Source organism: Caulobacter sp. 602-1 (assembly GCF_003931565.1).
GTDB lineage: Bacteria > Pseudomonadota > Alphaproteobacteria > Caulobacterales > Caulobacteraceae > Caulobacter.
Genome location: NZ_RRYI01000006.1, coordinates 57,672 through 112,792, shown reverse-complemented (window position 1 = coordinate 112,792; position 55,121 = coordinate 57,672). Strand labels below are relative to the sequence as shown.

Sequence of the window (55,121 nt, the reverse complement as noted above, 5' to 3'; positions counted from 1 at the left end):
GAACTGCGGCGTTCCGTACCTTTGACCGCGCAAAGCCTCTGCTATGTTGCGGCGTCGAATCTCAAGGGCCGTTGTGGGCGGTCGCGCGGGATTTCGGGCGGAGGTTGGTTTGGCGGTTGACGCCCGGATCCTGATCGTGGCGCGCGACGATGTTCGCGCCGGACCGCTGGCCGAAGGGCTGGACCGGCTGGGCTGGCGCACCATCACCGCCCGCGGCCCCTACGCCGCCCTCGCCGCCCTGGGCGACCTGCCGATCGAGGCGGTCATCGTCGACCTGGCCAGCGCCGGTCCCGAGACCCAGACCCTGGCCCGCCGACTGAAGGCCGCCGTGGCCCCGCGCCGCCTGCCGGTCATCGCAATCGGCGACCCGGACGGCGACTATCGGAACCAGGCGTTCGATCTGACCCTCTCGCCGCCGCTGCACCCGTCCCAGGCCGCCCTGCGCCTGGAGAGCCTGGTGCGCACCGCCATCGCCGAGGAAGAGTTCGAACTGCGCCTGGAGACCTTCGGCGAGCGCGGACGACGCCTCGATCTCCCCGAACCACCGGACACGCCTGTGCGCATCCTGGCGGTCGGCGAGCCGGCGCCGCAGTTCCTGGCCCTGTCCAACGCCCTGCAGGCCAGCGGCGCCGAAGTGGTCGGCGCCTTCACCGCCTATACGGCTTTCGACTACCTGCACGAGCGAGCCTTCGACTCCGTGGTCCTGTGGGCCGGCGACAGCCAGCAGGAAGCCCTGTCGATCGCGGCGGGCATGCGCCGCAACACCCGCCTCTTCCACATTCCGGCCCTGCTGTACCTGAAGGCCGAGAGCTATGTGACCATGTCGGAGGCGTTCCATCGCGGCGTCTCCGACGTGGCTTCACCCGAGACGCCCGAGGTCGAGACGGCCTTGCGCGTCATGGAACTGGCCCGCAGCTACCGGCGCGGCGAATCCATCCGCGGCGCCCTGGAAAAGGCCCGGAGCTCGGGCTTGATGGACGCCGCCACCGGCCTCTTCACCCGCGACCTGTTCGCCGCTCACCTGGCGCGTCTGGCCAAGGCCGCGACCGAGCGCGCCCGGCCGCTGTCGATCTGCGTGCTGCGCGTCGCCGACAAGCCCGAGACCGTCTGGGCCCGTCAGAACGGCTGGCTGGACCGCGCCATCCCGCAGATCGGCTCGATGATCGGCCGCCTGGTCCGCGTCGAGGACACCTCGGCGCGCCTCTCGACCGAAGTCTTCGCCCTGGCCCTGCCCGCGACCAATCTCAACGCCGCCAAGGCCGCCGCCGAGCGGATCGCCGCCGTGATCGGCTGCACCGCGTTCGACGCCGGCGAGGACCGCGCGCCGTTCGTCTGCGAGTTCGATATCGGTGTGGCCGAGGTCCAGCGCGGCGAGGGCGCCGTCCGGGCCCTGGAGCGCGCCGCCGCCAGCGCCCTGCGCCGCGACGCCAGCTGAACCACGCGCTTGGGCGCCGTAACGGCAGCGCCTATATGGAACCTGTCCTGTAGCGGACATCAGTTCCGGAGGAGTACGCCGTGGCCCAGCAGCCCCAGACCGCCCCGATAATTATCGACGTCGTCGCCGACGTGGTCTGCCCCTGGTGTTATCTCGGCTGGCGACGGCTGAAGTCGGCCCTGGCCCTGCGCCCCGATGTCGAGGCCAAGCTGATCTGGCGGCCATACCAACTTGACCCGACGCTTCCCGAGGAAGGCGTCGACCGCAAGCAATACATGGCCAGCAAGTTCAAGGACCCCGACAAGCTGAAGGCCGTCCACGCGGCCTTGGTCGAGGGCGGCGCCGAGGAAGGCATTCGCTTCGACTTCGAGGCCATCGAATTCGCGCCAAACACCAACGCCGCTCATCGCCTGATCCGCTGGGCCCTGACGGCCGGCGCGCAGGACGAAGTCGTCGAGGCGCTGTTCAAGGCCTATTTCACCGACGGCCTGGATATCGGCGACCCGATGGTGCTGGGCGATATCGCCGAAGCCGCGGGCATGGAGCGGATGGTCGTGCTGCAGCTGCTGTCGGAGGGCGCCGACAAGGAGGCCGTGGCTCGCGAACACGCCATGGCCGTGCAGGGCGGCGTCACGGGCGTACCGTTCGCCATCTTCGCCGGCAAGGTCGCTGTGGTCGGCGCCGAGACCCCGGAGCGGATCGCCGAAGCGATCGACCAGGCTTTGGCGACGGTGAACTGAAGCCAATTCTCCATCGCGCTTGCTTTTAGCGCCGCAGCAAGCGCATAAGACTGCTCGTGGGCCCCCTTCCATCGCGGAGGGGGCTATTTTCGTTGGAATTCGACCAAGAAGCGGTCCGAGGGAAGCGTTACAGGCTTCAGGGGCCCGATTTGGTCATTGGCGCGAGCCGCGCGTTTTTGTGTGCGCGGCCGCAAATGAACTGGACCCATATGCCCTTCCCTGCCTCCCACCCCGCTCTTGAGCGGGCTCTCGCCGCTCAAGGCTACCTCGAACCCACCCCCGTCCAGGCCGCCGTGCTGGAAGCCGACGCCGAGGGCCGCGACCTGCTGGTCAGCGCCCAGACCGGCTCGGGCAAGACCGTGGCCTTCGGCCTGGCCGCCGCCCCCACCCTGCTGGGCGACGAAGAGATCTTCGGCCGCGCCGGCGCCCCGCTGGCCCTGGTCATCGCCCCGACCCGCGAGCTTGCCATCCAGGTCAATCGCGAGCTGACCTGGCTCTACGCCCAGGCCATGGCCGTGGTGGTCAACTGCGTCGGCGGCATGGACGCTCGCCGCGAGCAGCGCGCCCTGAACTACGGCGCCCACATCGTCGTCGGCACCCCGGGCCGCCTGCGCGATCACATCGAGCGCGGTCACCTGGACCTGTCGGAGCTGAAGGTCGCCGTTCTCGACGAAGCCGACGAGATGCTCGACATGGGCTTCCGCGAGGACCTTGAGTTCATCCTCGACGCCGCCCCGGCCGAACGCCGCACCCTGCTGTTCTCGGCCACCCTGGCGCGCGACATCGTGCAGTTGGCCAAGAGCTACCAGAACGACGCGATCCGCATCGACACCATCGGCCGCAACGAGCCGCACCGCGACATCGAATACCGCGCCGTCCGCGTCGCGCCCAACGAGGTCGAGCACGCGGTCGTCAACCTGCTGCGCTATTTCGAAAGCCCCGGCGCCCTGGTGTTCGCCAACACCCGTGAAAGCGTTCGCTCGCTGCACTCCAAGCTGCGCGAGCGCGGCTTCGACGTCGTCGGCCTCTCGGGCGAGCTCTCCCAGCGCGAACGCGCCGACGCCCTGCAAGCCCTGCGGGATGGCCACGCGCGCGTCTGCGTCGCCACCGACGTCGCCGCGCGTGGTCTCGACCTGCCGGATCTGGGCCTGGTCATCCACGCCGAGCTGCCGGTCAACAAGGCCACCCTGCTGCACCGTTCGGGCCGCACGGGCCGGGCCGGCAAGAAGGGCGTCTCGGCCCTGGTCGTGCCCTACACGCGGCGCCGCAAGGCCGAACAGCTATTGATGGCCGCCGGCGTCGAAGGCCAGTGGGGCGGCGCCCCGACCGCCGACGAGATCCGCGTCAAGGACACCGAGCGCCTGCTGGACGATCCGATCTTCTCTGAGCCCGCCAACGAGGACGACGCCAGCCTGGTCGCGGCCATGCTGGAAAAGCGCACGCCGGAAGAGCTGGCCGCCGCCCTGATCCGCGCCCGCCGCGCCAAGCTGCCGGCCCCGGAAGAGATCTATGACGACCCGCGCCACGGCGCCGATCCGGGTCCGCGCGGTCGCGAGCCGCGTGAATTCGGCGGTGAGCGCGATTTTGGCGACCGCCCCGAGCGTGAGCCGCGCGTCAGCATGGACGGTTCGGAGTGGTTCCGTCTCAACACCGGCCGCCGCAACAACGCCGACCCCAAGTGGCTGATCCCGCTGATCTGCCGCCTGGGCCACATCACCAAGAAGGACATCGGCGCGATCCGGATCTTCGACTACGACACCAAGTTCGAGATCTCGGCCGAAGCGGCCGTGAAGTTCGGCGCGGCGGTCCAGCAGACGGTGCGCGAGGACGTCTCGATCACCCCGACCACGGCCCCGGCCGCCCGCGAGGCCGGTCCGCGTCGCGAATATGCGCCGCGTCCGCCGCGCGGCGATAACGAAGGCCCGCGTGAGTACAAGCCGCGCCCGCCTCGTGACGACGCGCCGCGTTCGCCGCGCGCCAACGCCCCGGGCTCGCGCGATCACACCCCGCGTCCGTCCAGCTACGGCGACGATGGCGTCAGCAACGCCAAGCCCTATGGCCGTGGCGAAGAGCCGAAGGGCGACTACAAGCCTCGTGAGTTCAAGCCCCGCGCCCCGCGTGGCGATGACGCCCCGCGCGACTTCAAACCACGCGCGCCGCGTGAAGAAGCGCCGCGTCCGTACTCGCCGCAGGATTCCGACAGCCCCAAGCGCGCCTACAAGCCGCGCGCCGAAGCCGGCGCCGACGCGCCGCGCGAGTTCAAGCCCCGCGCCCCGCGCGCGGACGGCGACGGTCCGAAGAAGCCCTTCAAGAAGAGCTTCGCGGACAACGCCGCTGGCCCGAAGCCCTATTCCAAGCCCTATGCCGGCAAGCGCGACGACGCGGGCCCGGGCAAGCCGTTCAAGGGCCCCAAGCCTTTCAAGGCCAAGAGCTTCGACGGCAAGCCGGCCGGTAAGCCGTTCAAGAAGAAGTAGTCAGACGAATATCCTCCCCCTCACGGGGGAGGATTTTTCTTATGCGGCCTGCCCCGCCGACCAGCCGGACGCCCAGGCCCACTGGAAGTTATAGCCGCCCAGCCAGCCGGTGACGTCGACCACTTCGCCGATGAAATAGAGCCCCGGGACGGCCTTGGCCTCCAGAGTGCGCGAATCCAGGGCGTCTGTATCGACCCCGCCCAGCGTCACTTCCGCCGTGCGATAGCCTTCCGAGCCGACGGGCTTGAAGGTCCAGGCGTTGACCGCCGCGGCCAACCGGCCCAACACCTTGTCGGAACAGTCGGCGATGTTTCCCCCCCTTTTGCTTTCAGGCGCGCCCTCCTCGTCGTCGGCGATCAACTGCGCCACGCGCTTGGGCAGCAGGGTCGAGAGCACGGTGGCGACCGCCTGGCGGGGAGTCGCCGTGCGGGCCGCCTTCAGCGCCGCCAGCGCGTCGACGCCCGGCGCCATGTCGACCCGGATCTCGTCGCCCTCGCGCCAGTAGGACGAGATCTGCAGGATCGAGGGGCCCGACAGGCCCCGGTGGGTGAACAACATCCCCTCGCGGAACCTGGTCTTGCCGTGAGCGACCACGGCGTCCAGCGCCACACCCGACAGCGGGGTCAGCCTCGCCAGCATGCCGGCCTCGAAGGTCAGGGGGACCAACGCCGGGCGCGTCTCGACGATGTTCAGTCCGAACTGCCTGGCGATGTCGTAGCCCAGGCCCGTGGCGCCCATCTTCGGGATCGACTTGCCGCCGCTAGCGACGACAAGCGACGCGCAGCGCACCTTGCCGGAAGACAATTCAACCTCGAAGCCGGTCTCGGTCTTGGCCACGTCCTGGACGCTCGTTTCCAGCCGCAGCTTGACGCCGGCGGCCTTCATCTCGGTCAGCAGCATGTCGATGATCTGCTTGGCCGAGCCGTCGCAGAACAGCTGCCCCAAGGTTTTCTCGTGGTAGGCGATGCCATGCCGCTCGACGAGCGCGATGAAGTCCCTGGGCCGATACCGGCGCAGGGCCGACAGGGCGAACTTCGGGTTGGCCGACAGGAAATTGTGGATCGACGCGCCGGTGTTGGTGAAGTTGCAGCGGCCGCCGCCGCTGATGCGGATCTTCTCGCCCGGGGCCTTGGCGTGATCCACGACCAGCACCGAGCGCCCGCGTTTGCCCGCCTCGATGGCGCACATCATGCCGGCCGCGCCCGCGCCGATCACCAGGACGTCGAAGTTTTCCAAGGTCTTCCCACGATTTGCTCGCGCTCGTTCGACCGGACGCGCGCCAGGAAGTCAATCAGCGGGCGTCGCGATAACCCGACCGCGCGCGCCGATACGTGGGCGCCGACCGCGAATGAGCGCTCAAAGGCGGCCAGATCGCTTGACCTTCTCACGGGAGGCGCTACGACGCACGCCCCTCCCCGTTCCAGCAGATCGAGCCATCCCATGACGGCGACCGCGCCGACCATTGGCGTCGACTTCGGCACCACCAACACCGTCGTCTCGCTAACGCGCGGCGACGATCACGCGCACCTGGTCCGCTTCTCGATCGACAACCGCGACCTGTTCGCCTTCCGATCGGCGCTGAGCTTTCACAGCGTGCAGGGTCAGAACGGCGCGGTGAACGAGCGCGTGGTCGAGGCCGGGCCGTGGGCCATCGAATCCTATCTGGAAGATCCGCTGGAGACCCGGTTCATCCAGTCGTTCAAGACCTTCGCCGCCTCGAGGGCCTTCACCGAGACGCGGATCCTCAACAAGCGCTACCAGTTCGAGGACCTGCTGGCCGCCTTCCTGCTGCGCCTGCAGGAGCACGCGGCGGGCCAGTTGGACGCCTTGCCCCCGCGCGTCATCGTCGGCCGCCCCGTGACCTTCGCCGGCTCCTCGCCGGACGAGACCCTGGCCCTGACCCGATACGAGGAAGCGTTCAAGCGCCTGGGCTTCACCGACATCCGATACGCCTACGAGCCCGTCGGCGCGGCGTTCTTCTTCGCCCGCCAGCTGAAGCAGGACGCCACCGTGCTGGTGGCCGACTTCGGCGGCGGCACGAGCGACTTCTCGCTGGTCCGCTTCGAGCGTGACGTCGACGGCACGCTGCGCTCGACGCCGCTGTCGCGCTCGGGCGTCGGCATCGCCGGCGACGCCTTCGACTACAGGATCATCGACCAACTGGTCTCGCCCGAGTTGGGCAAGGGCTCGGACTACCGCTCGTTCTCGAACAGCCTGCCGATCCCGCAGCGCTACTACGCCGCCTTCGCCCGCTGGGATCAGCTGGCCCTGCTGCGCGCCTCCAAGGACATGCGCGACATCCGCGCCCTCGAGCGCACGGCCGTGGAACCCGAGAAGATCGCCGCCCTGATCGAGGTGCTGGACGGCAACCACGGCTACGCCCTCTACAAGTCGGTCTCGGCGCTGAAGGAGGCGCTGTCGGCCCGGACGGAGGCGATGTTCCACTTCGCCGCCGGCTCGGTCGAGATCGAGAAGCCCGTCGCGCGAACGGAGTTCGAAAGCTGGATCGCCCCGGAACTGGCGGCCATCGAGACCGCCGTCGGCGAGGCGCTTGAGCGCGCCGACCTGACCGAAGCCGGCGTCGACCGGGTCTTCCTCACCGGCGGCAGCTCGTTCGTGCCGGCCGTCCGCGAAATCTTCCTACGCCGCTTCGGGGCCGAGAAGATCGAAAGCGGCGGCGAATTCGAGTCGATCGCCTCGGGCCTGGCCTTGATCGGCCGCGAGAACGATCTCGACCTCTGGACCATGCGCGCGGAGTAGGCCTTCTCGCCGCATGGTCGCATTGGGCCATTTCGCATAGGGTTAACGCGAACGATTCGCGTCGCGACCTTGTAGGGCAACGAGTCCAGTGCCGATTTCGTACCTCTCCGCCGCTCAGATCGCCGCGCTGTCGGCGTCGACGATCACCAACCTGTCGACCACCAAGCTGGAGACCCTGGCCAGCACCCAGGTCGCCGCGCTCTCGAGCACCGCGCTTGGCAGCCTGTCCGCGAGCCAGGTCTCGGCCCTGTCGAACACCGCCGTGAAAGGCCTCACGGCCACCCAGATCCCGGCCTTCGCCCCGAACGTGATCTTCGACGCCGAGCAGTTGGCGGCGTTCAGCGGCGGGCAATTGAACGCCCTGACCTCGACCCAGCTGGCCAAGCTGGACACCGAGCGGCTGGAAAAGCTGAGCGCGGCCCAGATCGGAGCGCTGGACGCCACCCACTTCACGGCCTTGGATGGCACGCAGATCACGGCGCTGAGCGCCACCCAGGTCAAGAGCCTGACGGCCACGCAGATCGGCGCCATGAGTCTGGAGGATCTGGGGGAGATGTGGCCCGATCAGCTGCAGGCGCTGTCGCCGACCCAGCTGTCGGCCCTGCCCGCCACCCTGATCCCGGCCCTGGACGACCTGCAGTTCGCCGCCCTGTCGAGCACCCAATTTAAAGGCCTGACGGCCACCCAGGTCGGATCGCTGTCGCTGGACCAACTGACAGAGCTCGATACGGATTTCAACGTCTTCTCGGCGGCGCAGCTGGGCGGACTGACCAGCACTCAGACCGCCGGGTTGTCCGACACCCAGTTCAAGGCCCTTACCCCGACCCAGCTGGCGGGCCTGTCCAGCAGCGGCTTCGCGGGGTTGTCGGCCACCAAGGTCGCCGCCCTCACCGCTTCCCAGATCGGCGGCCTCACGGCGGCCCAGGTCCGGACGCTGAGCGTCACCGACTTCACCAAGCTGACCCCGACCCAGGTGGCGGGCTTCACGGCGGGCCAGCTGTCGGCGCTGTCCACCGACAACTTCAACGCCCTGTCGGCCAGCCAGATCGCGGCCCTGACCTCGACCCAGCTGGCCGGTCTGGCCGCCACCCAGATCGCCGGTTTGACCGCCACCGACTTCGCCGAGCTTTCCGCGACGCAGTTCCAGAGCCTGAGTTCCAGCCAGTTCGGCGGGCTCTCGGTCGAGAACCTGTCGGGCCTGGATGCGACCGCCTTCCAGTCGATCAGCACGACGCAGATCACCGGCCTGACGGCGACCCAGCTGGCCGGGTTGACGACAACCGACATGGCCGAGTTCTCCACCACCCAGGTGCGCGCTCTGAGCGGCGCTCAATTGGGCGCGATCTCGATCACCGACCTGTCGGCCCTGTCGGCCACACAGGTCACAGCCCTGACGACCAGCGCGCTAAGGGGCCTGTCGCCCTATCAGATGCGTAGCTTCTCGCACGCCGAGTTCAGCCAGCTCACCCCGACGCAGGTCCAGTCGCTGAGCTCCACCCAGATCGGCGCGTTGGGGACGTCCGTGATCGCGGAACTGACGACGACCCAGGTCGGCTACCTGCTGCCGGCCCAGATCCCGGGCCTGACCCTGGCCCAGCTGGACTGGCTGTCGTCGACCAACCTGGCGGCCATGACCCCGCTTCAGGTCGGGGCCCTGACCCCGACCCAGGTCGCCAGTCTCTAGGCCGGAAGGCCGATAGGCGAGAAAGCTTCTAGACGACGCGCGCCCCCCCGGGCGTCTGATGGCCGAACGCTCAGGAGGCGCCGCATGATCCGAACCACTCTCGTCACCGCCGGCCTGTTGATGGCGTCTCCGGCCCTCGCCCAGACCGATCCGCTGGGCGCGATGGGCCTTTGGAAGATCGATCTGGCGGCCTCGCGCTTCAACGAGGCCCTGACTGGCCCCGCCCCGGTGAGCGCCGAGGTCGACGTCACCAAGGATGACGGCAAGAGCCTGGCCTGGACCCTGATCGAGGAAGACGAGAGCGGCCTGGCCGCTATCCAGTTCGCCGACGCGCCGCTGGACGGCACACCGACCAAGGCCGTGGTCAACACCCAGATCGTGATGATCAGCGTCCGCCGCGACGGCCAGAGCGGCGTCACCGCCGTGACCCACAACAAAACCGGCCGCAAGCAGTCGATGAGGGTTTGGCTCGTCGACGCCAACACGCTGAAGGTCGAGCAGGATGTCGACGGCCAGCCCGGCCCGCCGGACCAGAGCCTGACGTTCAAGCGCGTCCGCTAGCTTTTGCCTGAAAGCGCCTTGCCCAGATAGTTGGCCAGGGCGTCGACCCGCGCCGGACGCGGGCCGCCCGGCGGCATGACCAGATGCAGGGCGATCGGGGCGGCGGTCCAGTCGACCAGGATCTCCTCCAGCCGGCCATCAGCCACAGCCGGACCGACGATGAAGTCCGGCAGGACAGCCACGCCGACGCCGGCGATCAGCGACGGAACGAGCACGTCGCCGTTATTCGCGCGGACTACGGACTTGGGCCGCACCGAGGCCTCTTCGCCGCCGCGCTGGAAGCGCCAGGTCTCGGGGGCGGCCTGGTGGCCGTAGGTCAGGCCGCGATGCTCGGCCAGGCCGGCCGGGTGGCCTGGCCGTCCGTGTTTTTCCCAATAGGCCGGCGCGGCGACGACCTGGCGCTTCACGCCCCGCAGGCGACGGGCGATAAGCGAGCTGTCCGGCAGGGACGCGACGCGCAGCGCCAGGTCGAAACCCATGCCGACCAGGTCGACCGTGGCGTCCGATAGATGGAGGTCGACCGAGACGTCTGGGTAGGCTTCGAAGAACCCCGGCAGCACGGGCCCCAGGGTGGTGATGCCCAGCGACATGGGCACCGCCATCCGCACGGTGCCGCGCGGGGCCGAAGACTGGCTGGAAGCCTCTTCCTCGGCGGCCTGCGCCTCGGCCAGCACGCGGGTGGCGCGCTCGACCAGGGACTGACCGGCGTCGGTCAAGGCCAGGCGGCGCGAGGTGCGGTTGAAGAGCCGCGCGCCCAGCCGTTCCTCCAGCCGGGTGACGGCCTTGGAGACCGTGGCCTTGGACATGGCCAACTCCTCAGCGGCGGCGGCGAACGAGCGCAGCTCCACCACCTTGGCGAACACGGCGAGGCCTTCGAGATCGGGTAGCTTGGACATGTCTGAAGCCTAGTTTCGGAAACAATGAGTTTCAACAGTTTCCATTTCGGATCCCGGGCGATCCCTTATCTTCTCCTCAACAAGACGCGCCGACGCGGCGCACCAGAGGGCCAAGGCCCAGAGGGAAAGAAAGGTTAGAGCCATGATCGACCGCAGACCGTTCGACAAGCTTGGCGGCGCCAACCACGGTTGGCTGAACGCCAAGCACCACTTCTCGTTCGCCAGCTACTACGATCCCAGCAACATGAACTGGGGCGCTCTGAGGGTCTGGAACGACGACGAGATCGCCCCGAACACCGGCTTCCCGCCGCACCCCCACAGCGACATGGAGATCATCACCTACGTCCGCGACGGCGCGATCACCCACCAGGACAGCCTGGGCAACAAGGGTCGCACCGAAGCCGGCGACGTCCAGGTGATGAGCGCGGGCACGGGCATCCGTCACTCGGAGTACAACCTCGAGCCGGAGACGACCCGGATCTTCCAGATCTGGATCGAACCCAAGACCTTCGGCGCGGCGCCGTCGTGGGGCGCCAAGCCGTTCCCAAAGGGTGACCGCTCGGGCAAGTTCGTGACCCTGGCCTCGGGCTTCGCCGATGACGCCGACGCTCTGCCGATCCGCACCGACGCCCGCGTTCTGGGCGCGACGCTGAAGGCGGGCGAAAGCACCACCTACGCCCTGGGCAAGGACCGCAGCGGCTACCTGGTCCCGGCCGTCGGGGTCGTGGAAGTCAACGGCGTCAAGCTGAACGCCCGCGACGGCGCCGGCATCAAGGACGAAGACGTCATCACCGTCACCGCCCTGGAAGACGCCGAACTCGTCCTGGTCGACGCGGCCTAAGCGCGACCATTCCGTTCTAGAAAATGGCGCGAGGAAACTGAAAACCTCGCGCCGACTTTCCTCACCAACAACCCGTTCAAGGAAGCCCCAAATGGCCAAGGTTCTCGTTCTCTACTACTCCTCGTACGGCCACATCGAGACCATGGCCAAGGCCGTGGCCGAAGGCGCCCGTGAGGCCGGCGCGACCGTCGACATCAAGCGCGTGCCAGAAACCGCCCCGCCTGAAGTCGCCAAGAACGCCCACTTCAAGCTCGATCAGGACGCTCCGGTGGCCTCCATCGCCGATCTGGCCGACTACGACGCGATCATCGTCGGCACGGGCACCCGCTTCGGCCGCATGAGTTCGCAGATGGCGGCTTTCCTCGACCAGGCCGGCGGCCTGTGGGCCCGCGGCGCCCTGCACGGCAAGGTCGGCGGCGCTTTCACCTCGACGGCGACGCAACACGGCGGTCAGGAGACCACACTGTTCTCGATCATCACCAACCTGCTGCACTTCGGCATGGTGATCGTGGGCATGGACTACGGTCACGCCGGCCAGATGACCCTGGATGAGGTCACCGGCGGCAGCCCCTACGGCGCCACCACCATCGCCGGCGGCGACGGTTCGCGTCAGCCCAGCGAAAACGAACTGACCGGCGCTCGCTACCAAGGCCGCAAAATCGCCGAGACCGCTCTGAAACTGCACGGCTGATCCTCTCCCCAAGGGATCCAAAAGCCGCAGCCGCCGTCCGCGCCCCCTCCCCCAAGGCGGACGGCCAACGACCGTCCCGAGGCTCCCCACCTCGGGACGGTTTTCGTTTTGGCCTAGTGGTTTGGATCGAAGTCCGCCTTCGCGGCGGTCACATACGCGTCCCACTCGGCCGGCGTATGGAAGTCCAGGCCCTTATCCCAGGCCGCGCCCATGTAGTAGACGAACGGCTTGCCTGGCTCGACCTTGATCAGAACCAGATAGTTGTCGAAGTCCTGGCGCACCTCGACGACCGATTTGGGGTCGACCATCAGGGCGATGGCCATCGAGCCCTTTTCAGGGTCCGCCGGCTCCCAGAACGTCACCCGGCCCGGCGCTAGGTCTTTCCTGAACACGCCCGAGCCGCTGGCGCGCTTGCGTTTGCTGATGCCGATGCCGACCACCAGCGGGCCAGGCTTGTCGGAGCTGATGGTCGAGACCATGCGCGTGAAATTTGTCCCTAGCGGCAGAGTGAAGGTCCGCGTCTCCCAGACCTTGCGGTCCACATCGACCGGCCAGGGCGCGTAGTCGACGCTGAACCTGGCCACGTCCGGGCCGTTCTGGATCATCTTCCAGCTGGACCAGTTGCGCGAGGTCCACAGCTTGTTGTCCCGCCAGACGCCCAGACCGCCCGCGCCTCGGCCGGTGCCGACGTCGTAGAAATCGAGACCCTCGCCGTGGCTGGCGTGCTGATCTCCGGTTTTCAGCTGGCGGTCCATATAGGGCCAGCGCACGCTCTTGCCCCAGGCGTCGATGCCAGAGGTCGAGGGCGGCTCGGCCTTCTCCAGGTCGCGGCTGTAGATCCGGTGCGCCGTGCGGTCGTTCTCCCAGAGGATGTCGTTGAAGCGGTACGGAGCCAGCACGACCGCGGCGCGCGGCTTCTGGCCCTCCGCGTCGGGCTTCTCCAGCGGCTTGGCCGGAGCGTGCTCCTGGGCGTGAACCGTGCTCACGGACACGGCCAGAACGGCGGCGAGGATCAGGCGCTTCTTCATCTCGGACGCTCTCAATGGAACTGCGGGAACTTGGCCAGGGCCGCGCGGGCGCACTGGTCGGCGACCTCGTGGGTGGTGTCGGCTATCGCCAGGCCGCCGACGACCGTGGTCCCGACGTGCAGCGGCAGCGAACCGGCGTGAGGGTTCAGGTGGTCGGGGTCGGCGGCGATCCTGGCGGCGAAGTCCGGATCGGCCTTTTCACGGAGCTCCATGACGCTGCCGGGCTGGTCGAAGACCACGGCGGCGTTGGCCTTGCGCGGCGCGGCGATCGGCGGCTTGGGACTCTGCTCGTCGCGCAGCACGACCAACGTATCGCCTTTCGCGTCGACCACGGCGGCGGAGACGTGCGCGCCCTTCGCGGCGCAGGCGTCGACCGCGGCCTTGGCCAGGTCGATGGCGGTTGAAAGCGTGAGAGGGCCGGGTTCGGGCGCGGTCGCCATACCGGCGGCTAGAGCCAGGATCGCCAACATCGTGCTTCCTCCCAGAAGTCTCGCTTCCGGATATAGCGCTCAGCGAAAATTGGTCTAGCCAAAATATCGGATTGGATAGTCCATACGCGCCGCGGAAGGGCCATGTATTCCCAGCCCGTCTCCCGAACAAAAAAGGGCCCGGCGCTATCCAGCGCCGAGCCCCCTTTTGATCACACCCCGAGACGTTATTTTTTGTTGGCCAGAGCCGCCTGAGCCGCCGCCAGGCGCGCGATCGGCACGCGGTAGGGCGAGCACGATACATAGTCCAGGCCGACCGTCTCGCAGAAGGCGATCGAGGCCGGGTCACCACCGTGCTCCCCACAGATGCCCAGCTTGACGTCGGGACGGGCCGCGCGGCCGCGCTCGGCGGCGATGCGGATCAGGTCGCCCACGCCTTCCTGGTCGAGGCTGACAAAGGGGTCCTTCTCGAAGATGCCCTTGTCGATATAGGCGCCCAGGAACTTGCCGGCGTCGTCGCGGCTGATGCCGAACGTCGTCTGGGTCAGGTCGTTGGTGCCGAAGCTGAAGAACTCGGCGTTCGCGGCCAGGTCACCAGCCCGCAGAGCGGCGCGGGGCAGCTCGATCATGGTGCCGACCGTATACTTCAGGTCGATACCCTGCTCTTCCAGCACCGCCTTGGCGACACGGTCGGTCAGGTCGCGCAGGTACTTCATCTCCTCGCCCTTGGCGACCAGCGGGTGCATGATCTCGGGAACGGGCGCGGCCTTGCCCGACTTGGCGATCTCGCAGGCCGCCTCGATGATGGCCCGGACCTGCATCTCGTAGATCTCGGGATACGAGACGCCCAGGCGGCAGCCGCGGTGGCCCAGCATCGGGTTGGTCTCGTGCAGCTCCTTGGCGCGCCGCATCAGCTTGGCGGCGTCTAGGCCCGTGGCCGCGGCCACGGCTTCCACGTCTTCCTCGGTGTGCGGCAGGAACTCGTGCAGCGGCGGATCCAAGAGACGGATCGTGACCGGCAGGCCTTCCATGATCGTGAACAACTCGACGAAGTCGGCCTTCTGGAACGGTGCGATCTTGGCCAGGGCCGCGCGGCGGCCCTTTTCATCGTCGGCCAGGATCATCTCGCGCACGGCGGCGATCCGGGTGTCGTCGAAGAACATGTGCTCGGTGCGGCAGAGACCGATGCCCTCCGCGCCGAACTGGCGAGCGGTCTTGGCGTCCAGCGGCGTTTCGGCGTTGGCGCGCACCTTCAGGCGACGGACCTGATCGGCCCAGCCCATCAGGGTGGCGAAGTCGCCGGTCAGCTCGGGTTCGATCATCTTGGGCGCGCCGGCCAGGATTTCGCCGGTCGAGCCGTCGATGGTGATCACTTCGCCGACCTTGAACTCGCGACCACGGGCCCGGAACAGGCCTTCCTTGGGGAAGATCGACACGTCGCCGGCGCCGGAGACGCAGGGACGGCCCATGCCGCGCGCCACGACGGCGGCGTGGCTGGTCATGCCGCCCCGGGCCGTGATGATGCCGCGCGCGGCGTGCATGCCATGGATGTCTTCCGGCGACGTCTCCTCGCGCACCAGGATGACGCTCTCGCCGGCGGCGGCGGCCTTTTCGGCCGCGTCACTGTCGAACACCACCTTGCCGGTCGCCGCGCCGGGCGAGGCCGGCAGGCCGGTGGTGATCACGTCGCGGTGAGCGGTCGGATCGATGGTCGGATGCAGCAACTGGTCCAGCGAGGCCGGTTCGACGCGGCCCACGGCCTCTTCCTTGCTGATCACGCCCTCGGCGGCCATGTCGACCGCCGTCTTCAGCGCGGCCTTGGCGGTGCGCTTGCCGTTGCGGGTCTGCAGCATGTAGAGCACGCCGCGCTCGACGGTGAACTCGATGTCCTGCATGTCGCGATAGTGACGCTCCAGCGTCTCCACCACCGACTTGAACTGGGCGAACACCTCCGGCATCGCCTCTTCCATCGACGGCGCGACGTCGCCCATCTCCTCGCGCGCGGCCTTGGTCAGGGACTGCGGGGTGCGGATGCCCGCGACCACGTCCTCGCCCTGGGCGTTGATCAGGAACTCGCCGTAGAGGCGGTTGTCGCCGTTCGACGGATTGCGGGTGAAGGCCACGCCCGTCGCCGAGGTGTCGCCCATGTTGCCGAACACCATCGACTGGATGTTCACGGCCGTGCCCCAGCTCTCGGGGATGTCGTGCATGCGGCGATAGAACTTGGCGCGGTCGTTCATCCAGCTGGCGAACACGGCGCCGACGGCGCCCCACAGCTGCTCCTGAGCGTCCTGCGGAAAGGGCTTGCCCAGGTGATCCTGAACGGCGGCCTTGTAGTCCTTGATGACCTGGGCCCAGTCCTCGGCGGTGAGGCCGGTGTCGACGTTGACGTCCAGGCGCTCCTTGTGATCGTCCAGGATCTCCTCGAACATGTGGTGCTCGAGGTTGAGCACGACGTTCGAGTACATCTGGATAAAGCGGCGATAGCTGTCATAGGCGAAGCGGCGGTCGCCCGACAGCTTGGCCAGGCCCTCGACGGTTTCGTCGTTGAGGCCCAGGTTCAGCACCGTGTCCATCATGCCCGGCATCGAGGCTCGCGCGCCCGAGCGCACCGAGACCAGCAGCGGGTTGGCGACGTCGCCAAACTTTTTGCCGGTCAGTTCCTCGACCCTGGCCAGGCCGGCGGCGACCTGCTCGGTCAGCTCGGCCGGATACTGCTTGCCGTTGGAATAGTAGTGGACGCAGGCTTCGGTGGTGATCGTGAAGCCCGGCGGCACCGGCAGGCCCAGAGACGACATCTCAGCGAGATTGGCGCCCTTTCCCCCAAGCAGGTTCTTCATCGAGGCGTCGCCATCCGCGCCGCCTCCGCCGAATGCATAAACCCAACGGGCCTTGGTCAATGTCTCAACCGGCATATGTTCTCACCCTGCGATCAGTGAAGAAGGCCGCGCCCCTCTTTAGGGGGTCGTCTCACCCTGGAACAGCGCTGCTTAATCGTGATCCCGCAGTGCAATATCCGGGCGTCTCAGTAGCACCTAGGCCAAGAACGCGTCCACTGGCGCTTCGCGTTCCATGGGCTCACAAGAGAATTCGGTAAATAATTCTAATGACAACGTTGTCCGTCCGGACGAGTTGGCGAGGTTTCGAGCAATTGCGCCGCGAATCCGCGACTTGAACAGAAACCGGACGAACGCGGCGGCTTGTCTTCAACGCACGGAACGTTTCCATGACGTGCATGGAACCACACATCGTCCGACTCGGCGCGTCCCGAAATGAGGCGGACGCCCTCGCCGACCTCCACACGCGCAGCCGCCAGATCGCCTATCGCGGCCTCTATGGCGACGCCTATCTCGACCATGCGCTGTTCGACGCCTCGCGAGCTGTCTGGCGGGCTCGGTTCGAGACCTTCGATCCGGCGACCGACCTGATCCTCGCGGCCATGGAGGGCGGCGAGCCGGTCGGTCTGGCCTACGCCTCGTTCCGACTGAACCCGGCCTTGGGCGCCCTGCTCGACAATCTGCACGTCGCGCCCGAGCGCAAGGGCCATGGCCTGGGCTCAGCCCTGCTGGCCGAGGTGGCGCGATGGTTGATCGAGGACCACGCCGGCGCGCCGCTGCACCTGGAGGTCTATGCCCCCAACCAAGCCGCGCTCGGATTCTACCTCCGCAAGGGCGGCGTGGAGACCACGCGCTATCGCGAGACCGCGCCCGGCGGCCGGGAGGTCGATGTCGTGCGCTGTCGCTGGGCCAAGCCTGGGGATCTGCTGGACTAGCGCTCGAGTTCGGTCGCCATGGCCGAAGCCAGGGCGCTCAGTTGATCGGGCGCGACCCGATCGGTCTTCAGCTTGTAGAGCCGCGCAGATAGGCCTGGTCGGAGGCCGTCATGCGCTTGGGTCCGCCCGGTTCCGCGAACAGGTTCAGGATCGAGGCCTGATCGGGCTGGGTGGCGTCGGGGCGGATACCGCCGCATTACCGCCCTCGAACTTCAACCGATGTCGGCCGCCGCTCGTGCAGCCGCGAGCGGGCACAGGTATAGACCTCCTTGCCCGCGCCAGCCATGGTCGGGCATAGGTTCGTCCTGCGCCGCCGCGGGAACAGCGAAGGCGACCAGCAGAGCCCGCATACGTCCGCGACTAGCGCGCGCGATAGACGGCGCGGAGATAAGCGCGGTCGGCGTCGGTCATGGCCTGGGGCGCTGCGCCCTTGGCGTTATCAAAGAGGTTGATGATCGAGTGGTCCGGCGCCGCGCGGGTTTGAACATCGGCCAGCGAGACCATGCTCACATAGTCGGCCAGCGCCGAGATCTTCACATCGGCGGCCTTGCTGGCGTCGACCACGACCAGGGCGTTGTAGGGCCGCGCATCCCGCGTCTTCATGCCCGGCGTTGCACTGCCGTGCATCCAGCGGACCGGCTGGGTGCTAGCCTTGAACTGCTGGGCCTTTCGGTTCGAGACGCCACTGTAGTTGAACCGTTTGGTGCGGGAGGCCTCACTCAACAGTTGCTCCGGGTCGGCGGTGAATAGCACGACCACGTTGGGCTCGCAGGCTTGGTGCGCATATTCCGCACCGACCTCCTTGGCGACCTGGCGCAGCCGTGAAGCGACGTAGGCGTTCACCTCCGCCGAAGCGCCTCGGACCAGCGGACACACCCCCTCGCGCGCGCCGCCCGTCGGGCCGCTCCGGATCCGCGCCATGTCGACGTAGGCGCTAGACTCTCGCCGCGCATCGCCCACCATCGTGCCATCGGCGACACCTGGAAACTGCTGCGCGGACACCGCCGACGCAGTCGCCACCAGCAAAGCCACCACGCCCATCCCGAGAAGCCCTTGTCGCATCGCGCATCCTCCTAAGATGCACGAAGGACAACACAACCTCTGACTGAGAGCAAGTTTATTGCGCAGCTGAAACGTAAGCGGCGGGCGACCGCCTCCGGGTCACCCGCCGCTCGCCCCCGTGGAGGCGCCGTCGACAGCTCTGACGGCCGCCGTCGGCCTTCCACTGTTCCCTAGAACGGGATTTCGTCGTCCAGGTCGGCCGAGAAGCTCTCGCGCGGGCCGCTGGGCTGGCTGCGCTGGCCGCCGCCACCGAAGCTGGAGCCGCCGCCGCCCGAATAGCCGCCGCCGTACTCGTCACCGCCGCCACCGCCGGACGAGGCGCCGGCGCTGTCGCCGCGACCGCCCAGCATGGTCAGTTCGCCGCGGAACTTCTGCAGCACGATCTCGGTCGAATACTTCTCGGCGCCGGTGTTGTCGGTCCACTTGCGGGTCTGGATGGCGCCCTCGATATAGACCGTCGATCCCTTGCGCAGGTACTGCTCGGCGACCTTCACCAGGTTGTCGTTGAAGATCACGACGCGGTGCCACTCGGTCTTTTCCTTGCGCTCGCCGCTGTTGCGGTCGCGCCAGGTCTCGGAGGTGGCGATGCGGAGATTGGCGACGCGGTCGCCCGAACCGAGGCTGCGGATCTCGGGATCGGCCCCGAGGTTGCCCACCAGAATGACCTTGTTGACGCTGCCAGCCATCGCTCGCCCTTGTTCACGCCCGGCGACCCTCGCGCCGGAATCTGAGGCGAGACGTTAACGAGAGCTTACGGCGCGCGCAAGTTTTGTTCTTGTAACGTTCTTGTGGACGGGAAGGACGGCTGTGGACGGACGGACCGCCCCGCTCCCGCCCCGGGGTTACTGGCGACGGATCGCGCCCGGCACGGCCAGGCGGCCGTCGCCGGTGCGGACCAGCGACATGAAGCGCGGCCCCTCATAGGTCTGGCCGACATAGATGCCTTCCTTCTCGAGGAAGATGAACGAGCCTTGGTAGGCGCCGACCATGCCTGCGCTGTTGGACTGACCCATGCGCACGAAACGCATGCGCACGCCTTCCAGGGTGGCGGCGCACTCTTCCATCTGCGGCACGTTCCGGGCCACCGGGTTGTAGCGCAACGTGCCGTCCTTGTTGGTCGCCACCTGGAAGCAGACGCCCTGCTCGAACGGCGCCTTGGTCTGCTTCTCGCAACCCGCGAGCGCGAGACTGGAAACGGTCAGAATGGCGGCGGCGGCGAGGACGGTCTTGCTCATGGATTACACTTATAAACCTATCAGCCGTTCGGGATAGAGCAGTTGGCGCCCTGGTCGAACGCGGTGTGGAAGCTGCGGTTGTCGGACGAGATCTCGACGCGGCCCGGCACCAGGCGCAACGTTTCCTCGCCCCAGCGGCCGTAGGTGGCGCCGCCGACCTTCTCGCAACGGCCGCCGAACAGTTGCTGGGCGCAGGCGTTGAGGGTGATCTCGCCGGGCAGGCGTCGCCACTCGTTGCCGGCGTAGCGCCAGCAGGCGCCGAGCGGCGTGCTGGCCGCGGTGTTGGCCGAGGAGGTCGGCGTCGTCGCGGGGGACGTCGGGGTCGCGGCGGGCGCGGAGACGGTCGGGGTCGGGGGCAGCGGGGTCAGGACCGTGCCGGCCTGATCGGCGGCGGCCAGCGCGCCCGTCTCATCGACGCCGACATCCAGCGCGCCCGTGGCGACGCCGTTTTTCTTGGCGCATTCGGCCAGGGTGATCTCGCCGACGAAGGTCCCGCCCACGAAGCAGCGCAGCGGCCGTGCGGGATCCAGCTTGCTGTCGTCGTCACGTCCGGTCTCGACGATCAGACCGCCCCGCGAGGCTGGCGGAGCCTCGTCCGGCTTCTTGTCGTGTCCCGACATCAGGGCCACGGCGATGCCCAGACCGGCCAGCAGCGCGAGCGCGCCGCCGCCAGCGAAGATGAGGGTTCGGCGATCTTGCAGAAAGTCCATGGCCCCTGGCTACGACGCGTCGATGACGCTTTCAAGCTCGGCGGACCAGAATATGGGGCTTAGCTGCCGCCCGTGAGGCGGTTCAGGGCCGCCTGATAGTTGGCCAGCTGGCTGGTCAGGTAGGCCGGCACCGCGCCATCCGTCTTGCCGGCGCTTTTCGAACTGTCGCTCTTTACGCCCATGGCCGTGTCGGCGATCTCGCGATAGGCGCTGCGGACCGACGACATCGCCCGCTGGATGACCATGCTGGCGTTCTTGCGCCCCGCTTCGGAGGTCAGGTCCAGCTCGGGCGGCAGGCTGAGGCCGTAGACCGGACCGCTGCCGTCGGCCGACACCGTCTTGCCGTCCTCCGTCTTGGTGGCGCGCACGACGCCGCCGGCAAGACCCAGGGCGCTGAGCACGTCCGTCCCGCCCTTGCCCGCCACGATCTCGATCGTCGAGGTGTTGGAGGCCGGGCTGATCTTCAGAACCCGTTTGTCGCCGCTGGTGACGGTCTCGACCTTGGCGCGGAAGCCCGAAGCGCGCTTGATCTTGTCGGCCAGGGTCTCGAGCGTGTCGTTGGCCTCGATGGTGATCGAGGTGAGATTGCCGCGCTCTCGGGTGCGGATCTGGAACGTGTCGCCGGCCCGAGCCGCGGTCGCCGAGACGATCCGGTCGGACTGGGTGTAACTCATGGTCCCGGCGGGCAGGCCCAGGGCGTCCAGCGACGAGGCGCCGGTCTTGGCGACAGCCACCGAGGTGGGCGTGGCATAGCCGTCCTTGCCGGTCAGGCGCTGGCTCCAGTCGACATTGCCCGTGCCGACATTGACCTGGGCGACGTAGCCGTCCTTGGTCCCGACCGTTCCCTGACCGTCCAGGTTCGCGCCGGCCGAGCCGACCAGCCATGCCGTGCCGTTCGACACGTCGAAGCCGGTGACCGTCTCGTCGCCCGTGCCGCCGTAATAGGTCAGCGCATCGGCGCTGTTGTTGGAGAGGTCCAGCGACATGCGGCCGACGAAGGCGTCCATGCCGCCCGACGGCGCGGTCGTCGCGCCATTGATCGACATAACGTTGTTGGCCGTGGAGCCGCCGACATAGAGCTGGCCGCCGTCGATCTTCAGCCCGACCAGATCGCCGCCCTTCAGCGAGCCGAGGTCGCGCTTGGCGCCGACCGTGACCGTGGCGGTCTTCGTATAGGTGACCGGAACGGTCTGATAGGCGCCGTACTGGTCCAGCTTGCTGACATTCTCGGTCACGACATTGGCCGAGACGTCGAAGCTGCGCAGCGTCGCCGAGCCGTTCTCCTTCGAGCCGACGATGACCTGCGAGCCGTTGACGACAATGTCCGAGACGCTGTCGTTCTCGGTCGTGCCGAATTTCTGGGTGAACAGCGCCTGGGGCTTGCCGGCGCTGTTGGTGGCGAAAGCCGTCAAATAGGCGTCGTAGCCGCCGCTGGGGTCCGTTCCCACAGCGCCCGGCAGATCCGACTTACTACGGCCGCCGACATAGAGGACGCCATCCGAGCCAAACGCCAGGGCCGTGGCCTCGTCGTCCTGCAGACCACCACGGCGCACGGTCCACTGCTCGTCGCCCTTGGAGTCGTAGCGGGTGACGAAGCTGTCGCTGGTCGCGCCGGTGTCGCCGCTGTTGATCGGACCGTTGACCGCGCCATTCAGGCGGCCGGTGACCGAACCGGCGACGGCGACGCTGCCGTCGTCGCCGACAGCCAGGGACAGGCCGGTGGCCTCGTCGGTCGCGCCCAGGGTGCGGGCGTAGAGCAGATGGCCGGCGCTGTCGTACTTGAGCAGGGCGACGTCGCTGTCGCCCTTGATCGGCTGGCCGTTCAGGTCTAGCTTGCCGTCGACCTCGGTGTCGACATCCGCGAGCATGTAGACTGAGCCGTCCGCGCCGGTCACCGACTTGCGGACGCTGTTGATCGTGCCCTGCAGGGTCTCGGTAAATACCTTGCCGCCTGGCGCGCCGGCGTTGGCGCCGCCCCCGGTCCCGGCCGCGCTGTATTTGGTCAGGGTGTTTTCGTACTTGGCGTCGTCGGTCTTCGAATCCTTGTCGGGATCCGGATCGCCAGCCTTGGTCGTGACATAGACCGCAGGAGCGGTCGTCGGGGCGCTGAAGGTCACCTGCTCGGCGATGTCGCCATTGATCTTCAGGGCGAAGTCGTCGCCGGTGGCCGGCAGGGTCACGGGCTTGCCGCCAACCTGGACCGTGCGCTCCTGGCCCGCCGTGCGCTGGACCGCGAAGCTGGTGTTGAACCCGGCCGCCTTCAGCTTGCCGTTCATGTAGCTGACAACATTGGACATGGTCCGGGGCGTCGAGCCCATATCGGCCAGATCCATGGTGATATTGGTGGTGACGCCGAAACTCTTGACCGCGACGCCGAACGAGACGTCGCCCTGGAATCGCGGCACCTCGGCGTCGGCCTGACCGCTGAACAGCGTGTCGGTCGTATAGGTGGTGGTGTTCTTGGGAACCCCGGCCGTGGCCTTGTCGCTGGTCATCGCCGCGCCGGTGGTGAGGCGCATCTGATCCAGAGACAAACCCTGGACATAGCTGGTGACCTCGCCCAGGCCGCGCGTCAAGGCGGTCTGCAGGCGCTTGATCTCGCCGTCGGTCTGGCCCTTCTGTCCGGCCTGGGTGATCAGGGCCGACATGGTGCTGAGCGCCTGGTACGAGGCGAACAGCTTCTTGTAGTCGGGACTCACGCCCTTGAGGCTGGAGGCGTTGGCGCCCTCGTCGACGAACTTGCGGCCATTCAGCGCCGAACGGACCTGCTCGCTAGCCGCGGGCGCGTTGCCCAGCCAGGGCGCGTTCGGCACGACGGCCTTCTTGCCGCCCGACGCCGTGGTCGTGGACGTTCCAGACGCGGCGGCCCCCGTCACGCCCGCGCGGGCCTGATAGTAGCTTAGCAGGATACTGGAATCGAAGCTGATCACGACCTGTTCCAATCGGGGCGCAGAACGTCCCGCCTGCACCTTTGCCAGACGATCGCTGACGACTCCTTAACGATTGGACTTAAGCGGCGATAAGGTTGGCGTCGGATAGCGCCCGGCGGGCGCCCTCGCGCAACTCCGCCCACTCCGAGGCCAATATGCCCAGCAGCACGACGTCGCGCGCCTCGCCGCCCTTCAGCACGTGGCCGCGCAGATAGCCCTCGCGGCGGAAACCGGCGGCGGACTGAGCCTTCAGGGCCGCGTCGTTGTCGGCCATGACCTCGGCGAACACCTTGTGCAGGCCCAGCTCGCCGAAGGCCAGATCCAGCCCCAGCACCTGGGCGGCGCGGCCGACGCCCCTGCCCCGGGCCTCGGCCGAACCGAGGAACCAATGCAGACTGGCGCGGCGGTGATGGCTGCTCAGACCCGACAGGGTGATCAGCCCCATGGGCGCGCCAGCTCGGGTGATCATCCAGCCGCGCAGATCGGGATCGGTCCTCAGGGCGTTGAACCACGCCGCGTGAGCCTCGCGGCTCGGCAGTTCAGCGTCGGACATCCAGCGGTCGACCTCCGGTTCGGAGCGCCACTGAAAGAGGATCGCCTCGTCCTCATCCCGTAAGTCGCGAAGTTCGATCATGCCCGCCGCCGAATCCCCGGTTCGCCTCGTGGAACCTTAACTCGCCGATGCGACAGGACCTAGGAGGCTTTGAGGCGTCGTCGCGCTGCGGAGGCCTTACCCGCCCTTGAACAGCGACAGGATGATCTGCGGCGCGCTGTTGGCGATCGACAGCGCCTGAGCGCCGAGCTGCTGCTTGACCTGCAAGGCCTGCAAGCGAGCGCTTTCCTTGGCGAGGTCGGCGTCGACCAGGTTGCCCACCCCCGTCTCCAGCACGTCGTTCAGCTTGCCCACGAAGCTGCTGTGGGCGTCGATTTGCTTGGCCTGCGTGCCGATGTTGCCGACCGCCTGATTGATCGCGGTCATGGACGCTTCAAGGCGCTGGAACACCGCGTCGGCATTGGCCGGCGTCAGAATGTCGTCGGTCGCCGTCAGGGTGTTGATCGTGCCGCCCAGCGACAGGTTCTGCAGCGACAGCGTGATGGCCTGAGCCGCGTCGGCGTCGGCCAGGAACTGCATGTCGGCGGCCTGGCTGCCGTCCAAGAGGTTGGCGCCGTCGAACACGGCGCTCTTGACGACCTGGTCCAGATTCTTGAGCAGCCCCTGGAAGTCGGCGTTCAGCGAGGTCCGCGAGGACGTGGTCAGCGAGGTGTCCTTGGCGGCCACCACCTTCTCGCGCAACAGCTTCAGCAGGTCCGAGATCGAATCGCCGGCGGCCAGGGCCACGTCGGCGATCGAGGTCGCGCGATCCAGGCTCATCTTGACGGCGCTGAGCGCGCTCATGTCGCCGCGCTGCTCCTGCGCGATCGACCAGACCGCCGCGTTGTCCTTGGCGGTCGAGATGGCTTCACCCGTATTGATCCGGGTCTGCACCGCCTGCATGTCGTCGTTGGTGCGGTTCAGGTTCTGCAGCGCGATCAGCGCGGGCTGGTTCGTGTTGACGCTCAGCGTCATGCGCGGCCTCCGATCGGCGATTTTGCCGTTGGTTGCGATCGCGCGCGATTCGGCGAGCGATCTGGTCGCCGCCCAAATTGGGGTCAGAAAGTAAGATTATGGTTAACGCTTATAAACCATGTCCATTTACACATGCGACCCGCGGTCGCACCCGCCACGCCGCCCGGCGTTTCGCTCAGGCCTTTCCGTCGAAGACGTCGCCCGACGCGTAGGTGGCTTCCTCGCGCAGCTTCAGGATCTGCTCGCGCGGAAACTGCTGCAGCGTCTCGCCCGTACGGCGGTCCACGGTCTTGTAGACATACTCGCCAGAGTCGCCGTCCTGCTCGATCACCAGGCGAAGATCGCCCGGCTGCGGGCCAGCCTCGACCGGAGGAGCCTGCTCGTGCTCGACCGGCTGGACAGCCGGAGCTTCAGCCGGAGCCGAAACGAGATTGACGCCCTCGGACGGATCCGGGGCGTTCGTTGCGGGGACGGTTGAGGCGACGAAGTCTCTGATCGCCGACAAAGCGGCCTTGGGTTCCATTTTCTAGCCACCGACTTGCGAGCCGGCCCTCCTCTCTTGCTTCTCTCCTTGTTCGTCGATCACCAGGAATGGCGGAGGCGGACCACGCGAGCCCGCCTCCGCCCCATTCCTTAGCGGAACAGACTCAGGATCGACGACGTGGACTGGTTGGCGATCGACAGCGCCTGCACACCCAGCTGTTGCTTGGTCTGCAGCGACTGTAGCTTGGCGCTTTCCTTGGCCAGGTCGGCGTCCACCAGGTTGCCGACGCCGGCGTCCAGGCTGTCTTGCAGCTTGCCGATGAAGGTCAGGTGGGTGTCGAGGCCGACAGAGCTAGTGCCCAGCGAGGCCAGCTTATTGGTGGCCGTGCCGATGGCCTTGTCGATGTCGCTGATCATCGACTTGGCGGACGAGGCCGAACTGAAGGCCGGGGTAGCGGTGGTCAGGCCGAGACCGGCCAGACCCAGGGTCTGGGCCTTCACGGTAAAGCCCGTGCCGTCCGAATTGGCCAGGAAGGTCATGTTCGTGACCTTGCCGTCGGCCAGGCTGGCGCCGTTGAACTTGGCGTTGTCGGCGGCCTTCTGGACCTGTTCGCGCAGCGAGGTGAAGTCCGACAACAGGGCGTTGAACGAAGCGGTGTTCAGCGAAGTGTCGGAAGCGGCCAGGGCCTTTTCCTTCATCTTGCTGAGCAGGTCGGTGATGGTGTCGCCGGCGGCCAGGGCCACGTCGATCGTCGACTGGCCGCGCTGCAGCGAGTCCTTCACCGAGTTCAGGGACGACGAGGTCGCGTTCTGAATCTTGGACATGGCCCAGATGGCGCCGTTGTCCTTGGCGTTACCGACCTTCTTGCCGGTGTTGATGCGTTGCTGAGTGACGCCGAGTTCGCTGTTGGTGGTGTTCAGGTTTTGCAGGGCGATCAGAGCGCCAGAATTCGTATTGATGCTATTCAGCGGCATACGAGTAGGTTCCTTTTCAAGGTATCCGACGCCATTTTGGCTGCCGGGAGCATTTTGCTCGAAAAGGTCTGTAGCAATTGCCGGGCCAAAACTACCTAGCGGCAAGCCCCACATAAGCCGCTGAAATTATTGCGTTATAGGTCTGTTAATAACGAAAACCCCCGGCAATTTCTGCCGAGGGTTTTCGTTCATGGGAAATTATTGCCGGGCACATAATGCGCACCCAACAGGAAAGAGGCGCCGGACGGCTTTTGACGGCCGTCCGGCGTATCGGGCTCACCCCTTGAACAGCGACAGGATCGTCTGCGGGCTCTGATTGGCGATCGAGAGCGCTTGGACACCCAGTTGCTGTTTGGTTTGCAGCGACTGCAGCTTGGCGCTTTCCTTCGCCAGGTCCGCGTCGACGAGGTTGCCCACGCCGGCGTCCAGGCTGTCCTGCAGCTTGCCCACGAAGGTCAGGTGAGTATCCAGACCGGTCGAGGACGTGCCCAGGGAAGACAGTTTGTTCGTCGCCGTTTGCAACGCCTTCGACATGACATCGATCATCGACTTGGCCGTCGATGCCGAGGTGAAGGTGTTGCTGCCGGTCACCAGACCAAGACCCACAAGACCCAGGTTTTGCGCCTGGACCGTGAAGTTGCCCCCGTCCGCGTTGGCCAGGAAGCTGATCTGGGCTGTCGTGCCGTCCGCCAGGCTGACGCCATTGAACTTCGCGTTTGCCGCGGCCTTTTCGATTTGGCCACGGAGCGTCTCGAAGTCCGACTTCAGCGCGTTGAACGAGGCGGTGTTCAGCGAGGTGTCGGAAGCGGCCAGGGCCTTTTCCTTCATCTTCGTGAGCAGATCGGTGATGGTGTCGCCTGCCGCGAGAGCAACATCGATCGTCGACTGACCGCGCTGGAGCGAATCCTTCACGGCGTTCAACGAGCTCGAGCTCGCGCTTTGCATCTTGGCCATCGACCAGATCGCGCCATTGTCCTTGGCGGTTCCAACCTTCTTGCCGGTGTTGATACGGCTCTGGGTAGTGGCGAGCTCCGTGTTGGTTGCGTTCAGGTTTTGGAGCGCAAGAAGGGCGCCCGGGTTGGTGTTGATCGAGTTCAGCATTTGATACCTACCGTTTTGGTGGGATTTGCCCGGCGTATTGCCGGTCGGGCGTTTTGCCCCGCACGAGCCATCGCAAGCAGCGGGCCAACCGAACCGAGATCGAGTCCAACGTCTAAAATATTGATTTTATTGAATTTAGCTCGCCACTAGGGCCAAAAACGAAACCGCCCGGCGAATGCAGGATTCGCCGGGCGGCAGGTTTTTCCGAAGCAGGTAGGCAAGACGTTCAGCCTTGCGGAAACCGAAGAATCAGGCGGCGTCAGCGCGCGCGGACAGACCCTGCATCATCATGCGGTTGATCTCGATCAGGGGCTCGAAGTCCTCCTCCTTGCGCATCACGGCGCTGGAGTGACGACCGACCCACAGACTCAGCGAAATGATGCTGGCCCGAAGCTCTTTGGGCAGTTGGTTTTCAGGCAAGGAACAGTCGGTCGCCAAGGCCGACCAGACCTTGCGATTCCAATCCAATGCGTCGATCCGCGTGGAAATGTCGTCCGCCGGGGCCCGGGACGCGTCCATGAGGGCGCGCGTCACCTGACCGAACAGGCGGTACTCCATTTCACGGGGATTCTCAGCCCGCGTCGCCGCCTGCTGATACGCCCGAAGAGACATGCCCCAACCTCTCGTCTTCGTATTCAATCAACTTACGGCTCAACATCAGAGCCTTGTAGTACTCACGCGCCATCACGTGCTTCGAAATGGCGATGCAGTCCTGCAGAACCACAGGATTGCGTACAACTCCCATGAATTCGTTAAGGCGACCCGCGAAGTCCTCGAAGAACTTCTCGGCTGCGGCCTCGTCGAGGTACATCATCATCACCGGGAAATAGATCCGGCGCGCGGGCGTCGTGACCTGGTCCGGCTGCATGATGTCCTTCTCGCGGAGGACGGAGGCCTTGTTCTGGAGCACCAGAACCCCGCGCCGATCCCCATTCTGGACCACGGCGCCGTTGAGAACGAACTTTTCGCCGGGCTTCAGCGACAGCTTCAAAGGCACTTAAGGCCGCTCCTTCGTTGACGCTGCTTCGCCCGGTTCCGTCGACATGACGGCTCGTGGGGGAAGCTAGGCGAAGACGTGTTAACGCCGTCTTGCCGCAATTCACCCGGTCTTGCGACCGTAAGACGCGGCTTAGGACTCAATTAAGCATAGCCCCTCAAAACATGGTTAATAGCAGAGTCCCAAGGTCGGTTCGCCATGTCCAGTAAAAGCGCCCTCGAAGCGTCCGCCGCCATGGCCCAGACCGATGTCACGGGCGCGGTCCCCATCCAGCCTGGCCAGATCATCACGGCCATGGGCGATTCGGCCTCGGCCGAAGCCCTCGAGCGCCTGAAGCGCTCGGCGCAGCAAATGAAGAACGCCGAGAACGGCAAGATCATCGCCCAGGCGATCGAGGCCGTCCACAAGCAGGATTTCGCCAAGGCCGACAAGCTGGCTCTGAAGCTGCTGAAGAAGGACGAGCAACTGGGCCTGGCCTGGCACATCCTGGCCATCGCCCGTGAAAAGCAGGGCGACTTCGCCTCCTCCCTGAACTGCTATGAGGCGGCGCTGTCCCTCCTGCCCGACCACGGCCCGGTCGCCGGCGACCTGGGACGCCTAGCCTTCCGCATGAACATGGTCGAGTTCGCCGCCAAGTTCTTCGCCCACTTCCGCCTGGCCCGGCCCAACGATGTCGAAGGCGCCAACAATCTGGCCTGCGCTCTGCGCGAACTGAACCGTGAAGCCGAAGCGATCGATGTGCTGAAGGTCGCCCTGGCTATCCATCCCGAATCCGCCGGCCTCTGGAACACCTTGGGCACCATACTCTGCAACATGGGCGACCCCGCCGGCTCGCTCGTCTTCTTCGACGAGGCCCTGCGCCTGGCGCCCACGCACAGCAAGGCCCTGCACAACCGCGCCTACGCCAAGGCCGATCTCGGCGACATCGCCGGCGCGCTGGTTGATGGCGAGGCCGCCATGCAGTCGTCGAGCGATCCCATCGATCTGGTGGTCATGGAATTCGCCCGCGCCACGCTCCTGCTGGCGCTGGGCCGTGTCGCCGAGGGCTGGCAGGCCTACGAGGCCCGCTTCTTCCCGGAAATCGCCGACGCCCCCCTCTTCCATATCCCCGCGGCCCGTTGGGCGGGCGAGGATCTGAAGGGCAAGACCGTCCTCGTCGTCGCCGAACAGGGCCTGGGCGACGAAGTCATGTTCTCCAACATGCTGCCCGACATCCTCGAGATGCTGGGGCCGGACGGCAAGATGACCCTGGTGGTCGAGCATCGCCTGAAATCGCTGATCGAGCGTTCGTACCCCGGTGTCGAGGTCAGCGCCCACCGGACCATGAAGCACGAAGGCCGCGTCTACCGCACCGCGCCATACGTCCAGGACTGGGATCGCTTCGATTGCTGGGCGCCGCTGGGCGACTTCCTTCGCCACCTGCGCAACACCGTCGAGGCCTTCCCGAACCGAAAATCCTTCCTGACGCCCGATCCGGAGCGAGTCGCCTACTGGAAGGCCGAGCTCGACAAGCTGGGCCCCTCGCCCAAGGTCGGCCTGTTGTGGAAGAGCCTGAGCCTGAAGGGCGACCGGGCCCGCCAGTTCTCGCCGTTCCAGCTCTGGGAACCGGTGCTGAAGACGCCGGGCGTCACGCTCGTCAATCTGCAGTATGGCGATTGCGAGGAAGAAATCGCCCTGGCCAAGGAGCGGTTCGGCGTCGAAATCTGGAATCCGCCCGGCATCGACCTGAAGCAGGATCTGGACGACCTGACCGCCCTGTGCGGCGCGGTCGACCTGATCATCGGCTTTTCCAACGCCACCACCAACCTGGCGGGCGCGGTGGGCGCGCCGATCTGGATGCTCACCGCCCCGGCGGTGTGGACCAAGCTCGGGACCGATGCCTATCCCTGGTATCCGCAGGCGCGCGTCTTTTCGCCGCCAGAGCTCGGCCAATGGGCCCCGGTGATGGCCGAGGTCGCCCAAGCCCTGCGTGAAAAGGTCGCTGGCTAGCCATGGTGCTCGCCATCCTGCAAGCGCGGATGTCCTCGACCCGCCTGCCCGGCAAGGTGCTGGCGCCGTTGGCCGGAGCGCCGATGATCCTCCGACAGATCGAGCGCCTGCGCCGCGCCCGCAAGCTGGAGCGCATCGTGGTTGCGACCTCGGCCAGGGCCGACGACGATCCCCTCGTCGAGATTCTGGCGGCGGCGGGGATCCCCATCCACCGCGGCGACCTGGACGATGTGCTGGGCCGCTTCATCGGCGCGCTGGACGCCTTAGGCCCCGCGCGAACCGTGGTCCGCCTGACCGCCGACTGCCCGCTGGCCGATCCCGAGGTGATTGACGCCACGATCGCGCGGTTCGCGGACAGCGGCGCGGACTACGCCTCCAACGTCGCCGAGCCGCGCAGCTTCCCGAAAGGTCTGGACGTCGAGGTGATGACGGCCGCCGCCCTTCGCCGCGCCGCCGCCGAGACCAGCGATCCGCACGATCGCGAGCATGTGACCCCCTATCTCTACCGCAACCCGGACCGCTTCCGTCTGGCCAGCTACGCCCAGGCGGCCGACGAGGGCGCGGTGCGTTGGACCGTCGATCGGCCCGACGACCTGGAGTTTGTCCGCGCGGTCTATGACGCCCTGTATGCCGACGACCCGCACTTCACGTCCGACGCCGTACGTGGCTTCGTTCACGGCCGCCCAGACCTGGCGATGCTGGGAGGCGACCGTCGTGCCTGACGTCGTTCTGCGGCCGGTCGAAGAAGGCGATCGCGACCGGTTGCTAGCCTGGCGCAACAGCCCGCAGGTCGCGGCCTTCATGTATTCCGACCATCTGATCACGCGCGAGGAACACGATCGCTGGTTCGACACCCTGGTCGGCCATCCGCGTCGGCGCGACTGGGTCGTTCTGCTGGAGGACGCCCCCGTGGGCCTGACCAGTCTGGTCGAAATCGATTCGCGCCAGGGCCGAGGCGTCATAGCCCGATACCTGGCCGAAGAGCGCGCGCGCGGCCTGGGCCTCGGCGGCTTCACCGAGTTCAAGGTCGCCGACCATGCCTTCCAGGTTCTGGGGTTGCGCAAGCTGTGGTCCGAAGTACTGGCCACCAACCAGGCCGCCCTCGCCTCCCACCTCGCGAGCGGCTTCCAGCGCGAGGCCTTGTTCCGCGCTCATGTGGTCAAACAGGGCCGGCCTGTCGACGTCGTCGGCCTGGGCCTGCTGGCCGAGGACTGGCGCGATCATCGGGCGCATCTGCGCGCCCGGTTGGCGGCCAAGGGCTTCGCCGAGGCCGCGCTCGACATGCCGCTCTGACCGCCTTCCGCCACGGGCACTTGCCAAGCGCGTAAGCGCCGGTAGTTTGATCAGCTCGTTTTGAACAACTGTTCGAACCGACTGGCGGAGATGGGCATGAGCGAGCGTTTCGAGGGGACTTCCGATTACGTGGCGACCGACGACCTCAAGGTCGCGGTGAACGCCTCGGTCGCTCTGGAGCGTCCCCTGCTGATCAAGGGCGAACCCGGCACCGGCAAGACGGTGCTGGCCTACGAGGTCGCCAAGGCCCTCAATGCTCCGCTGATCACCTGGCATATCAAGTCGACCACCAAGGCCCAGCAAGGCCTCTACGAGTACGACGCCGTCAGTCGCCTGCGCGATAGCCAGCTGGGCGATGAGCGCGTCAAGGACGTCAAGAATTACATCAAGAAAGGCAAACTCTGGGAGGCGTTCGAGAGTGAACAGCGCCCGGTGCTGTTGATCGACGAGATCGACAAGGCCGACATCGAGTTTCCCAACGATCTCCTGCAGGAGCTCGATCGCAACGAATTCTACGTCTATGAGACCAACGAGACGATCAAGGCCAAGGTCCGGCCGATCATCATCATCACCTCGAACAACGAGAAGGAGCTGCCGGACGCGTTCCTGCGCCGCTGCTTCTTCCACTACATCCGCTTCCCCGAGGAGGCGACGATGCAGGCCATCGTCGACGTGCACTTCCCGGGCATCAAGCAGAAGCTCGTGTCGGAAGCGCTGCGCATCTTCTACGACATGCGCAAGGTGCCGGGCCTGAAGAAAAAGCCGTCGACCTCGGAACTGCTGGACTGGCTGAAGCTGCTGCTGGTCGAGGACATCGATGATCAAGTTCTGCGCGAGAAGGATCCGACCAAGCTGATCCCGCCCTTGCATGGCGCATTGCTCAAGAACGAGCAGGACGTGCACCTGTTCGAACGCCTGGCCTTCCTGGCCCGCCGCGAGGGTTCGGGCGCGCGTCCGGGCCAATAGGCCTGCGACCAATTGCTCGTTACTTGGATTTCACTGGACGCGCGCCCGGCGCGCGCCCAACTTCCCGCCAAATCAGGGAAGACCCACAACTCATGCGTTATTCGAAATCGCGGGCGAAATGGCTGGCCACGGCGCTGATGATCGGCGTTGGCGCGACCGCCCTCGTCGCCTGCCAGCGCACCGAGACCACCACGACCGAGCACGCCGAGCGCAAGCTGGGCCGTCGCGAGCCGCTCCGCGTCATCGACCGCCTCGACTGCCCAGACAGACAGGGGAGTCTGAGTCTCGTGTCCAAGGCCGGCGACGGGCAGTCGTGCGCCTATGCCTCGGCCGAAGCTAACGTCGACCTGCGCCTCATCAAGCTGAACGGTGGCGACGCGGAAGCCGCCCTCGCCCCGATCGAGACCGAGCTGAAGGGCGTCATGCCGCTGCCGCCGGCCCCACCGAAGCCGCCCGAGCACAAGGGTGTGGGAAAGAACCACACCAGCATCAACCTGCCGGGCGTCAAGATCGACGCCAGCGACAACGGCGCGGACATCCGCATCGGTCATCTGACCATCAACAGCGACGGCGGCGCCGCCGAGGTGAAGGTCAACAAGAACGTCAACTTCAAGGGCGACGACGCCCATGGTTCGGTCAATATCCAGGCCGAGGACGATCACGAGGGCGACGTCACCATAAAGGCCAACGACCATGGCGCGGAAATCCGCGCCAAGAAGGGCGGCAACGATTCCGTGCGTTCGACCCTTATCCTGGCCAACGACAAGGCGCCCAAGGGCTATCGCCTGGCCGGCTATGAGGCGCGGGGACCCAAGGGCGGCCCGTTGGCCGTCGCCGTCGTCAAGGCCAAGACCCGCGACACCGACGACCACGATCTGTTCAAGGACATGAAGGCCTTGGTCCGCCACAACGTGGGAGGCTAAGGCCTCCTACGCCTCTACTGGCGCGACCTCCATCACCTTGTAGGTCAGCGGACGGCCGTCCTCGTCGGTGACGGTGACATATTCGCCAAGGGCGAAGCGGTGTTCGCCAAGGCGGTGGAGCGGCTCGTCGTCGGCGCTATCCTGGTCGTCATAATCAAAGAACCAGCGTGTCCCGCGCCTGTTCAGGCGGCCATCCACAGCGTCCTCGTCGGGCGCGAAGCGACGCACGCTGCAAGCGCCCTTGACCTTGGCGTATTCGCCCTCGTCGATGTGTCCATCCTCGGTCAGAGGCGCGGTCAGGGCGTAGCCGCGGTGGTCGTCGCCGCCGGCGAATTCGGTGCCAGGATTGCGCGCAAGGCGCATGATGATGCGTGACAGAGACATTCGAGGTCTCCTTTCTTCTGAGAAAATTTCAGCGTCCTAGTGCGACAGGAACAGGGAAGGCCCGTCGCTGTTCAGCAGCGTACGGGTGGTGCCCCCGAAAATGAACTCCTGCAGCCTGGGATGACCAAACGCCCCGGCGACCAGGAGGTTCGCGCCGGTGTCCTTGGCCGCGCCCAGCAGCAGGCCGGCCGCGTCGTTGCCCCCCTCCAGAATCTTGACGGTCGCCTTGACGCCGCGAGCGCCCAAGAACTCGACCAGACGCTCCAGTTCGAAGGCCCGCGACGAGGCGTTCGGCGCGCCGGCGACGATCACCGAGCTGGCTTTCTGCAGCAACGGCATGGCCGTACGCACGGCGCGGCTAGCCTCCTTGCCGCCGTCCCAGGCGACCAGAGCCACGCCGTCGACCGTGAAACCCGGGCGGGCGACCAGCGTCGGGCGCTGCTCGTCAGCCACCAGTTGCTGGAACGATTCCGCCAGCGGCCCCTTGCCGCGCGCCGAGGCGTCGTCGAACACGATGACGTCCGAAAGGCGGCCTTCCATGGCCAGACCGGCCCAGACCGGAGACTCCAGGCTGATCACTCGCGTGCGCGAATAGCCGGTCTCGGCCGCCAGCTTGCCGCAGGCGCGCGCGCCTTCCTGGGCGGCCTCCTTCAGGCTTTCAAGCGCCGTAACCTGCACCCCGCCCATGAACCCTTCGCCCATCCACGGCATCAGGTCGGCCATGTCGGCCGGGGCGTGGACGCAAGCCAGCTCGGCCTGAAACGCACCCGCCAGGGCCGCGGCGGCGGTCAACACGCCCTTGTCGTTCGGAGTCCCGGCCAGCGGGACCATGATTCTCGCCCAACTCATGATCGAACTCCCTTCAAGGGCATTTCCACAGATGACGACGACGGCCACATTGATCTTTCTCAATCGATAGGCCAGTCAACCACCTTCACCGTAAGGAACGATCTCGTGGCCAAAGGGCTGCATAGGGGCGGACCGCCCCGTGCCTGGCAAAGAATGCTTTCCGGACGTCGGCTCGACCTGCTCGATCCGTCGCCGATGGATATCGAGATCGAGGATATCGCCCACGGCCTCGCCCGCGTCGCGCGATGGAATGGCCAGACCGTCGGCGACCACGGCTTCTCGGTGGCCCAGCACAGCCTGGTGGTCGAGGAGATCGCCGCGCACATCAAGCCCGACCTGGAACCGCGCTGGCGCCTCGCCGCTCTGCTGCATGACGCCAGCGAATACGTGATTGGCGACATGATCAGCCCGTTCAAGGCGGCGCTGGGGGTGAGCTACAAGGATTTCGAGGCTAGGCTGGAAGACGCCATCCACATCCGCTTCGGCTTGCCCGTGAAGACCCCCGCCCCGATCAAGAAACTGATCAAGCAGGCCGACCGCGCCTGCGCCTTCTTCGAGGCCACCCAGCTGGCGGGCTTCGAACACGCGGAGTCCCTGGCGATCTTCGGCGCGCCGCCGGCTGGCTACGATTTGACGATCACGCCGCAGCCGCCGTTCGAGGCTCAGGCCCGCTACGTTCAGCGCTTCCATGTGCTATCGCGGGCGGCCGGCTTCGAGTCTGCTCCGGGCGCGGCGTTCGAGACAGAGTGAGCGCCCCCCGCATGAGCACCTCGGTCGTCATCGGCCTGTCGGCGGTGGTCGTCGCGATCCGCGACGGCGAGGCCGTCGTCCTGACCGTGCGACCGCATGACGCGATCACCGATATCGCCTCGCCGCTCTCGGGTCTGCCGTTCGGTCCGTTCGATCCGGAGGCGCACCGCACCTTCGAGCTGGGCCTTCGAGCCTTCGTGACCGCCCAGACCCGGTTTCAGCTGGGCTATGTCGAACAGCTCTACACCTTCGGCGACAAGGGCCGCGACGCCCCGCGCGCCGAGGTCGGGGCCGGCGCGGCGCGCGTGGTCTCGGTCGGCTATCTGGGCCTGACGCCCAAGGCGGTCGACACCGACGCCCCCGACACCGCCTGGGCTCCGTGGACCCGCTTCTTTCCATGGGAAGACTGGCGCAACGGCCGCCCCGCCCTGCTCGACGAAGCCATCGCCCCGGCCCTGAAACGCTGGGCCGCCGACGACGCCGCCAAGTGGTCGCGCGCGCGCCTGGCCTTCGCCCTGGACGGCGCGCCGTGGAACGAGGAACGTGTGCTGGAGCGCTACGAGCTGCTCTACGAAGCCGGTCTCGCCCCGGAAGCCGCCCGCGACGTCGCCCGCGCCGAGGGGCACGACCCGGCCGAGCCTCAGGCCCTGTCGGCGGCCTTGGGCGAGCCGATGATCTCGGATCACAGACGGATCCTGGCGACGGGCCTCTCGCGCCTGCGCGGCAAGATCAAATACCGCCCCGTGGTGTTCGAGCTGACGCCCGAGGAGTTCACCCTCTCGACGCTGCAGCGCACGGTCGAGGCCATCGCCGGCGTGCCGCTGCACAAGCAGAACTTCCGCCGCGTCGTCGAGCGCGAAGAGCTGGTCGAGGGTCTGGGACGCCTCGACGCCGAGACCGGCGGCCGCCCGGCCGAGCTGTTCCGCTTCCGCCGGGAAATGCTGGAGACCCGCCAGGCGATGGGATTGTCGCTGCCCCTCCTGCGGGATTGAGGCGCAACCGTTTCCGCCCCGCAATCACGGCGCAACGAACCACGCCCAGCCTTCCGCCATCGACGTCAGGGAGATAGTCGGTCATGCGGTTCAAGCTGTTCATGCTGGCGATCGCCAGCGCCACGGTCGCGACGGGCGTGTCCGCGCAAACGGCGCGCTACCAGGTCACGGTCGCTCATGTCGAACCGGCCTCCGGCTATCAGAAGCTGCATATCGCCAAGGCCGCCATCGGCAGCACTCCCATCCGCGTCTGGGCCAACACCGCCATCGATCCCGACTGCTCGGTTCACGAGCCCGGCGCGACCCTGACCCTGCTGGAACCGCCGGCGCACGGCTTGGCGACGATAAGGGACGAACCTTATTTCGCCGCGTTCCCGCCAGCCAATCCCCGCTCGGCCTGCAACGCCCACAAGGTGCCCGGCCACCAGGCCTACTACACAGCCGCCGCCGGCTATGTCGGTCATGACCGGCTGGTGCTGCAAGGCGCTTCCCCCGACGGCGCCGTGCGCCGGATCACGGTCGACGTGACGGTTCGCCAGGCTCCCCCTGGTCGGTGACCAGGGTGCGCGCGAAGAACGGCAGCATGGCGGTGTAGACTCGCCCGGTCTCGCCCCAGGTTCGGTCGCCCCAGCCGCCAACATATTCCTCGGCCTCGTGCGGCACCCCAAATTCCGTCAGCAGGCGCGAAAGAGCCTGATTCGATATGACGTGGTCCGGATTGGGGTCATCTCGCCCCCAGTCGAACTTCAGACCGCGCAGAGTCCGCAGATTCTCGGCATAACGCGGCGCCTGGTGATCCAACAGAAAGCTGTCGGTCAGTTTTCTCGCCATCGCCGCATCAACCTCGATCCGGCCGTCGACCTTGCGCGCCGGAAGATCGGCGTAAAGCGGCGGCTTGTCCGGATTGGGCAGGTGCGCCTGGTAAATGGCGGTGAACAGTTGCGAGAACGGGTCGCGCTTCAGATCGTCCAGCGACTTGGCGTTCTGCAGGAGCTCGAAATTGGGCCGCGACCACATCGGCTGCAAGCCAAGCCCCGCGCCGACCGGATGCAGCGCATAGACGGCGCCGAACACGTCGGCGTGACGCATCCCCATGGCGATCGCGCCGTAGCCGCCCATCCGATCGCCAGCCAGACCCCTCGCCTCACGCTTGGCCACGGTGCGAAAATTCCGGTCGGTCCAGCCGACCAGCTCGACGGCCAGGAAATCGTCCCAGCGGCCGGTGACCGGCGAACTGGTGTAGATCGAGCTGCCCAACGGGGTGCTGAAGTCGGCCGCGACCACGATGACCGGCGGAACGACCTGAGCCGCGATCGCCTGGTCCAGCAATCGTCCAAGGCCGTCGCGATCGAACGCTGTCCGCTCGTCCTCGAACAGGTTGTGCAGGTAGTAGACGACCGGATAACGCCGCCCGGATGTCTCGTAGCCGTCCGGCAGATAGACCTTCACGCGCCGCTCGCCGCCAAGACCGATCTTGGCGCCGTCGAAGGCCTTGGACGCGAGCGTCAGGTCGCGGACCTGACCGTCAGCCCACGCGGCCGGGGCCATCACGACGACGAACAGGGCCGCCAGCAGCAAGCCAAGCCGGGGCATCAGGGCTCTCCGTGCGAAATTTCGGGGAGGAACGCCACTCAACCCCAGATCAGCCCGCCACAGTGAGGCTTTATTGCGGCGGAGAGCCTTCCGCCTCCAACCGCGCCCGCCATTTGGCCTTCAGCGTATGGGAAGTGTCGCGCGAGCCGTCGGGGCTCCAGCCGGGCGGACCGAACACGTAGCCCAGGGCTTCGCGAGGCGACTTGGAACCCGCCACGTCCTTGCCGATGCCGATCCACTCGTGGAAGACGTTGTGAAACAGGTTGAAGTTGCCGAGGTTCTTCACCGTCCCGTAGCGGCAGGGCTCCTCGTCTGTCTCGGGCACGAAGGTGCCGAACAGGCGGTCCCAGATGATCAGGATGCCAGCGTAGTTGGCGTCCAGATAGCGGGCGTTGCGGGCGTGGTGCACGCGGTGATGCGAGGGCGTGTTGAAGACCGCCTCGAACCAGCGCGGCATGCGCTTGATCGCCTCGGTGTGGATCCAGAACTGGTAGACAAGGCTGACGCCCTTCTGGATCGCCACCATGGCCGGCGGGAAGCCGAGGAACGACAGCGGCAGCCACAACAGCCAGGTGCCGGCGACCCCGCCGGTCCAGGTCTGCCGCAGCGCAGTCGACAGGTTATAGTGGGTCGAGGTGTGGTGGTTGACGTGGCTGGCCCACCAGACGCGCCGCTCATGCGACAGGCGGTGGAACCAGTAGTAGGTCAAGTCCTCGAGCAGGAAGACGGCGACCCACGCCCAGACGGCGGTCATCGGGATGGTGAAAATACGATGATGCCAGACCCACACGGTCGTGGCGAACACCACCCCGCCGAACAGCAGGCCGGCCACGGTGCTGCCGAAGCCCATCGACAGCGAGACGGCCGTGTCGCGCGTTTCGTAGTTGGCCTTTGCCTTGCCGAAGCGGCCGACCAGGATTTCCAGGACGATGGCCAGCACGAAGAACGGGATAGCCAACTGGACGGGGTCGAAAGGGGCTTTCAGCATCAGGCGAGCTCCTTCGGCGGCCAGACGTCGTCATTGACGGCGAACACGGGACGGGCGTCGCCCAGGCGCACAGGCAGACGTCCGTTCGTCGGCTTCAGGCCCGCGATCACGCTCCAGGGCAGATCGCGGGCGACATAGCTGTCGCCGCGCCGGTAGAGCACCAGCGCCAGGTCCCCCTCGCGGGCGATGACCCCCGCGCCGTCCGCGGCGATCCAGACAGCGTCTGGCTTGTGATCGGGAAATTCGAGCGCCACCAAGGCGCGGGCGGCCTCGGCATCAAGCGGCGGGGTCGCTCTCGCCACCCCCATCCATGCCGCGAACGCCACAAGCAGAGCCACGGCGGCTATCGAGCCGCCCAGCTGAATCAACAGCGCCTTGTCCAAGACCGACGCATCCCCCCGAAACTTATTACCGTTCAGATTGCCGAGCATCGGGCCGTCGTCAAGCCGTCACGAGATCGCCGGAACGCAAACGGCGCGCCCCGCGAGAGGCGCGCCGTCCTTCAGGTCAAGAGGACCGCTCGGCCTTAGAAGCGGCGGACGTAGCCCACCGACATCGTGTTCGAGCTCAGATCGCTCTTGGTATATTCGGACTTGGTCCAGTCGGCGCGGAGGCCGTTCTTGTCGTCGAACTTGTATTCGGCGCCGACGCCATAGTTCCAACTGTCGTGGCTGCCGTCGAAGCTCGCGGCGGCCGGATTGTTGGTCTTGAACTTTGTCGTGCCATAGCCGGCGCGGGCCAGCAGATCGAGATTCGGGGTCACCGGCAGATAGCCGACAGCGTAGCCCGCGACCTGGTGTTCCATCTTCACCGAGGCCGGACCGCCCGGGGTATAGACCTTGTCGCCGTCGACGCCGCCGGCCGCCTCGGCCTCGACACCGAAATTGGGCGTAAGCTTGGCGCCCACACGCCCTTGAATAGCGCCGGTGTCAGCGCCACGGGTCCGAGTTTGGCCATAGTTCAGAGAACCATAGACCTCGGTCGAATTCTGGGCTTGGGCAAACATCGGGATCGCGAGAACCGAACCAGCGATCAGGGTAGCGGTGATGAGAGTCTTCATTCTTGTACTCCAATTCTACTCGTAGTCTTCAGCACCCTCAGCCAGCTCTTGCTAATCGGATAACGCGGCGGCCATGCGGCGGTTCACGGTCGCGTTCGAGGCCATTCCGTGTCGTGACCTAAAAGCCACGGTGATGACGCCCGCGCCATCCGTGCTATCTACGAGTCAAACAAGCGTCAGAACGCGGACCCGCCCCAACAAGGACGAGGTCCGCGCGCATCATCGGGACCGTCGTCTTGCCGCAAGCCGTCATCGCCGCCACGGGGCTGTACACCCCGCCCTTTTCCATTTCGAACGCCGAGCTGGTCGAGGCCTTCAACACCTTCGTCGAGCGCTTCAACGCCGCCAACGCCGAGGCCATCGCGGCCGGCGAGGTGGTCGCCCTGGCCCCGTCCTCGCCCGAATTCATCGAGAAGGCCTCGGGCATCAAATCGCGGTTCGTGATGAACAAGTCGGGAATCGTCGACCCAGAGATCATGCGCCCGGTCATCCCCGAGCGACCGAATGAGGCGCTGTCAATCCTGGCCGAGATGGCGGTCGAGGCGGCCAAGCAGGCGATCGAGCGCTGGGGCAAACCGGTCAGCGAGATCGGCGCGGTGATCTGCGCCGCCTCGAACATGCAGCGCCCCTACCCGGCCATGGCCATTGAGATCCAGCAGGCTCTGGGGATCGAGGGCTTCGCCTTCGACATGAACGTGGCCTGCTCGTCGGCCACCTTCGGCATCAAGACCGCCGCCGACTTCGTGACCACCGGCAGCGCCAAGGCCGTGCTGATGGTCAATCCGGAGATCTGCTCGGGCCACCTGAACTTCAAGGACCGCGACAGCCACTTCATCTTCGGCGACGTCGCGACGGCCGTGATCGTCGAAAACGCCGACCAGGCGACCGATGGCTGGGAAATCCTGGGCGCGCGCCTGAAGACCCAGTTCTCGAACAACATCCGCAACAACTTCGGCTTCCTCAACCGCGCCGCGCCCGAAGGGATCGGCGCCAAGGACAAGCTGTTCGTCCAAGAAGGCCGCAAGGTGTTCCGCGAGGTCGTGCCGATGGTCAGCGAGATGATTGTCGAACACGCGGCGGATCTCGGTATCGATCCCGCGACGCTGAAGCGCCTGTGGCTGCACCAAGCCAACATCAACATGAACGAGATGATCGGCCGCAAGGTGCTGGGCCGCGATCCCGCGCCGGGCGAGAACGTCATCATTCTCGACGAGTACGCCAACACCAGCTCGGCCGGCTCGATCATCGCCTTCCACACCGCCAACGACGACTTCGCGGCGGGCGAGACGGGCCTGATCTGCAGCTTCGGCGCCGGCTATTCGGCCGGGACGGTGTTCGTCCGCAAGCGCTGAGCGCGCTTAGCCCCAACGAAATGGAGCCCCGCGCCCACAGGGCGCGGGGCTTTTTCGCGCCTCAAGGCTTCGGGTGTGTCGCCTTCCAGTCCATGGCGCGGCGGATGCGGACGCCAACGGCCGGATGGTCATAGAACAGCACCTCTTCAAGCTTGGAGGGCGTGGCGGCGCGGTACTCGATCGTCTTGACCAACGCCTTGGCCAGGCCGTCGGGCTCGTTGAAGTTCACCAGGCTGTAGCGGTCGGCGTCGCTCTCGACCTCGCGGACCAAGGTGTTGGTGATCGGGCCGCCGATCAGGCCCAGCACGGCCATGATCACCGCCAGCACGGGCAGGCCGGCCGGATCGGCGACTCCGGTCACGCCCTTGGCGTTCAGCGCCCGCGCGAACCACGGAAAGGTTCGGTCGACGATAAAGAAGGCGATGACCGCCAGCACGGAGAAGACGCCCGTGATCCACAGGCTGTGCTGGTGGGCGTAGTGGCCCATCTCGTGACCGACGACGCCGCGCACCTCGGCGATGTCAGCGCCCTTCTTGAACATCACGTCGCTCATCGCCACCCGCGCCGAGCCGCCCAGGCCCGAGACGTTGGCGGTATAGGCGTTGGACTGCTTGGAGCCGTCGTAGACGAAGATCTTGTCGCTCGGGACGCCGACCGACTTGGCCATAGCCACCACCTCGTCGCGGACGGCTCCGGGCGGCGCGGGCGTGTATTTGTTGAACAGCGGCTCGACATAGATCGGCGCGATCAACATGCCGAAGATGATGAAGCCCGCCGTAAGCCCGCCGGCCCACAGCCACCACAGAGTCCGCGCCCGTCGGATCAGCACGTACAGCAGCGCCAGAAACAGCGCGGTGAACACGACAGAGATCGCCGTGCCCATCAGGTTCTCGGTCAGCCAGCCGCCGAAGGCCTGGCTTGTCAGCCCATACTGCTTCTGCCGCCACCAGTTGGAATAGACCGACCAGGGCAGCTCCAGCAGCCATGTGAAGGCGACAAAGACGACGGCGACCACGAAGCTGGCCAGGAACGGCCGCCCCTTCTTGCGCTCGAGGCCTTGCTCGACCTTGGTCAGCACGCCGGTGCGGATGATGATCCAGGCCGCCAGCACCGAGACGATGAAGCCCCACAGCAGCAGCCAGTGGCCGCCCTGGGTGTAGTGCTGCGCCTTGACGTGCGCCTCCGGCGGCAGCTGCGCCAGATAGGCGGCCGTGGCGACCGCCGGATCGAATTGCGCCATGATGTTCCCCCTCACCAGGATGAACCGAGCAGCAGGCCCCGAGTCCGTGTCCACGTCAGCTTAATTCGCGGTCAGGTCGCGCCAGCTTCGCCATGTTCGGGCTGGCGAAGCGCGCTCGCCCGTATAGAACTGCGACAGATTGTTTCGCCCAAAGGTTCGTCCGATGCGATTCCCTGCCCGCCGCGCCGTCCTGTCCGGTCTCGGCCTCGCCCTGCTCGCCGCCTGCGGTAAGAAACCGGACGCTGGCGCCAGCGCCTGGGATAGGATCAAGGCCTCGGGGACCCTGCGCATCGGCCTGGAGGGCACCTATCCGCCGTTCAATTTCCAGGACAAGAACGGCCAGCTGGCCGGCTTCGAGGTCGACTTCGCCAAGGCCCTGGCCGCGCAGCTGGGCCTGAAGCCCGATTTCCGGCCCGCTCCGTTCGCGGGCCTGTTGGGCGCGCTGGAATCGGGCCGCGTCGACGTGGTGATCAACCAAATCACCATCACGCCCGAGCGCCAAGCCAAGTATGACTTCTCCGAGCCCTACACCGTCTCGGGCATCCAGATCATCAAGCTCAAGGACAAGCCCGGCCTGGACAAGCCCGAGGATCTTTCCGGCAAGAAGGTCGGCGTCGGCCTCGGAACCAATTACGAGCAATGGGCGCGGACCAACGTGCCAAAAGCCGACATCCGCACCTATGACGACGATCCCACCAAGTACCAGGACCTGCGCGCCGGCCGCATCGACGCGGTGCTGAACGACCGCCTGGTCGCCGCCGACTTCGTCAAGAGCTCGCCGGAGTTCGTCGCCTCGGGCCCGCCGTTCGCAGCCCAGGGCTCGGGCGTGGCGATGAAGAAGGACCCGGCCCTGAAGGTGATCATCGACCAGGCCATCGAGGCCCTGCGCGCCAGCGGCAAGCTGTCGGCGATCTCGCGGCAGTGGTTCGGCATGGACGTGACGCACTAGGCCATGGACACGGGTCTGGATCTGCTGCGCCAATCCGCGCCCCTGCTGCTGAAGGGCGCCGGCTACACCGTCCTGCTCAGCGTCATCGGCATGGGGATCGGGGTCGTGCTGGGCTTTGGCCTGGCCCTGATGCGCCTGTCGCGCTCGCCCCTGCTGCGCTGGCCGGCGGCGGTGTATGTCTCGGCCTTCCGGGGCACGCCGCTGCTGGTGCAGCTCTTTCTGATCTACTACGGCCTGCCTCAGTTCGGCGTCGAAATGCCTGCCCTCGCGGCCGCCGGCATCGGCTTCTCGCTGAACGTCGCGGCCTATTCCTGCGAGATCCTGCGCAGCGCCATCGACGCCGTCGACAAGGGCCAATGGGAAGCCGCCAGCGTGCTCGGCATGAGCCGCGGCCAGACCCTGCGTCGCGTGATCCTGCCCCAGGCCGCCCGCACCGCCGTGGCGCCGCTTTCGAACAGCTTCATCGGTCTGGTCAAGGACACCTCCCTGGCCGCCACCATCCAGGTGCCGGAGCTATTCCGCCAGGCTCAGCTGATTACCGCCCGGACCTACGAGATCTTCACCATGTACCTGGCCGCGGCGGCCATCTACTGGATCCTCTCCACCGTGCTGGCGGCCGTGCAGGGCCGGTTGGAACGCCGCGCCGCGGAGGGCCGCCGATGAGCGCGATCGACGCCAGAGGCTTGAGAAAGAGCTTCGGCGAAACGCCCGTCCTGGCGGGCGTAGACCTGACCGTCACTCCCGGCGAGGTGGTGGCGATCATCGGCCCCAGCGGCTCGGGCAAAAGCACCCTGCTGCGCTGCCTGGCGGGCCTGGAGCCGCTGACCGGCGGCGACTTGACCATCGCGGGCGTGACGGTGGGCGGCAAGATCCCGCTGGCCAGGGCGCTGAACGGCCGGGTCGGCTTCGTCTTCCAGAGCTTCAATCTGTTTCCGCACAGGACGGCGCTCGAGAACGTCATCGAAGGGCCAGTGGTCGTCCGCAAGGAGGATCCCGCCAAGGCGAGCGCGCGCGGCCTGGCCTTGCTGGAAAAGGTCGGCCTGGGCGGCCGGGCCGACGCCTATCCCGCCGCCCTGTCCGGCGGCCAGCAGCAGCGCTGCGCCATCGCCCGCGCCCTGGCCATGGATCCTGAGGTCATCCTGTTCGACGAGCCGACCTCGGCCCTTGACCCCGAACTGGTCGGCGAGGTGCTGGCCGTGATCCGCGATCTGGCCGTCGAGAAAAGGACCATGGTCATCGTCACCCACCAGATGGACTTCGCCCGAGATGTCGCGGACCGGACGATTTTCATGGACGGCGGCGTGATCGTGGAGCAAGGACCCTCCCGTCAGTTGCTTGCCTCCCCGCGCGAAGAGCGGACCCGCAAGTTCCTGGCCAGGTCGGGTGTCCTCCAGCCATAATTTGGCCCAGGGGACACTTCACGTCCTGCTAGCGCGTCAGGCGAATTGCGTAGGCGGCCTCGCTGCTCAGGCGCGCGATTAACGATTAAATCCAAAGCCCTACGCCGGGTGGTTTTTATGGCGAGGACAGCGTGAAGCCTTACATCGAACTCAAGGGCGCCTCGGGCGCCGTCTACCGCTACAAGCTGGCCGAGAACGGCGACCCGGCGACTACGATCGCCGGCAACTACGTCTATGTCGACGCCAAGGGCGCGGTGGTTTTCGCCGGTGAGGCCAACAACCTGATCGACGCCAAGACCCGCTGGTCGGAAGCCTATGCCCGCCATGGCGCGACCTGGCTCTACACCCGCCTGAACGTGTCGGGCGCCTCGCGGGCGGATGAGTATTCCGATCTCGTGATCGCGCTTCAGCCCGTGATGAACCAAGCCGACTGATCGGCCACGAGGGGCTGCCTCCGGGCGCGCGACCGGCATATTGTTCCGCCCAATGCGTCCGGAGATTCTCTTCCCCCTGTTCAGCCCGGTGTCCACGCTCAAGGGCGTGGGCCCGCGCGTCGCGCCGCTGGTCGAGAAGCTGGCCGGCCCGATCGTGCGCGACGTGCTGTTCACCGCGCCGACGGGCCTGATCCGGCGCTCGATGACCACGGTCGATCAGGCCGTCGAGGGCCAAGTCCAGACCTTCATCGTCACCATCGACCAGCATCAGCCGCCCAGCCGCCTGGGCCAGCCCTGGAAGATCCGCGCCTGGGATGGGACCGGCTTTCTGACCCTGATCTGGTTCAAGGGCCACGGCCCGCACCTGGAGCGCCAGCACCCCAAGGGCGCGCGCCGTGCGGTCAGCGGAAAGGTGGAACGGCCCGACGGCTACGCCTCGGAACTGCAGATCGCCCACCCGGACTACATCGTCGACGCCGAGCGCGCCGGCGACATTCCCGAGATAGAGACGGTCTACCCCGCCACCCACGGCCTGCCCTCGCGCACCTTCCGCAAGTTCGCCCTGGAAGCCTTGAGTCGCGCGCCCGAACTCCCCGAGTGGCAGGACGCCGCCTGGCGCGAGCGCGAGAAGCTGCCGGGCTGGCGCCAGGCCCTGGCGGCGGCGCACGCGCCCGCCAGCGAAGCGGACCTCTCGCCCCTGGCCCGGCCGCGCCGGCGCCTGGCCTATGATGAACTGCTGGCCCACCAGTTGGCCCTGGCCCAGCGCAAGGCCTCGCGCCGCGCGACGCCGGGCCCGCGCATCCCGTCCGGCCCGCTGTCCGAAGCCGCCGAGAAGGCCCTGCCGTTCAAGCTGACCGGCGCCCAGATCCGTTCGCTCTCGGAGATTCGCGGCGACCTCGCCTCCGGCGAGCGGATGAGCCGATTGCTGCAGGGCGATGTCGGCTCGGGCAAAACGGTCGTGGCCATGCTGGCCATGGCCGACGCGGCCAGCGCCGGCCTCCAGTCGGCCCTGATGGCCCCAACCGAGATCCTGGCCCGCCAGCACTACGAGACCATCGCCGCGCCGCTGCAGGCGCTGGGCCTGTCGGTGATCCTGCTGACCGGCCGCGACAAGGGCGCGAGCCGTTCGGCCAAGCTTCTGGGCCTGGCGGACGGAACCCACCACGTCGCCGTCGGCACCCACGCCCTGTTCCAGGACGACGTCGTCTTCGACCGCCTGGCCCTGACGATCATCGATGAGCAGCACCGCTTCGGCGTCAATGAGCGCCGACGCCTGCAGGACAAGGGGCCCTCCAATGAAGATTGGGGCGTCCACCTGCTAGCCATGTCGGCCACGCCGATCCCGCGCACGCTGGAGCTCACGGTCTTCGGCGACCTCGACGTTTCCCGCATCGACGAGAAGCCCCCGGGCCGCACGCCGGTCGCCACCCGCGCCGCGCCGACTCCGCGCGTGCCCGAGATCGTCGAGCGCCTGCGCGGCGCCATCGCCGGCGGCGCCCAGGCTTTCTGGATCTGCCCGCTGGTCTCGGAGTCCGACAAGGTCGATCTGCGCGCCGCCGAGGACCGCGCCGTCGACCTCGCCCGCCACTTGCCCGGCGTCGGCCTGGTCCACGGCCAGATGCCGGCCGCCGAGAAGGACGCGGTCATGCAGCGCTTCGTCGAAGGCGAGGTCAGCGTTCTGGTCGCCACCACCGTGGTCGAGGTCGGGGTCAATGTCCCCAACGCCAGCATCATGGTCATCGAGCACGCGGACCGCTTCGGTCTGGCCCAACTGCACCAGCTACGCGGCCGCGTCGGCCGTGGCACACGCGAGAGCTCGTGCGTGCTGCTCTACGATCCGCCGCTGTCCGAGGTGGCCCAAAAGCGCCTCGACATCCTGCGCCGCAGCGACGATGGCTTCGAGATCGCCGAGAAGGACCTGGAGCTGCGCGGCGGCGGCGACCCGCTGGGGCTCAAGCAGAGCGGCTTTCCGGCCTATCGCCTGGCCGACCCCGTGGCGCACCGCTACCTGATTGCCGTGGCCGCCGACGACGCCCGGCTGATCCTCGCCCGCGACCCGGACCTGACCTCGCCGCGCGGCCAGGCGCTGCGCACGATGCAGGAACTGTTCGACTGGAAACCGGCCTCGCCGCTGAACGAGGCGGGGTAGCAAGCGCCTAATGCGCCGCCGCGCCCTTGCGGTGATGCCAGAGGTGCATGACGCCGGCCAGGACGCCGCCGATCGCCAGGCCCACCACGGCCGAGCCCAGGGCGAAGGCCAGCCAGCCCGTGACGGCGCCGATCCCAGGGACGCCATGCGCCCAATGCGAGAAGCCCTCGACCCAGCGCGGGATCGGGGTCAGGTGGAACTTCTCCAGGCCGTGGACGATGATGCCGCCGCCGACCCACAGCATGGCGGCGGTGCCGATCACGGTCAGCGCCTCCATGGTCCACGGCATGGCCTTGACCAGTCCGCGGCCGAAGCGTTGCACGCCCTTGGCCTCGCGGCGCGACAGGTGCAGGCCCATGTCGTCCATCTTCACGATCAGCGCCACCGCGCCATAGACCACGACCGTCAGCAGCACGCCGACGATGGCCAGCGCCACCGCCTGCATCGCCAGACCCAGATGCGCGACTTCGGCCAGGGCTATGGCCATGATCTCGCCGGACAGGATCAGGTCGGTGCGGATCGCGCCGTCGACCTTCTGCTTCTCAAGTTCGGGCGCGCTGAGCGCCAGGTCCTCGATCGCCTCGCCCTCGGCTTCGGGCGTGAAGGCCTCAAGGATCTTCTCGGTGGCCTCGAAGGCCAGATAGGCCCCGCCGACCATCAGGATCGGCGTCACGGCCCAGGGCGCGAAGGCCGATAGCAAAAGGGCGCCCGGCAGCAGGAAGATCAGCTTGTTGCGCAGCGAACCGACGGCGATCTTCCAGACGATCGGCAACTCGCGATCGGGCGTGAAGCCCATGGCGTAACCCGGCGTCACCGCGGCGTCGTCGACCACCACGCCCACGGCCTTCGACCCGGCCTTGCCCGCGGCGGCTCCGACATCGTCCAACGAGGCGGCGGCGAGCTTGGTGATGGCCGCGACGTCATCGAGCAGCGCGGCGAGACCGGAAGGCATGGAACATCCTGAGCGAAGTTGAGCCTCGTTGCGTAAGGCGCGCCGGGCTCGCCGTAAAGATGCGGGCCTCTTGCGTGACGTAAGGTGAAAGCTGGAAGCTCGTTCCATGGACGTCGCCGCAGCTCTCGATCGCCTCGCTCCCCGCCTGTCGCCGACCGCGACCGAGGCGGTCAACGCCCGCCGCTTGTCCGGCGGCGCGAGCCTGGAAACCTGGGCCTTCGATCTCGACGATGGGACGCCGCTGATCCTGCGCAGGCGGCCGGACGGCGCGGCGATGCGCGAGACCGCCCTGTCCCTGGCCTCCGAGGCCGCCCTGATCCGCGCGGCTGAACAGGCCGGGGCGCCGACGCCCCGCGTGGTCCGGGTCTGCGCGCCCAGGGACGGCCTTGGCGAGGCCTATGTCATGCGCCGGCTGGAGGGCGAGACCTTGGGCCGGAGGATCGTCCGCGACCAGGCTTTCGCCGGGGTTCGGCCCGGCTTGGCTCGCCGCTGCGGCGAGGTGCTTGCGCGGATCCACGCCGTGCCGACCGCGGGCCTGCCAGACCTGGCCACCTCCGACGCGCGCGGCGAACTGGCTCGGTACGAGGAGATCTATCACCAGTTGGGCGCCCAGCGACCAATCCTGGAGGCGGCGTTCCGCTGGCTTGAGTCCATCGCACCTCCGCCGCCCGAACGGCCGGTGCTGGTTCACGGCGACTTTCGCAATGGCAATCTGATGATCCACCCGACGGGCGGTCTGGTCGGCGTGCTGGACTGGGAGCTGGCCCACCTAGGCGACCCAGCCGAAGACCTCGGCTGGATCTGCGTCAATTCCTGGCGCTTTGGCGAATGGCGGAAGCCTGTCGGCGGCTTTGGCGACTATGCCGACCTGCTCGCTGGCCATGGCGGCGAAATTTCGCTGGACCGGGTGCGGTTCTGGCAGGCCCTGGGCTCGCTCAAATGGGGGGTCATGTGCCTGATGATGTATTCCAGCTTCGCCACCGGCCAGGATCGTTCGATCGAGCGCGCCATGATCGGCAGGCGAACCAGCGAGGCCGAAATCGATCTCGTGGCCCTGATGGAGGCCCCGATGGGCATGCTTTCTTGATCAGCCATCCTACCGCCGCCGAATTGGCCGAGGCTGTCGCCGCCTTCGACGCAGAGGCCGTCCTTCCAGGCGATGCGCGCCAAGCCTTCCTGGCCCGCGTCGCCGACAACGCCCGCGCCACCTTGGCGCGTGAAGCCGAACAGGGCGCAACGCTGGAAGCCGAGGCCGTCGATCGGCTCAGCGCCCTTCTCGGGGCAGTTGGCGACTTCGCCATGCTCAACGCCAGGCTCTGCGAAGCCCTGCGCGAGGGCGCGCTCGATCCGCTCGATCCCGCCCTGCTGGCGCACCTCCGGGCCACGGCGATCGGCCAGATCGCCATCGACCAGCCCAGCTATGGCGGCCTAGCGGCCTTGCGGGACGGCGGGAACGGCGGCTAGCGAGCGACCGATCATCGTCGCCGAGCGCGCCAGGGCGTCGGCCTCAAGGTCGGCGTAGAACAGATTGAACGCGTCGACCTTGCGCCGATCGGCCCAAGAGCCGCTGTCGCGCAGGGCGCTGGACTTGGGCTTGCTGGTGCGCAGCAGGCCGTTCTCGCAGCGCGCCGAGACCTGTCGTTGCAGGAAGGGCGGCCGCGCGCCCCAATCCAGGCCCGTGGCGTTGGTCGCCCCGAGGTTCAGCTTGGCCGGGGCGCGCTCCAGGCCGGTCCCGCCCAGCAGCGGGTTGAAGCACAGCGGCGCGCGGTGCTCGAGATTGACCAGTTGGTCGGTCCCATCCCAGACCAGCGAACGGCCGGTCAGTTCCTGGACCGCGCGGAAGTCTCCCTCCTGAGCCGAGGCCCAGGCCGCGACGCAGCCGGTCTCGCCCTTGTGTTCGCAGGCGGGGATCGCCGCCTTCGGTCCGTATTCGTCGGCGGGGGCCACCGTCTCGATCAGATAGGCGGCGACGAGGCGGCGCTTGAGGTCTGGATCGGTGGCGATCTCCTCGCGCAGCAGGCGCGCGGCCAGGGAACCGCCCTGCTCCACCCCGACGATGATGAACGGACGCGCCTCGCCGTAGCGCGACAGATAGGTCTTGAAGGCCAGCCGGACATCGCCATAGGCGAAGCGACGCGCATCGCGGGCGTCGTCGCGCAGGGTCAGATAGGTGTAGAGGCTGGCCTGGCGGTAGCGCGGCGCGAACACCCGGCCCACGCGGTCGAACGGCCCGGCATAGTTGGGGATCACCACCCGCGACAGGAACCGCTGGGCCTTGGGCTGGTCGATGCCGCCGTTCCAATCGCGGCCGCCGTCGAAGGTGGTCGGGTGGAGGAAGAACACGTCGACCGGCTGGTTGGCGTGGGCCGCGCCGGGCAGCAGCGCCCAGGACGAGGGCTTGCCATAGTCCGGGGCCGGCGGCGGACGGTAGGTCAGGAATGGGACCTTGGGGTCCAGGGCGTTGCTGAGAATATCGTAACGGAACACGAAGGCCGCCGTCAGGAACAGCGCCAGGAACAGCGCCAGCCCCGCGAAGATCCAGCGTTTGAAGCCTTTGAACGTACCGCCCATAGCTCTGGGTTACACCAAGGCCAAGGCGGCTTTAAGCCCCTTTTCCTTACGCCCCTTCCTGACCGATGATCGCCACGGAGCAGACGTTGCTGGCCGGCGCTCCGCCCAGATTGTGGGTCATGCCGAAGACCGGATTGGCCAGTTGCCGTTCACCTGCCCGGCCCTGCAGTTGCAGATACATCTCGTAGAGCATCCGCAGGCCCGAGGCGCCGATCGGATGGCCGAAGCACTTGAGGCCGCCATCGATCTGGCAGGGTATGCCGCCGTCGGCGTCGTAGAAGCCGTCCAGCACGTCGCGCCAGCCTTGGCCCTCCGCCGAGATGAACAGGTCTTCCATCGTCACCAGCTCGGTGATCGAGAAGCAGTCGTGCACCTCCATCATCGAGATCTGCTCGCGCGGCCGCTCGATGCCAGCCTCCTTGTAGGCCTTGCCGGCGGCGATACGGGCGGTGTGGAAGTGGCTGCCGTCCCACCCGTTGTACTGGCTCTCGTAGCCGTTCGAGACCGAAAGCTGCAGGGCCTTGACGGTGACGAGATCGCGCTTGCCAAGGGCCCGCGCGATCTCGGGCGTGGTGACGATCGCCGCCGCCGCGCCGTCGGACACGCCGCAGCAGTCGAACAGGCCCAGCGGCTCGGCGATCATGGGCGCGTTCAAGGCCTGCTCGGCGGTGATCGGCTTGCGCAGATGGGCCTTGGGATTCTTGGAGCCGTTGACGTGGCTCTTGACCGAGACGTGGGCGATCGCGCGCTTCAGGTCGTCCTTGGAGACGCCGTGCTTGGCGCGATAGGCGCTGGCCAGCTGGGCGAAGTTGCCCGGCGCCGAGCCGTTGGGCATGACCTGAGGGCTGAGCGTGCCAGGATTGGCGACCGGCAGGCCGCCGTAGCCGGTGTCCTTCAGTTTCTCGACGCCGACGGCCAGGGCAATGTCGGCCGCGCCCGCCGCCACGGCGTAGACCGCGCCCCGGAAGGCTTCCGAGCCCGAAGCGCAGAAGTTCTCGACCCGGGTCACGGCGATGTTGGGCAGGCGCAGGGCGATCGACAGCGGCGTGCCGCCCTTGCCCGAACCGATCTCGTCGATGTGCGTCGAGAACCAGGCCGCGTCCAGCTGGGTCGGCTCGACGCCGGCGTCCTGCATGGCCTCCAGATAGGCCTCGACCATCAGGTCGTCGGGCCCGGCGTCCCAGCGCTCGCCGAACTTGCTGCAGCCCATCCCGAGGATGGCGACCTTGTCCCGGATACCTTGCGGCATGACGGTCTCCCTTATTCGGCGGCTTGAGAGGTTTGGGCGGCGATGGCGGCGCGGTCGGGCGCGGCTTTCCAGAAGTAGCGGACGAAGCCGCGCTTCTCGTCGACCTCCTTGACGCGGAACACCATCCGCACCGGCAGGCCCGTCTCGACATCGCCCGGCGAAACGTCGGTGATGTCCATCATGATCCGCCCGCCTCCCTCGAAGACAATCATGCCGTAGTGGTTCGGCGGAGCCATGGAAAAGGTAAGGTAATCCGCCGAATAGCTCAGAACGCTCGCGCGCCGCTCGGCGAAGCGATACGGCTCCTGGGTGTCGACGGCCGGGTTGTTCGGCGCGACCGAGATGCGGGTGCGGGGGAACTGCACGACTCCGGTCTCGCGGCAGCGGCCGCCGACCAGACCCAGGATCATGTCCTCGTTGCGGTAGAGGGTGGTCAGGGCCGTCTTGTTGTCCTTCTCGGCCCGCATGCCCTTATCCCATTCGACAAGGCCGTTGAAGGTGAGGAATTTCAGGTAGTTGGTTTCGACTTCTCGATCAGCCAGCGAGCCGGTCACGCCCCGGGCCGGACGCTGCCCCGCTCCGGTGGCGCGGAACACCAGCGCCTCGGCGCCCTGGCCGAACTGGGCGACCAGGATCACCTCACCGGCCTTGGCGTCCTCCAGCGCGTGAGCCAGCATGATCGGCCCGTGCGCGCAGCCGGCCTCGCCCATCACGGCGGCGAGATTGTCGCGAACAGCCTCGGGCTTGATCCCCACGGCCTTGGCGACGGTCGCGGCCATGCCGGAAAAGGTCGACGGAAAGCAGAAATGATCGATGTCCGAGGGCTTTAGACCCGCAACCTCAAGCGCCTTGCGGATCGCCGGGGGGACCAGCTTGACGACGCCCTCGTCGCGGATCCAGCGCTCCTCCCAGTAATAGTCGAAGCCGCCGTCGTCGCCGCGGAAGTGGTCGACGAAGTCGTCGGTGACCGACCCCCGTCCCAGCAGCTCGGCTGCGCCGGGACCGTCGGTGATCACGAACGCCGCCGCGCCGTCGCCGAAGTCCAGTTCCTGGGTCGAGACGGCGCGGGCCCTGCGGCGCTCGCCGACGGCGACCAGAGAGGTTCCACCGCTCGCCAGCGCCTGGCCCAGCGCCGTCAGGCCGCAGCGCTGCGAACCGGTGACGTCGCTGGCGGCGATCGACTTCTCCAGGGTCAGGGCCGCCGAGACGACTCCCGCGTTCAGCCGGTCAGCGAAGGGCGCGGTCGTCGAGGCGAAATAGAGGCTGTCGATATGGGAACGGTCGTCGCCTGGCCCCAGGGCGTCGCGGGCCGCCTCGACCGCCATGGTCAGGGCGTCCTCGTCCCAGTTGGCCATCGAGCGTTCGCCCTTGCCCTTGGCCTTCAGGTTCGGGGCGACCCAGGCATTGGCCTCGGTCACCGCCTTGCGGCTCAGACGCAGACGCGGCGCATAGGCGCCCCAGGCGGCGATGCCAGCCATGACGAACTCCCTGATGTCGAGGTTCGCGCCTCGATCTCGGGGCTCAGCCTACGCGCGTCGCCACGGCCGGCAACCGTGCCCTGACGTCAGCGATACGGGTCGTCTGTATTCAGGTAGCCCGCCACGTAGTCGGCTACGCCATCCTCCAGAGAGGTCATCGGCGCATCGTAGCCCGCCGCCCGCAGGCGGCTCATATCGGCCTTGGTGTAGTACTGGTACTTGCCGCGCAGCACCTCGGGCATGTCGATATAGGTGATGTCCGGCGCGCGGTTCACCGCCTCGAAGGTGGCCACGGCGAGATCCCGGAACGAGCGCGCGTGGCCGGAGCCCAGGTTGAAGACGCCGTTGACGGTCGGGTTCCTGGCCAACCAGGCGATCACGTCGACCGCGTCCCGGACATAGACGAAATCGCGCAACTGCCCGCCGTCTTCGTAGTCCGGGTGGTGCGACTTGAAGAGCCGGACCCCTTCGCCCGCGGCGACGCGCGGCCAGATCTGGGCCACGACCGATTTCATGCCGTCCTTGTGCTCCTCGTTCGGGCCATAGACGTTGAAGAACTTCAGGCCCGCCCATTGGGTCGGGGCATGACCGCGATGGGCCTCGCGCACGGCGTAGATGTCGAACAGGGCCTTGGACCAGCCATAGGCGTTCAACGGTCGCAGGGCCTGCAGCGAGGCCAGATCATCCTTGCCCTCGAAGCCCAGCGAGCCATCGCCATAGGTCGCCGCCGACGAGGCGTAGATAAGGCGCTTGCCGTGTTGCGCGCACCAGTCCCAAAGGTCGCGCGACAGCACGAAGTTGGACTGCACGATCTTGTCGGCGTCGGCCTCTGTCGTCGACGAGACGGCGCCCATGTGGACGATCAGTTCGACCTCCGCGCCGCGCCTGGCCAGCCAGTCGAACAACTGCTCGGGCGCGACGAAGTCGGCGATCGGGTGCTTGGCGATGTTGCGCCACTTGCCGCTGGCTGCATCGCGCAGGCGATCGCAGACCACCACGTCCAACGCAGGATCCTCGCACAGACGCGCGACGATGTTGGAGCCGATGAAGCCCGCGCCGCCGGTCACCAGGACGATACGACGGCTCATCGGGCTGCTTTCTGGACTACGGCTTTCGGCTGACTCAAGGCAACTCTTCCAGCGGACAGGGATTTCAGGCGCCCAAGAGGTGACCTTTCGGGCGGGGTGAGG

At 67.0% G+C, this 55,121-nt stretch carries 54 protein-coding genes and 1 pseudogene (1 of these 55 only partly in view); 26 read left to right on the top strand and 29 right to left on the bottom strand.

Features of this window, described 5'->3' with window-relative positions:
• Nucleotides 1–109 precede the first annotated feature (109 nt).
• The 3 genes from EIK80_RS17925 (at nt 110) to EIK80_RS17915 (ending at nt 4,649) form a co-directional block, all read left to right on the top strand.
• Nucleotides 110–1,435 carry a diguanylate cyclase domain-containing protein gene (locus EIK80_RS17925; protein ID WP_125158384.1) on the top strand — a complete coding sequence of 442 codons (1,326 nt, stop codon included), beginning with the start codon at nt 110–112 and terminating at the stop codon, nt 1,433–1,435.
• Nucleotides 1,436–1,515: 80 nt separating this feature from the next.
• The gene (locus EIK80_RS17920; RefSeq protein WP_370450238.1) at nt 1,516–2,175 is read left to right on the top strand and encodes a DsbA family oxidoreductase; all 660 of its coding nucleotides are present in this window, start codon (nt 1,516–1,518) and stop codon (nt 2,173–2,175) included.
• A 209-nt stretch (nt 2,176–2,384) separates the two neighbouring features.
• Entirely contained in the window at nt 2,385–4,649 is a 2,265-nt protein-coding gene (locus EIK80_RS17915; protein ID WP_125158595.1) for a DEAD/DEAH box helicase, read from the top strand.
• 39 nt (nt 4,650–4,688) lie between these two features.
• On the opposite strand, the gene EIK80_RS17910 is transcribed toward EIK80_RS17915, so the two are convergent.
• On the bottom strand, nt 4,689–5,885 hold the full coding sequence (locus EIK80_RS17910) for an NAD(P)/FAD-dependent oxidoreductase (RefSeq protein WP_125158383.1): 1,197 nt from the start codon (nt 5,883–5,885) through the stop codon (nt 4,689–4,691).
• A gap of 204 nt (nt 5,886–6,089) precedes the next feature.
• On the opposite strand from EIK80_RS17910, the gene EIK80_RS17905 reads away from it, so the two are divergent.
• From EIK80_RS17905 to EIK80_RS17895, 3 genes are all read left to right on the top strand, one after another.
• A complete protein-coding gene (locus EIK80_RS17905; RefSeq protein WP_125158382.1) occupies nt 6,090–7,409 on the top strand; it encodes an Hsp70 family protein in 1,320 nt (439 codons plus the stop codon).
• Nucleotides 7,410–7,497: 88 nt separating this feature from the next.
• Nucleotides 7,498–9,093 carry an ice nucleation protein gene (locus tag EIK80_RS17900; RefSeq protein ID WP_125158381.1) on the top strand — a complete coding sequence of 532 codons (1,596 nt, stop codon included), beginning with the start codon at nt 7,498–7,500 and terminating at the stop codon, nt 9,091–9,093.
• An 84-nt stretch (nt 9,094–9,177) separates the two neighbouring features.
• Complete coding sequence (locus EIK80_RS17895; protein WP_125158380.1) at nt 9,178–9,654, top strand: hypothetical protein; 477 nt, start codon at nt 9,178–9,180, stop codon at nt 9,652–9,654.
• Here EIK80_RS17895 and EIK80_RS17890 read toward each other — a convergent pair.
• On the bottom strand, nt 9,651–10,550 hold the full coding sequence (locus EIK80_RS17890; protein ID WP_125158379.1) for a LysR family transcriptional regulator: 900 nt from the start codon (nt 10,548–10,550) through the stop codon (nt 9,651–9,653). The two genes, EIK80_RS17895 and EIK80_RS17890, sit on opposite strands and share 4 nt — an antisense overlap.
• Nucleotides 10,551–10,692: 142 nt before the next feature.
• On the opposite strand from EIK80_RS17890, the gene EIK80_RS17885 reads away from it, so the two are divergent.
• Nucleotides 10,693–11,391 carry a pirin family protein gene (locus EIK80_RS17885; protein ID WP_125158378.1) on the top strand — a complete coding sequence of 233 codons (699 nt, stop codon included), beginning with the start codon at nt 10,693–10,695 and terminating at the stop codon, nt 11,389–11,391.
• 91 nt (nt 11,392–11,482) lie between these two features.
• Nucleotides 11,483–12,082 carry an NAD(P)H:quinone oxidoreductase gene (gene wrbA, locus EIK80_RS17880; protein ID WP_125158377.1) on the top strand — a complete coding sequence of 200 codons (600 nt, stop codon included), beginning with the start codon at nt 11,483–11,485 and terminating at the stop codon, nt 12,080–12,082.
• A gap of 113 nt (nt 12,083–12,195) precedes the next feature.
• On the opposite strand, the gene EIK80_RS17875 is transcribed toward wrbA, so the two are convergent.
• The 3 genes from EIK80_RS17875 to ppdK all read right to left on the bottom strand — a co-directional run bounded on the left by EIK80_RS17875 (nt 12,196) and on the right by ppdK (nt 16,453).
• Nucleotides 12,196–13,110 (bottom strand): DUF4861 family protein, encoded by a 915-nt coding sequence (locus EIK80_RS17875; protein WP_125158376.1) that lies wholly within the window; start codon nt 13,108–13,110, stop codon nt 12,196–12,198.
• A gap of 11 nt (nt 13,111–13,121) precedes the next feature.
• Nucleotides 13,122–13,580 (bottom strand): heme-binding protein, encoded by a 459-nt coding sequence (locus EIK80_RS17870; RefSeq protein ID WP_125158375.1) that lies wholly within the window; start codon nt 13,578–13,580, stop codon nt 13,122–13,124.
• Nucleotides 13,581–13,765: 185 nt separating this feature from the next.
• Nucleotides 13,766–16,453 carry a pyruvate, phosphate dikinase gene (ppdK, locus tag EIK80_RS17865; RefSeq protein WP_125158374.1) on the bottom strand — a complete coding sequence of 896 codons (2,688 nt, stop codon included), beginning with the start codon at nt 16,451–16,453 and terminating at the stop codon, nt 13,766–13,768.
• Nucleotides 16,454–16,764: 311 nt separating this feature from the next.
• Here ppdK and EIK80_RS17860 point away from each other — a divergent pair, with 311 nt between their 5' ends.
• Nucleotides 16,765–17,310, top strand: a complete 546-nt coding sequence (locus tag EIK80_RS17860) for a GNAT family N-acetyltransferase (RefSeq protein ID WP_233586874.1) — start codon at nt 16,765–16,767, stop codon at nt 17,308–17,310.
• Between the two features lie 360 nt (nt 17,311–17,670).
• On the opposite strand, the gene EIK80_RS17855 is transcribed toward EIK80_RS17860, so the two are convergent.
• The 12 genes from EIK80_RS17855 to flbT all read right to left on the bottom strand — a co-directional run bounded on the left by EIK80_RS17855 (nt 17,671) and on the right by flbT (nt 28,370).
• Nucleotides 17,671–18,372, bottom strand: a complete 702-nt coding sequence (locus tag EIK80_RS17855) for a hypothetical protein (RefSeq protein WP_125158373.1) — start codon at nt 18,370–18,372, stop codon at nt 17,671–17,673.
• A gap of 170 nt (nt 18,373–18,542) precedes the next feature.
• Nucleotides 18,543–19,058 (bottom strand): single-stranded DNA-binding protein, encoded by a 516-nt coding sequence (gene ssb / locus EIK80_RS17850; RefSeq protein ID WP_125158372.1) that lies wholly within the window; start codon nt 19,056–19,058, stop codon nt 18,543–18,545.
• 156 nt (nt 19,059–19,214) lie between these two features.
• Entirely contained in the window at nt 19,215–19,607 is a 393-nt protein-coding gene (locus EIK80_RS17845) for a hypothetical protein (RefSeq protein WP_125158371.1), read from the bottom strand.
• Nucleotides 19,608–19,627: 20 nt separating this feature from the next.
• Complete coding sequence (locus EIK80_RS17840) at nt 19,628–20,317, bottom strand: hypothetical protein (RefSeq protein WP_125158370.1); 690 nt, start codon at nt 20,315–20,317, stop codon at nt 19,628–19,630.
• Between the two features lie 59 nt (nt 20,318–20,376).
• Complete coding sequence (locus tag EIK80_RS17835) at nt 20,377–23,247, bottom strand: hypothetical protein (protein WP_125158369.1); 2,871 nt, start codon at nt 23,245–23,247, stop codon at nt 20,377–20,379.
• A gap of 79 nt (nt 23,248–23,326) precedes the next feature.
• Nucleotides 23,327–23,881 (bottom strand): UDP-4-amino-4,6-dideoxy-N-acetyl-beta-L-altrosamine N-acetyltransferase, encoded by a 555-nt coding sequence (gene pseH, locus EIK80_RS17830; protein WP_125158368.1) that lies wholly within the window; start codon nt 23,879–23,881, stop codon nt 23,327–23,329.
• Between the two features lie 96 nt (nt 23,882–23,977).
• Complete coding sequence (locus EIK80_RS17825) at nt 23,978–24,814, bottom strand: flagellin (RefSeq protein ID WP_125158367.1); 837 nt, start codon at nt 24,812–24,814, stop codon at nt 23,978–23,980.
• A gap of 175 nt (nt 24,815–24,989) precedes the next feature.
• Nucleotides 24,990–25,337, bottom strand: coding sequence for a hypothetical protein (locus EIK80_RS17820; RefSeq protein WP_125158366.1), 348 nt, complete (start codon nt 25,335–25,337; stop codon nt 24,990–24,992).
• 110 nt (nt 25,338–25,447) lie between these two features.
• Nucleotides 25,448–26,272 (bottom strand): flagellin, encoded by an 825-nt coding sequence (locus EIK80_RS17815; protein WP_125158365.1) that lies wholly within the window; start codon nt 26,270–26,272, stop codon nt 25,448–25,450.
• Nucleotides 26,273–26,548: 276 nt separating this feature from the next.
• Entirely contained in the window at nt 26,549–27,373 is an 825-nt protein-coding gene (locus EIK80_RS17810; protein WP_125158364.1) for a flagellin, read from the bottom strand.
• Between the two features lie 249 nt (nt 27,374–27,622).
• The gene (gene flaF / locus EIK80_RS17805; protein WP_125158363.1) at nt 27,623–27,985 is read right to left on the bottom strand and encodes a flagellar biosynthesis regulator FlaF; all 363 of its coding nucleotides are present in this window, start codon (nt 27,983–27,985) and stop codon (nt 27,623–27,625) included.
• Nucleotides 27,945–28,370, bottom strand: a complete 426-nt coding sequence (gene flbT / locus EIK80_RS17800; protein WP_125158362.1) for a flagellar biosynthesis repressor FlbT — start codon at nt 28,368–28,370, stop codon at nt 27,945–27,947. Before flbT ends, flaF begins: the two co-directional genes overlap by 41 nt.
• A 198-nt stretch (nt 28,371–28,568) precedes the next feature.
• Between flbT and EIK80_RS17795 the strand changes: the two genes are divergently transcribed.
• The 5 genes from EIK80_RS17795 to EIK80_RS17775 all read left to right on the top strand — a co-directional run bounded on the left by EIK80_RS17795 (nt 28,569) and on the right by EIK80_RS17775 (nt 33,541).
• Complete coding sequence (locus EIK80_RS17795; RefSeq protein ID WP_125158361.1) at nt 28,569–30,359, top strand: tetratricopeptide repeat protein; 1,791 nt, start codon at nt 28,569–28,571, stop codon at nt 30,357–30,359.
• A gap of 2 nt (nt 30,360–30,361) precedes the next feature.
• Nucleotides 30,362–31,081 carry a cytidylyltransferase domain-containing protein gene (locus tag EIK80_RS17790; protein ID WP_125158360.1) on the top strand — a complete coding sequence of 240 codons (720 nt, stop codon included), beginning with the start codon at nt 30,362–30,364 and terminating at the stop codon, nt 31,079–31,081.
• On the top strand, nt 31,074–31,652 hold the full coding sequence (pseH, locus tag EIK80_RS17785; protein WP_233586871.1) for a UDP-4-amino-4,6-dideoxy-N-acetyl-beta-L-altrosamine N-acetyltransferase: 579 nt from the start codon (nt 31,074–31,076) through the stop codon (nt 31,650–31,652). The genes EIK80_RS17790 and pseH (EIK80_RS17785) overlap by 8 nt, the downstream gene beginning before the upstream one ends.
• A 96-nt stretch (nt 31,653–31,748) precedes the next feature.
• A complete protein-coding gene (locus EIK80_RS17780) occupies nt 31,749–32,618 on the top strand; it encodes a MoxR family ATPase (RefSeq protein ID WP_125158358.1) in 870 nt (289 codons plus the stop codon).
• A gap of 92 nt (nt 32,619–32,710) precedes the next feature.
• Complete coding sequence (locus EIK80_RS17775) at nt 32,711–33,541, top strand: hypothetical protein (protein WP_125158357.1); 831 nt, start codon at nt 32,711–32,713, stop codon at nt 33,539–33,541.
• 6 nt (nt 33,542–33,547) lie between these two features.
• Here EIK80_RS17775 and EIK80_RS17770 read toward each other — a convergent pair whose 3' ends face one another.
• Both EIK80_RS17770 and EIK80_RS17765 read right to left on the bottom strand, forming a co-directional pair.
• Complete coding sequence (locus EIK80_RS17770; protein ID WP_125158356.1) at nt 33,548–33,925, bottom strand: hypothetical protein; 378 nt, start codon at nt 33,923–33,925, stop codon at nt 33,548–33,550.
• A 36-nt stretch (nt 33,926–33,961) separates the two neighbouring features.
• A complete protein-coding gene (locus EIK80_RS17765) occupies nt 33,962–34,774 on the bottom strand; it encodes a universal stress protein (RefSeq protein ID WP_125158355.1) in 813 nt (270 codons plus the stop codon).
• Nucleotides 34,775–34,879: 105 nt separating this feature from the next.
• Here EIK80_RS17765 and EIK80_RS17760 point away from each other — a divergent pair, with 105 nt between their 5' ends.
• The 3 genes and pseudogenes from EIK80_RS17760 (at nt 34,880) to EIK80_RS17750 (ending at nt 37,073) form a co-directional block, all read left to right on the top strand.
• Nucleotides 34,880–35,524: a YfbR-like 5'-deoxynucleotidase gene (locus EIK80_RS17760; protein WP_125158354.1), complete on the top strand. Its 645-nt coding sequence runs from the start codon at nt 34,880–34,882 to the stop codon at nt 35,522–35,524.
• Nucleotides 35,463–36,516: pseudogene (locus tag EIK80_RS17755) on the top strand (NAD regulator). Before EIK80_RS17760 ends, EIK80_RS17755 begins: the two are co-directional and overlap by 62 nt.
• A gap of 83 nt (nt 36,517–36,599) precedes the next feature.
• Entirely contained in the window at nt 36,600–37,073 is a 474-nt protein-coding gene (locus EIK80_RS17750) for a hypothetical protein (RefSeq protein WP_125158353.1), read from the top strand.
• Here EIK80_RS17750 and EIK80_RS17745 read toward each other — a convergent pair.
• From EIK80_RS17745 to EIK80_RS17730, 4 genes are all read right to left on the bottom strand, one after another.
• Nucleotides 37,030–38,109, bottom strand: a complete 1,080-nt coding sequence (locus tag EIK80_RS17745; protein WP_125158352.1) for an alpha/beta hydrolase family protein — start codon at nt 38,107–38,109, stop codon at nt 37,030–37,032. The genes EIK80_RS17750 and EIK80_RS17745 overlap by 44 nt on opposite strands.
• A 70-nt stretch (nt 38,110–38,179) precedes the next feature.
• On the bottom strand, nt 38,180–39,097 hold the full coding sequence (locus EIK80_RS17740; RefSeq protein WP_125158351.1) for a sterol desaturase family protein: 918 nt from the start codon (nt 39,095–39,097) through the stop codon (nt 38,180–38,182).
• Entirely contained in the window at nt 39,097–39,480 is a 384-nt protein-coding gene (locus EIK80_RS17735) for a hypothetical protein (RefSeq protein ID WP_199743542.1), read from the bottom strand. Before EIK80_RS17735 ends, EIK80_RS17740 begins: the two co-directional genes overlap by 1 nt.
• Before the next feature lie 143 nt (nt 39,481–39,623).
• Nucleotides 39,624–40,157: a porin family protein gene (locus EIK80_RS17730; RefSeq protein ID WP_125158349.1), complete on the bottom strand. Its 534-nt coding sequence runs from the start codon at nt 40,155–40,157 to the stop codon at nt 39,624–39,626.
• Nucleotides 40,158–40,393: 236 nt separating this feature from the next.
• Between EIK80_RS17730 and EIK80_RS17725 the strand changes: the two genes are divergently transcribed.
• Complete coding sequence (locus EIK80_RS17725; protein ID WP_125158348.1) at nt 40,394–41,509, top strand: beta-ketoacyl-ACP synthase III; 1,116 nt, start codon at nt 40,394–40,396, stop codon at nt 41,507–41,509.
• Nucleotides 41,510–41,570: 61 nt separating this feature from the next.
• Here the strand turns inward: EIK80_RS17725 and EIK80_RS17720 are convergent, their stop codons facing one another.
• Nucleotides 41,571–42,749 (bottom strand): M48 family metallopeptidase, encoded by a 1,179-nt coding sequence (locus tag EIK80_RS17720; RefSeq protein WP_199743531.1) that lies wholly within the window; start codon nt 42,747–42,749, stop codon nt 41,571–41,573.
• A 163-nt stretch (nt 42,750–42,912) separates the two neighbouring features.
• Here EIK80_RS17720 and tcyJ point away from each other — a divergent pair, with 163 nt between their 5' ends.
• The 5 genes from tcyJ to recG all read left to right on the top strand — a co-directional run bounded on the left by tcyJ (nt 42,913) and on the right by recG (nt 47,681).
• Nucleotides 42,913–43,698, top strand: a complete 786-nt coding sequence (tcyJ, locus tag EIK80_RS17715) for a cystine ABC transporter substrate-binding protein (protein ID WP_125158347.1) — start codon at nt 42,913–42,915, stop codon at nt 43,696–43,698.
• 3 nt (nt 43,699–43,701) lie between these two features.
• A complete protein-coding gene (gene tcyL / locus EIK80_RS17710; RefSeq protein WP_125158346.1) occupies nt 43,702–44,361 on the top strand; it encodes a cystine ABC transporter permease in 660 nt (219 codons plus the stop codon).
• Nucleotides 44,358–45,098 (top strand): amino acid ABC transporter ATP-binding protein, encoded by a 741-nt coding sequence (locus EIK80_RS17705; protein ID WP_125158345.1) that lies wholly within the window; start codon nt 44,358–44,360, stop codon nt 45,096–45,098. The genes tcyL and EIK80_RS17705 overlap by 4 nt, the downstream gene beginning before the upstream one ends.
• A gap of 131 nt (nt 45,099–45,229) precedes the next feature.
• Nucleotides 45,230–45,532, top strand: a complete 303-nt coding sequence (locus tag EIK80_RS17700; RefSeq protein ID WP_125158344.1) for a hypothetical protein — start codon at nt 45,230–45,232, stop codon at nt 45,530–45,532.
• A gap of 52 nt (nt 45,533–45,584) precedes the next feature.
• Entirely contained in the window at nt 45,585–47,681 is a 2,097-nt protein-coding gene (recG, locus tag EIK80_RS17695) for an ATP-dependent DNA helicase RecG (RefSeq protein ID WP_125158343.1), read from the top strand.
• Nucleotides 47,682–47,688: 7 nt separating this feature from the next.
• On the opposite strand, the gene EIK80_RS17690 is transcribed toward recG, so the two are convergent.
• Nucleotides 47,689–48,633: a DUF808 domain-containing protein gene (locus EIK80_RS17690; RefSeq protein WP_125158342.1), complete on the bottom strand. Its 945-nt coding sequence runs from the start codon at nt 48,631–48,633 to the stop codon at nt 47,689–47,691.
• A 106-nt stretch (nt 48,634–48,739) separates the two neighbouring features.
• Here EIK80_RS17690 and EIK80_RS17685 point away from each other — a divergent pair, with 106 nt between their 5' ends.
• A complete protein-coding gene (locus EIK80_RS17685) occupies nt 48,740–49,720 on the top strand; it encodes a phosphotransferase family protein (RefSeq protein WP_125158341.1) in 981 nt (326 codons plus the stop codon).
• Nucleotides 49,717–50,097: a DUF6285 domain-containing protein gene (locus tag EIK80_RS17680; RefSeq protein WP_125158340.1), complete on the top strand. Its 381-nt coding sequence runs from the start codon at nt 49,717–49,719 to the stop codon at nt 50,095–50,097. Before EIK80_RS17685 ends, EIK80_RS17680 begins: the two co-directional genes overlap by 4 nt.
• Here EIK80_RS17680 and EIK80_RS17675 read toward each other — a convergent pair.
• The 4 genes from EIK80_RS17675 to rfaD all read right to left on the bottom strand — a co-directional run bounded on the left by EIK80_RS17675 (nt 50,062) and on the right by rfaD (nt 55,019).
• Nucleotides 50,062–51,204 (bottom strand): DUF3089 domain-containing protein, encoded by a 1,143-nt coding sequence (locus EIK80_RS17675; protein WP_125158339.1) that lies wholly within the window; start codon nt 51,202–51,204, stop codon nt 50,062–50,064. The genes EIK80_RS17680 and EIK80_RS17675 overlap by 36 nt on opposite strands.
• A gap of 46 nt (nt 51,205–51,250) precedes the next feature.
• The gene (locus EIK80_RS17670) at nt 51,251–52,453 is read right to left on the bottom strand and encodes an acetyl-CoA acetyltransferase (RefSeq protein ID WP_125158338.1); all 1,203 of its coding nucleotides are present in this window, start codon (nt 52,451–52,453) and stop codon (nt 51,251–51,253) included.
• Between the two features lie 11 nt (nt 52,454–52,464).
• Nucleotides 52,465–53,931 (bottom strand): OB-fold domain-containing protein, encoded by a 1,467-nt coding sequence (locus EIK80_RS17665; protein ID WP_125158337.1) that lies wholly within the window; start codon nt 53,929–53,931, stop codon nt 52,465–52,467.
• Nucleotides 53,932–54,017: 86 nt separating this feature from the next.
• Nucleotides 54,018–55,019, bottom strand: a complete 1,002-nt coding sequence (rfaD, locus tag EIK80_RS17660; RefSeq protein WP_125158336.1) for an ADP-glyceromanno-heptose 6-epimerase — start codon at nt 55,017–55,019, stop codon at nt 54,018–54,020.
• Between the two features lie 96 nt (nt 55,020–55,115).
• Here rfaD and EIK80_RS17655 point away from each other — a divergent pair, with 96 nt between their 5' ends.
• Nucleotides 55,116–55,121, top strand: the beginning of a protein-coding gene (locus tag EIK80_RS17655) for a deoxyribodipyrimidine photo-lyase (RefSeq protein ID WP_125158335.1). Its footprint extends 1,434 nt past the window's final position; 6 of the gene's 1,440 nt are visible here — the first part of the coding sequence; its start codon is at nt 55,116–55,118; its stop codon lies off the right edge, out of view.

What these genes read in the sequence shown, in the direction of transcription:
- rfaD (WP_125158336.1), bottom strand. Translation starts at nt 55,019, where the DNA reads ATGAGCCGTCGTATCGTCCTGGTGACCGGCGGCGCGGGCTTCATCGGC.
- EIK80_RS17790 (WP_125158360.1), top strand. Translation starts at nt 30,362, where the DNA reads ATGGTGCTCGCCATCCTGCAAGCGCGGATGTCCTCGACCCGCCTGCCC.
- EIK80_RS17765 (WP_125158355.1), bottom strand. Translation starts at nt 34,774, where the DNA reads ATGAGTTGGGCGAGAATCATGGTCCCGCTGGCCGGGACTCCGAACGAC.
- EIK80_RS17905 (WP_125158382.1), top strand. Translation starts at nt 6,090, where the DNA reads ATGACGGCGACCGCGCCGACCATTGGCGTCGACTTCGGCACCACCAAC.
- EIK80_RS17675 (WP_125158339.1), bottom strand. Translation starts at nt 51,204, where the DNA reads ATGGGCGGTACGTTCAAAGGCTTCAAACGCTGGATCTTCGCGGGGCTG.
- EIK80_RS17810 (WP_125158364.1), bottom strand. Translation starts at nt 27,373, where the DNA reads ATGCTGAACTCGATCAACACCAACCCGGGCGCCCTTCTTGCGCTCCAA.
- ppdK (WP_125158374.1), bottom strand. Translation starts at nt 16,453, where the DNA reads ATGCCGGTTGAGACATTGACCAAGGCCCGTTGGGTTTATGCATTCGGC.
- EIK80_RS17815 (WP_125158365.1), bottom strand. Translation starts at nt 26,272, where the DNA reads ATGCCGCTGAATAGCATCAATACGAATTCTGGCGCTCTGATCGCCCTG.
- tcyL (WP_125158346.1), top strand. Translation starts at nt 43,702, where the DNA reads ATGGACACGGGTCTGGATCTGCTGCGCCAATCCGCGCCCCTGCTGCTG.
- EIK80_RS17825 (WP_125158367.1), bottom strand. Translation starts at nt 24,814, where the DNA reads ATGACGCTGAGCGTCAACACGAACCAGCCCGCGCTGATCGCGCTGCAG.
- EIK80_RS17820 (WP_125158366.1), bottom strand. Translation starts at nt 25,337, where the DNA reads ATGGAACCCAAGGCCGCTTTGTCGGCGATCAGAGACTTCGTCGCCTCA.
- EIK80_RS17750 (WP_125158353.1), top strand. Translation starts at nt 36,600, where the DNA reads ATGCGGTTCAAGCTGTTCATGCTGGCGATCGCCAGCGCCACGGTCGCG.
- EIK80_RS17895 (WP_125158380.1), top strand. Translation starts at nt 9,178, where the DNA reads ATGATCCGAACCACTCTCGTCACCGCCGGCCTGTTGATGGCGTCTCCG.
- wrbA (WP_125158377.1), top strand. Translation starts at nt 11,483, where the DNA reads ATGGCCAAGGTTCTCGTTCTCTACTACTCCTCGTACGGCCACATCGAG.
- EIK80_RS17665 (WP_125158337.1), bottom strand. Translation starts at nt 53,931, where the DNA reads ATGGCTGGCATCGCCGCCTGGGGCGCCTATGCGCCGCGTCTGCGTCTG.
- EIK80_RS17855 (WP_125158373.1), bottom strand. Translation starts at nt 18,372, where the DNA reads ATGCGACAAGGGCTTCTCGGGATGGGCGTGGTGGCTTTGCTGGTGGCG.
- EIK80_RS17705 (WP_125158345.1), top strand. Translation starts at nt 44,358, where the DNA reads ATGAGCGCGATCGACGCCAGAGGCTTGAGAAAGAGCTTCGGCGAAACG.
- recG (WP_125158343.1), top strand. Translation starts at nt 45,585, where the DNA reads ATGCGTCCGGAGATTCTCTTCCCCCTGTTCAGCCCGGTGTCCACGCTC.
- EIK80_RS17870 (WP_125158375.1), bottom strand. Translation starts at nt 13,580, where the DNA reads ATGTTGGCGATCCTGGCTCTAGCCGCCGGTATGGCGACCGCGCCCGAA.
- tcyJ (WP_125158347.1), top strand. Translation starts at nt 42,913, where the DNA reads ATGCGATTCCCTGCCCGCCGCGCCGTCCTGTCCGGTCTCGGCCTCGCC.
- EIK80_RS17740 (WP_125158351.1), bottom strand. Translation starts at nt 39,097, where the DNA reads ATGCTGAAAGCCCCTTTCGACCCCGTCCAGTTGGCTATCCCGTTCTTC.
- EIK80_RS17775 (WP_125158357.1), top strand. Translation starts at nt 32,711, where the DNA reads ATGCGTTATTCGAAATCGCGGGCGAAATGGCTGGCCACGGCGCTGATG.
- EIK80_RS17795 (WP_125158361.1), top strand. Translation starts at nt 28,569, where the DNA reads ATGTCCAGTAAAAGCGCCCTCGAAGCGTCCGCCGCCATGGCCCAGACC.
- EIK80_RS17780 (WP_125158358.1), top strand. Translation starts at nt 31,749, where the DNA reads ATGAGCGAGCGTTTCGAGGGGACTTCCGATTACGTGGCGACCGACGAC.
- pseH (WP_125158368.1), bottom strand. Translation starts at nt 23,881, where the DNA reads ATGATCGAACTTCGCGACTTACGGGATGAGGACGAGGCGATCCTCTTT.
- EIK80_RS17720 (WP_199743531.1), bottom strand. Translation starts at nt 42,749, where the DNA reads ATGGCGCAATTCGATCCGGCGGTCGCCACGGCCGCCTATCTGGCGCAG.
- EIK80_RS17770 (WP_125158356.1), bottom strand. Translation starts at nt 33,925, where the DNA reads ATGTCTCTGTCACGCATCATCATGCGCCTTGCGCGCAATCCTGGCACC.
- EIK80_RS17915 (WP_125158595.1), top strand. Translation starts at nt 2,385, where the DNA reads ATGCCCTTCCCTGCCTCCCACCCCGCTCTTGAGCGGGCTCTCGCCGCT.
- ssb (WP_125158372.1), bottom strand. Translation starts at nt 19,058, where the DNA reads ATGGCTGGCAGCGTCAACAAGGTCATTCTGGTGGGCAACCTCGGGGCC.
- EIK80_RS17840 (WP_125158370.1), bottom strand. Translation starts at nt 20,317, where the DNA reads ATGGACTTTCTGCAAGATCGCCGAACCCTCATCTTCGCTGGCGGCGGC.
- EIK80_RS17670 (WP_125158338.1), bottom strand. Translation starts at nt 52,453, where the DNA reads ATGCCGCAAGGTATCCGGGACAAGGTCGCCATCCTCGGGATGGGCTGC.
- EIK80_RS17845 (WP_125158371.1), bottom strand. Translation starts at nt 19,607, where the DNA reads ATGAGCAAGACCGTCCTCGCCGCCGCCGCCATTCTGACCGTTTCCAGT.
- EIK80_RS17745 (WP_125158352.1), bottom strand. Translation starts at nt 38,109, where the DNA reads ATGCCCCGGCTTGGCTTGCTGCTGGCGGCCCTGTTCGTCGTCGTGATG.
- EIK80_RS17690 (WP_125158342.1), bottom strand. Translation starts at nt 48,633, where the DNA reads ATGCCTTCCGGTCTCGCCGCGCTGCTCGATGACGTCGCGGCCATCACC.
- EIK80_RS17875 (WP_125158376.1), bottom strand. Translation starts at nt 13,110, where the DNA reads ATGAAGAAGCGCCTGATCCTCGCCGCCGTTCTGGCCGTGTCCGTGAGC.
- EIK80_RS17890 (WP_125158379.1), bottom strand. Translation starts at nt 10,550, where the DNA reads ATGTCCAAGCTACCCGATCTCGAAGGCCTCGCCGTGTTCGCCAAGGTG.
- flaF (WP_125158363.1), bottom strand. Translation starts at nt 27,985, where the DNA reads ATGTCTCTTCGGGCGTATCAGCAGGCGGCGACGCGGGCTGAGAATCCC.
- EIK80_RS17730 (WP_125158349.1), bottom strand. Translation starts at nt 40,157, where the DNA reads ATGAAGACTCTCATCACCGCTACCCTGATCGCTGGTTCGGTTCTCGCG.
- EIK80_RS17885 (WP_125158378.1), top strand. Translation starts at nt 10,693, where the DNA reads ATGATCGACCGCAGACCGTTCGACAAGCTTGGCGGCGCCAACCACGGT.
- EIK80_RS17685 (WP_125158341.1), top strand. Translation starts at nt 48,740, where the DNA reads ATGGACGTCGCCGCAGCTCTCGATCGCCTCGCTCCCCGCCTGTCGCCG.
- EIK80_RS17860 (WP_233586874.1), top strand. Translation starts at nt 16,765, where the DNA reads ATGACGTGCATGGAACCACACATCGTCCGACTCGGCGCGTCCCGAAAT.